At 39.7% G+C, this 41,801-nt stretch carries 43 protein-coding genes and 2 pseudogenes; 11 read left to right on the top strand and 34 right to left on the bottom strand.

Annotated elements, in window-relative coordinates; genetic code table 11:
• The 7 genes and pseudogenes from HT679_RS11355 to HT679_RS06520 all read right to left on the bottom strand — a co-directional run.
• A pseudogene (locus tag HT679_RS11355) lies at positions 1-284 on the bottom strand (G5 domain-containing protein); the annotation flags it as partial.
• An 808-nt stretch (positions 285-1,092) separates the two neighbouring features.
• Positions 1,093-1,644, bottom strand: a complete 552-nt coding sequence (locus HT679_RS06545; RefSeq protein ID WP_173213659.1) for a GNAT family N-acetyltransferase — start codon at positions 1,642-1,644, stop codon at positions 1,093-1,095.
• Between the two features lie 207 nt (positions 1,645-1,851).
• A complete protein-coding gene (nadE, locus tag HT679_RS06540) occupies positions 1,852-2,676 on the bottom strand; it encodes an ammonia-dependent NAD(+) synthetase (protein ID WP_173213658.1) in 825 nt (274 codons plus the stop codon).
• On the bottom strand, positions 2,673-4,133 hold the full coding sequence (locus HT679_RS06535) for a nicotinate phosphoribosyltransferase (RefSeq protein WP_173213656.1): 1,461 nt from the start codon (positions 4,131-4,133) through the stop codon (positions 2,673-2,675). Before HT679_RS06535 ends, nadE begins: the two co-directional genes overlap by 4 nt.
• 115 nt (positions 4,134-4,248) lie before the next feature.
• On the bottom strand, positions 4,249-4,737 hold the full coding sequence (locus HT679_RS06530) for a DUF6773 family protein (protein ID WP_000247408.1): 489 nt from the start codon (positions 4,735-4,737) through the stop codon (positions 4,249-4,251).
• On the bottom strand, positions 4,727-4,936 hold the full coding sequence (locus HT679_RS06525; protein WP_001107500.1) for a helix-turn-helix transcriptional regulator: 210 nt from the start codon (positions 4,934-4,936) through the stop codon (positions 4,727-4,729). The genes HT679_RS06530 and HT679_RS06525 overlap by 11 nt, the downstream gene beginning before the upstream one ends.
• Positions 4,937-5,285: 349 nt before the next feature.
• Positions 5,286-6,572, bottom strand: a pseudogene (locus HT679_RS06520) (U32 family peptidase).
• A 1,098-nt stretch (positions 6,573-7,670) separates the two neighbouring features.
• On the opposite strand from HT679_RS06520, the gene HT679_RS06515 reads away from it, so the two are divergent.
• Positions 7,671-8,585, top strand: a complete 915-nt coding sequence (locus HT679_RS06515; RefSeq protein ID WP_050242102.1) for a Dam family site-specific DNA-(adenine-N6)-methyltransferase — start codon at positions 7,671-7,673, stop codon at positions 8,583-8,585.
• Positions 8,586-8,603: 18 nt separating this feature from the next.
• Here the strand turns inward: HT679_RS06515 and HT679_RS06510 are convergent, their stop codons facing one another.
• Entirely contained in the window at positions 8,604-9,434 is an 831-nt protein-coding gene (locus HT679_RS06510) for a type II restriction endonuclease (RefSeq protein ID WP_173213653.1), read from the bottom strand.
• A gap of 91 nt (positions 9,435-9,525) precedes the next feature.
• Positions 9,526-11,088, bottom strand: coding sequence for a glutamine-hydrolyzing GMP synthase (guaA, locus tag HT679_RS06505; protein ID WP_000065711.1), 1,563 nt, complete (start codon positions 11,086-11,088; stop codon positions 9,526-9,528).
• 140 nt (positions 11,089-11,228) lie between these two features.
• Here guaA and HT679_RS06500 point away from each other — a divergent pair, with 140 nt between their 5' ends.
• Positions 11,229-11,927: a GntR family transcriptional regulator gene (locus HT679_RS06500; protein WP_050262058.1), complete on the top strand. Its 699-nt coding sequence runs from the start codon at positions 11,229-11,231 to the stop codon at positions 11,925-11,927.
• Positions 11,928-12,074: 147 nt separating this feature from the next.
• On the opposite strand, the gene HT679_RS06495 is transcribed toward HT679_RS06500, so the two are convergent.
• The 6 genes from HT679_RS06495 to HT679_RS06470 form a co-directional block, all read right to left on the bottom strand.
• The gene (locus HT679_RS06495; RefSeq protein WP_173213651.1) at positions 12,075-12,971 is read right to left on the bottom strand and encodes a DMT family transporter; all 897 of its coding nucleotides are present in this window, start codon (positions 12,969-12,971) and stop codon (positions 12,075-12,077) included.
• Between the two features lie 8 nt (positions 12,972-12,979).
• On the bottom strand, positions 12,980-13,915 hold the full coding sequence (locus tag HT679_RS06490; RefSeq protein WP_173213649.1) for a serine hydrolase domain-containing protein: 936 nt from the start codon (positions 13,913-13,915) through the stop codon (positions 12,980-12,982).
• Positions 13,912-14,637: a CppA family protein gene (locus tag HT679_RS06485; RefSeq protein ID WP_173213647.1), complete on the bottom strand. Its 726-nt coding sequence runs from the start codon at positions 14,635-14,637 to the stop codon at positions 13,912-13,914. The genes HT679_RS06490 and HT679_RS06485 overlap by 4 nt, the downstream gene beginning before the upstream one ends.
• 83 nt (positions 14,638-14,720) lie before the next feature.
• On the bottom strand, positions 14,721-15,356 hold the full coding sequence (locus HT679_RS06480; protein ID WP_054362574.1) for an SGNH/GDSL hydrolase family protein: 636 nt from the start codon (positions 15,354-15,356) through the stop codon (positions 14,721-14,723).
• A 1-nt stretch (position 15,357) separates the two neighbouring features.
• Positions 15,358-16,185 (bottom strand): HAD family hydrolase, encoded by an 828-nt coding sequence (locus HT679_RS06475; RefSeq protein ID WP_173213645.1) that lies wholly within the window; start codon positions 16,183-16,185, stop codon positions 15,358-15,360.
• 21 nt (positions 16,186-16,206) lie between these two features.
• Entirely contained in the window at positions 16,207-17,526 is a 1,320-nt protein-coding gene (locus HT679_RS06470; RefSeq protein ID WP_173213643.1) for a CapA family protein, read from the bottom strand.
• Between the two features lie 174 nt (positions 17,527-17,700).
• On the opposite strand from HT679_RS06470, the gene def reads away from it, so the two are divergent.
• From def to HT679_RS11350, 3 genes are read left to right on the top strand one after another with little or no spacing between them, the layout of a single operon-like run.
• Entirely contained in the window at positions 17,701-18,312 is a 612-nt protein-coding gene (gene def, locus HT679_RS06465; RefSeq protein ID WP_173213641.1) for a peptide deformylase, read from the top strand.
• 44 nt (positions 18,313-18,356) lie between these two features.
• Positions 18,357-19,085: a 23S rRNA (guanosine(2251)-2'-O)-methyltransferase RlmB gene (rlmB, locus tag HT679_RS06460; RefSeq protein ID WP_173213639.1), complete on the top strand. Its 729-nt coding sequence runs from the start codon at positions 18,357-18,359 to the stop codon at positions 19,083-19,085.
• A 46-nt stretch (positions 19,086-19,131) separates the two neighbouring features.
• Positions 19,132-19,323 carry a hypothetical protein gene (locus tag HT679_RS11350; protein ID WP_240149580.1) on the top strand — a complete coding sequence of 64 codons (192 nt, stop codon included), beginning with the start codon at positions 19,132-19,134 and terminating at the stop codon, positions 19,321-19,323.
• On the opposite strand, the gene trxB is transcribed toward HT679_RS11350, so the two are convergent.
• The 7 genes from trxB to HT679_RS06420 form a co-directional block, all read right to left on the bottom strand.
• Positions 19,320-20,231 carry a thioredoxin-disulfide reductase gene (trxB, locus tag HT679_RS06450; protein ID WP_173213637.1) on the bottom strand — a complete coding sequence of 304 codons (912 nt, stop codon included), beginning with the start codon at positions 20,229-20,231 and terminating at the stop codon, positions 19,320-19,322. The two genes, HT679_RS11350 and trxB, sit on opposite strands and share 4 nt — an antisense overlap.
• A gap of 65 nt (positions 20,232-20,296) precedes the next feature.
• Positions 20,297-20,521 (bottom strand): DUF4059 family protein, encoded by a 225-nt coding sequence (locus HT679_RS06445; protein ID WP_000926599.1) that lies wholly within the window; start codon positions 20,519-20,521, stop codon positions 20,297-20,299.
• Between the two features lie 77 nt (positions 20,522-20,598).
• Positions 20,599-21,342, bottom strand: coding sequence for an amino acid ABC transporter ATP-binding protein (locus HT679_RS06440; protein ID WP_049511344.1), 744 nt, complete (start codon positions 21,340-21,342; stop codon positions 20,599-20,601).
• A complete protein-coding gene (locus HT679_RS06435) occupies positions 21,342-22,142 on the bottom strand; it encodes an amino acid ABC transporter permease (protein WP_173213635.1) in 801 nt (266 codons plus the stop codon). Before HT679_RS06435 ends, HT679_RS06440 begins: the two co-directional genes overlap by 1 nt.
• A gap of 157 nt (positions 22,143-22,299) precedes the next feature.
• Positions 22,300-22,656: an arsenate reductase family protein gene (locus tag HT679_RS06430; RefSeq protein WP_000889091.1), complete on the bottom strand. Its 357-nt coding sequence runs from the start codon at positions 22,654-22,656 to the stop codon at positions 22,300-22,302.
• Positions 22,657-22,668: 12 nt separating this feature from the next.
• A complete protein-coding gene (locus HT679_RS06425) occupies positions 22,669-23,178 on the bottom strand; it encodes a methylated-DNA--[protein]-cysteine S-methyltransferase (RefSeq protein WP_173213633.1) in 510 nt (169 codons plus the stop codon).
• Complete coding sequence (locus HT679_RS06420; RefSeq protein WP_173213630.1) at positions 23,178-23,672, bottom strand: GNAT family N-acetyltransferase; 495 nt, start codon at positions 23,670-23,672, stop codon at positions 23,178-23,180. Before HT679_RS06420 ends, HT679_RS06425 begins: the two co-directional genes overlap by 1 nt.
• A 134-nt stretch (positions 23,673-23,806) precedes the next feature.
• Here HT679_RS06420 and HT679_RS06415 point away from each other — a divergent pair, with 134 nt between their 5' ends.
• The gene (locus tag HT679_RS06415) at positions 23,807-24,253 is read left to right on the top strand and encodes a DUF1836 domain-containing protein (RefSeq protein ID WP_173213628.1); all 447 of its coding nucleotides are present in this window, start codon (positions 23,807-23,809) and stop codon (positions 24,251-24,253) included.
• On the top strand, positions 24,250-24,897 hold the full coding sequence (locus tag HT679_RS06410; RefSeq protein ID WP_173213625.1) for a hemolysin III family protein: 648 nt from the start codon (positions 24,250-24,252) through the stop codon (positions 24,895-24,897). The genes HT679_RS06415 and HT679_RS06410 overlap by 4 nt, the downstream gene beginning before the upstream one ends.
• A 20-nt stretch (positions 24,898-24,917) precedes the next feature.
• On the opposite strand, the gene pdxT is transcribed toward HT679_RS06410, so the two are convergent.
• From pdxT to HT679_RS06395, 3 genes are all read right to left on the bottom strand, one after another.
• Positions 24,918-25,499, bottom strand: a complete 582-nt coding sequence (gene pdxT, locus HT679_RS06405) for a pyridoxal 5'-phosphate synthase glutaminase subunit PdxT (protein ID WP_173213623.1) — start codon at positions 25,497-25,499, stop codon at positions 24,918-24,920.
• Positions 25,500-26,375 carry a pyridoxal 5'-phosphate synthase lyase subunit PdxS gene (gene pdxS / locus HT679_RS06400; RefSeq protein ID WP_173213621.1) on the bottom strand — a complete coding sequence of 292 codons (876 nt, stop codon included), beginning with the start codon at positions 26,373-26,375 and terminating at the stop codon, positions 25,500-25,502.
• Positions 26,376-26,527: 152 nt separating this feature from the next.
• Positions 26,528-27,907: an FAD-dependent oxidoreductase gene (locus HT679_RS06395; RefSeq protein ID WP_173213619.1), complete on the bottom strand. Its 1,380-nt coding sequence runs from the start codon at positions 27,905-27,907 to the stop codon at positions 26,528-26,530.
• 142 nt (positions 27,908-28,049) lie between these two features.
• Here HT679_RS06395 and HT679_RS06390 point away from each other — a divergent pair, with 142 nt between their 5' ends.
• The 4 genes from HT679_RS06390 to HT679_RS06375 are packed head-to-tail and all read left to right on the top strand — an operon-like array spanning position 28,050 to position 31,047.
• Positions 28,050-28,232 carry a hypothetical protein gene (locus tag HT679_RS06390; protein WP_173213661.1) on the top strand — a complete coding sequence of 61 codons (183 nt, stop codon included), beginning with the start codon at positions 28,050-28,052 and terminating at the stop codon, positions 28,230-28,232.
• Positions 28,202-29,125, top strand: a complete 924-nt coding sequence (locus HT679_RS06385) for an FAD:protein FMN transferase (protein ID WP_173213617.1) — start codon at positions 28,202-28,204, stop codon at positions 29,123-29,125. Before HT679_RS06390 ends, HT679_RS06385 begins: the two co-directional genes overlap by 31 nt.
• Positions 29,126-29,184: 59 nt before the next feature.
• The gene (locus tag HT679_RS06380) at positions 29,185-29,790 is read left to right on the top strand and encodes an NADPH-dependent FMN reductase (protein ID WP_033677008.1); all 606 of its coding nucleotides are present in this window, start codon (positions 29,185-29,187) and stop codon (positions 29,788-29,790) included.
• A gap of 18 nt (positions 29,791-29,808) precedes the next feature.
• Positions 29,809-31,047: an NAD(P)H-dependent oxidoreductase gene (locus tag HT679_RS06375; protein WP_164226729.1), complete on the top strand. Its 1,239-nt coding sequence runs from the start codon at positions 29,809-29,811 to the stop codon at positions 31,045-31,047.
• A gap of 115 nt (positions 31,048-31,162) precedes the next feature.
• On the opposite strand, the gene HT679_RS06370 is transcribed toward HT679_RS06375, so the two are convergent.
• The 9 genes from HT679_RS06370 to HT679_RS11340 all read right to left on the bottom strand — a co-directional run.
• Complete coding sequence (locus HT679_RS06370) at positions 31,163-31,420, bottom strand: DUF896 family protein (RefSeq protein ID WP_000371299.1); 258 nt, start codon at positions 31,418-31,420, stop codon at positions 31,163-31,165.
• A 42-nt stretch (positions 31,421-31,462) separates the two neighbouring features.
• On the bottom strand, positions 31,463-33,499 hold the full coding sequence (gene glyS / locus HT679_RS06365) for a glycine--tRNA ligase subunit beta (protein ID WP_138704450.1): 2,037 nt from the start codon (positions 33,497-33,499) through the stop codon (positions 31,463-31,465).
• Between the two features lie 211 nt (positions 33,500-33,710).
• Positions 33,711-34,628, bottom strand: coding sequence for a glycine--tRNA ligase subunit alpha (glyQ, locus tag HT679_RS06360; protein WP_000038733.1), 918 nt, complete (start codon positions 34,626-34,628; stop codon positions 33,711-33,713).
• Positions 34,629-34,996: 368 nt separating this feature from the next.
• Positions 34,997-35,758: an elongation factor Tu gene (locus HT679_RS06355; RefSeq protein WP_173213615.1), complete on the bottom strand. Its 762-nt coding sequence runs from the start codon at positions 35,756-35,758 to the stop codon at positions 34,997-34,999.
• A gap of 272 nt (positions 35,759-36,030) precedes the next feature.
• Positions 36,031-36,873, bottom strand: a complete 843-nt coding sequence (locus HT679_RS06350; RefSeq protein WP_173213613.1) for an aldo/keto reductase — start codon at positions 36,871-36,873, stop codon at positions 36,031-36,033.
• Positions 36,874-36,988: 115 nt separating this feature from the next.
• Positions 36,989-38,380, bottom strand: coding sequence for a peptidoglycan-N-acetylglucosamine deacetylase PgdA (gene pgdA, locus HT679_RS06345; protein WP_173213610.1), 1,392 nt, complete (start codon positions 38,378-38,380; stop codon positions 36,989-36,991).
• A 141-nt stretch (positions 38,381-38,521) separates the two neighbouring features.
• On the bottom strand, positions 38,522-39,214 hold the full coding sequence (locus HT679_RS06340) for a DUF6088 family protein (protein WP_240149579.1): 693 nt from the start codon (positions 39,212-39,214) through the stop codon (positions 38,522-38,524).
• Positions 39,215-39,320: 106 nt separating this feature from the next.
• Positions 39,321-40,223, bottom strand: a complete 903-nt coding sequence (locus HT679_RS11345; protein ID WP_225904826.1) for a hypothetical protein — start codon at positions 40,221-40,223, stop codon at positions 39,321-39,323.
• A gap of 365 nt (positions 40,224-40,588) precedes the next feature.
• On the bottom strand, positions 40,589-41,801 hold a 1,213-nt coding region (locus HT679_RS11340), incomplete at its 5' end, for a hypothetical protein (protein ID WP_240149578.1).

Below are 41,801 nucleotides of genomic sequence, written 5' to 3'. Positions count from 1 at the left end.
CTCACTTCCGTAGAAGTTGTAGGCTCAGTTGTTTCAGTCGGCTTTGTTCCAACTTTAACAACTTTCTTAACCATCGCAGTTGTTACTTCACTGGTCTTCTTATCTTCTACTGCCTTACCACCTTCGATTTTATAAGTAGTCGTAATGGTTTCAGTTCCTACCTTACCTGGACGAGTTGGATCATCTTTCTTTTCCCCTTTAGCAAGAGTTGGATCCGCTTCATATTCTGTTTCGATTGGAATTACTTTTGTTTCAACGCTATCCTTAGCCGGAACCTTAACAATAATATTTCCTACTTCATCAACATCAGTCTCCGGTTCCTCTCCTTTACGGCGGGTATCGTCTTTAATAAATGTCACTCCTGTTCCATCAGCATGAACAAAACTTGTATTCAGGATTCCTCCTAAAAATAAAGTTAGCCCGATTATCACAGAACCAAAAATCTTTCCGAGTTTACGTAATGCATAGCGCTTATTGGTATTAGATTTTGCCATTACATCCTCCTTCTAAAATTTACTACTTCTAGTATAGCATCTTTTCTGGCAAATGTTAAATAATATATTTCATATATCAAATAAACTTAGAATGATATATTGATTATTGAACTAACACTTTAACTATATCGTAATCAATCTCATATATAGAGGATTGCAGACATCTTATCCAAATACATGCTAATATATTTAGATACAAACATTCCAACTTGATAATTTTCACTCATCTTTCATCATTCTTTATACAACTATGCAGTAGCAATCGAATAGTTTGCTCATCAGAATGAGACTATTTTAATGTTAGATATTTTGATAGAAAAACATAAATAAAATTGGTGGAATTTAATTCCCTAACTCGATAGAGGATTCTATTTTAAATTTAACAACAGCTAGGATTACACTATAAAAAGCGTATTACCACCTGTTCGACTGGAGAATCTAGTCGATTAGCTCCCTCTTAGTTACAAGCTTAAAGAAGGAACTAGAACATCTGTCTTGTACTAATCAATATGCTATTTTAAAGTTGCAAATAAACTTGGGATGCCAATTATTATATTTACAATAAATAGTTGACTTCAATGAAAACAGAAAAGAGAATTCAACATTCTTCCCTACTTATCTGATAATAAATAAGATCCGCAAGATAGCCTTTTCTCTCTACACCATTAACAATGGTTTGTAGATAGGACATCCCTGCTTTCTCCATGACACGACCTGAAGCTGGATTGAGACTGGCATATCGAGCTCTGACCTTTTGAAAACCTGCTTGAGTAAAACAGAAGTCCAAGACAGCTTTCAAGGCCTCTGTCATCATACCATGACCCCAGTACTTCTTGCCTAACACATAGCCAATTTCACAAGAAGAATTGTTCTCATCTATTGCAACGATGCTGATATCTCCTATCACTTGCTCTGGATTTTCTTTGAGACAAATAGCCCATTTGTAATAGTTGGGACTGGTATAGGAAGCAACCCAATTACGAATCGAGTTTCGAGTCACCTCGACATCAGGATGGGGATTCCAAGTGACATAGGCCAGATTCTCAGCAGACGAAGCCCAATTTTGAAACATAGCTTCTGCATCACTTTCCACAAATCTTCGCAAGATTAAACGTTCTGTCTGTAACATTTTCGTACCGATTGCTTTCATGATGCTGCCTCGCTTTCTGATATATGATTTCTATTCAATCTCCATTTAGATTTGCTTTGCTTTTGAATTTCAAGGTAATACGCTAAAAAGGTCCACTGGACCTTCTCTCACTTTCTTATTTCAAGGTGAGAGGCTGAAAACCTCCACTGGAGGTTTTCTTGTTTTTTAATTTCAGGGCAAGAAGCTAAAAAGGTCCCCCGGACCTTTTTACTCCCAAAAGTCATCAAATACGGTGATGGGTAGGTGGCGTTTGTGTTGGCCTTTGTGCCACCAGTTTTCGATTGTTACTTGGGCTTCTGGACTGATTGTTTTGCCTTCTAGGTAGTCGTCAATCTCTTCATAAGTGACTCCGAGGGCTACTTCGTCAGCTAGGCCTGGTTTCTCTTCTTCTAGGTCTGCTGTTGGGATTTTTTCATAAAGGGCTGGGTCTGCACCAAGTTCCTGCAAGAGTTGTTTTCCTTGGCGTTTATTGAGGCGGTAAAGAGGGAGAATATCCGCACCACCGTCACCAAACTTGGTAAAGAAACCTGTGATATTTTCCGCGGCGTGGTCTGTTCCAATGACCGCTCCGCTATGGGAACCAGCAAGGGCATACTGAGCAATCATACGGCAACGTGCCTTGATATTGCCCTTGTTAAAATCTGAAACAGGACTACCTGTCGCTTCAACTGCTGCCGTCATGGCGTCAGCTGATTCCTTGATATTGACGACTAAACTGACATCTGGTTGGATGAATGCTAAGGCTTTTTGAGCATCTGCTTCATCAGCTTGCACTCCATAAGGCAGGCGGACAGCGATAAATTTATAGCTGTCGTCTCCCGTTTCTGCTCGCAGTTCTTCCATAGCTAATTGGGCCAAGCGCCCTGCCAAGGTTGAGTCCTGCCCTCCAGAAATTCCTAGTACAAAGGTTTTTAGGAAAGGATGTTTTTTCAGGTATCTCTTTAAGAAATCAATGGAACGACGGATTTCTTCCTGGGCATCAATCACTGGTTTCACGCCCAGTTCTTGGATAATCGCTTCTAGCAAACTCATTCTTCTTCTCCTTCACCAAGGGCTTCCTTGCGCATCTTATCAATCAAGTCCATCTTGTCTTGCCATACATCACGCGCCAAATCTACTGGATAATGTTGCGGATTGAGCACGCGCTTGTACTCATCCCAAAGCTTGTCAAATTCCTTACGAGCATAATCCTGAATCTCAGGCAAACTAGGCAGGTTATAAATCAATTTCCCGTCCTTGAAAATATCCACCAAGAGAGGCACAGCATCAAAATTACGAACCGTCTTCTTGATATAAGTATAGGTCGGATGGAACATCTTGATTTCTGTCATGTCACTCACATTCACACCATCATAAGTGATGTAGTCACCCTCTGACTTGCCTTTTTCACGACTGGTAATGCGCCACACCTGCTTCTTACCTGGCGTAGACACTTTTTCCGCATTATTAGACAGCTTGATGGTATTGCGCATCTGACCATTTTCATCTTCGATGGCAACAATCTTATAAACTGCACCAAGAGCTGGCTGGTCATAGGCTGTGATCAGCTTGGTACCCACGCCCCAGACATCAATCTTGGCCTTTTGCATCTTGAGGTTGAGGATAGTATTTTCGTCCAAATCATTAGAAGCATAAATCTTAGCCTCTGTAAATCCAGCCTCGTCCAGTTGCTGACGGACTTTCTTGGAAATGTAGGCAATATCCCCAGAGTCAATCCGCACACCCATAAAGTTAATCTGGTCACCCAGCTCACGCGCCACCTGAATTGCAGCGGGTACCCCAATACGAAGGGTGTCATAGGTATCCACAAGAAAAACGCAATTTTTGTGGGTCGCAGCGTAAGCCTTGAAAGCCTCATAGTCGTTACCATAAACCTGTACCAAAGAATGGGCATGGGTCCCCAAGACAGGAATGTCAAAGAGTTTACCAGCGCGCACGTTGCTGGTTCCATTGGCTCCACCAATCACCGCTGCGCGTGTTCCCCAGATAGCCGCATCCATTTCTTGAGCCCGACGTGTCCCAAACTCCATCAAAGGTTCATCTTCAATAACTGAACGAATACGAGCTGCCTTAGTCGCCACCAAGGTTTGGTAGTTGACGATGTTCAAAAGAGCCGTTTCGACCAATTGACATTGGGTTAGAGGGCCTTCCACTTGCACAATCGGTTCATTAGCAAAGACCAAGTCCCCTTCTTGGGCAGAACGAACGGTCAGCTCCAACTTGAAATTGCGGAGGTAGTCCAAGAATGCCCCATGATAGCCTAGAGACTCCAAATAGGCAATATCACTATCTGAAAAACGCAAATCTTCAAGATAGTTCACAATTCTTTCCAAACCAGCAAAAACCGCATAGCCGTTCTTAAAAGGCTGTTGGCGGAAATAAACCTCAAAGACCGCCTTTTTATTGTGAATCCCTTGGTCAAAGTAAACCTGCATCATGTTAATCTGGTACAAGTCCGTGTGCAATGTCAAACTATCATCTGGATACATACTTTTCCTACTTCCTTAACTAGAAATACATGAAAATTTTCAAAAACTTTCATGCATTCCAATAAATTAGTACTATTATATCACATTTTAGCTGGATTGAGAAAAGAGTAACAAGCTATTCACCACTCTCTAGTTCATCCATATCTTGTTCAAACTTTTTCTGAGCCCATTCACCATAGCTCTTAAGACCAAGATTGCCGATAAAAACCCAAGGAAGGTAAATGACATAAGTAATTGCCCAAGCAGACAGGTATTTAACGTTCAAAGGATTGTGCTGATAAATTTCTATGTTGAATTGATAATTCTGTAACATCAAAAGAGCCGTAATAGCCAATGTTAGGAAAAAACAACCCAAAATCGTAAAATGAAAACGACTATAGTAGGTCACTCCCAGATAACGGGCACGGTTGAAAAAGAAGAAAATTCCTACTATCAGAGTATAGACTAGAAAATTCGGATTAAAAAGAGAGGGAGCTAATACAGCCACCAAATAGCTTAGAAGCACAAGTCCAATAAAGAGTGAAAAAGACTCTGCCCCAGCTTTATTGATTAATTGTTCTTCTCTTTCGTCAAGTAATTGATAATGAATGAATTTATTTACCATCTTCTTCCTCCCAAAATAGTTGGTCTAGGGTTTTCCCTAAACATCTGCAAATAGACTGGCAAAGCGAGAGACTGGGATTATATTTTCCCGCCTCTATCAAACCAATAGTCTGGCGCGTCACCCCCACAGCCTCTGCCAGTTGACCTTGAGTTAAATCAAGCTCAACCCGAGCTAATTTTAATTTTAAATTTTTAGCCACCTGCGTCCTCCTTATAGTTTTAAAAAGTTGCGCCTCTTTTTAACAACATTATATCATATATCTAACTTAATGCAATATATAAATGTCATTTTGTACAATTTTATTAACAAAAAACTCTCTACCACATAAATGATAAAGAGTTTTCTGCTTATTAATTTTTTTCAAAATATCTAAGACATCGCTTCTTTGTTTAATTTGATAAACTTTGATACCTAAGCTCCGACTTTATCACTTAAAAATAAAAAAGGACAGCTAATCCCTTGCACATCAAGGGATTTCGCCATTCTTTAATCTCGTTTAAGTGTTGTATATGGAGCTTTGCATAATTTTTTAAAACTAAACAACTACATTAAGCTCGAACTGTGACACTAGTTCCATCTTCTTTGTAGAGATTGATGAGTCCTTCTTTTAATGCACGAACCATGTCTCCTGCTTGAACAGGTTGTGGGACTTTGATTGTCAAGAGTTCCATCGGATTTGGAGCGCGATCGATTTTATTTCCCTTTGCATCGTGCAAATCTTCAATATACGTTTCAAAATGACGGAAACCTGGGCCATAAAACTCAACTTGGTCACCTTCGTTAATAACGTTCCGTTGACGAATGGTTGCTGTTTGTGTTGCATCATCATAAGAAACCACTTCAGCGACAAACTTGTACTCAGGAATTTTACGACGAGCACCAAATAACTGTTCATTTTCAGATGGTGTACCGTAGTAGAAGCCTGTTGCCAATTCACGTTGGGCAACCTTCCACATCTCATCAATCAAGTCCTGCTTAATAGCTTCAAACTTCTCTGGACTTTCAAGATAGGCATCCACAGCCGCCTTGTAGCAGTTGGTTACTGTTGAAACATAGTGAATAGACTTCATACGTCCTTCAATTTTAAGACTATCCACACCATTTTTAATCATATCTGGGATATGGTCAATCATAGACATATCAACGGCTGACATCGAAAATTCTTCTGGAATCTCTCCCTTAAGGCTCTTACGTTCTTTCCCAAAAGGCATATCGTAAAGGTCATATTTCCAACGGCAAGACTGAGAACATCCACCACGGTTGGCATCACGCATACTCATGTGGTTTGAAAGAGTACAACGACCAGAGTAAGAAATACACATGGCTCCGTGGACAAAGGCTTCAATCTCAACATCTGTACGTTTGCGGATTTCAGCTAATTCTTCCATCGAAACCTCACGCGCCAAAACGACACGAGTCAAGCCCAGTTCTTTCCAGAACTCAAGGGTTTCATAGTTAGTTGCACTTGCTTGGGTAGAGAGGTGGATTTCAAGACCAGGCGCTTCAGTCGCTGCAATCATGATCAAGGCTGGGTCAGATACGATAACTGCGGCAATCCCGATATCACGTAGTTTACGGAACCACTAACCAGCACCAGCTTCATTTCCTTCGTGCATAACCATATTGGCAGCTACATAGACTTTGGCACCGTACTTGGCCGCAAACTGGACACCTTCTTCCATCTGTTCAAAGGTAAAGTTTCCGGCACGGCTACGAAGACCATAGGCCTGACCACCAATAAAGACAGCATCTGCCCCATACTGAACAGCTACCTTTAGCTTCTCTAAAGTCCCTGCAGGTGATAAAACCTCAGGACGTTTTAATGTTTTTGTCATGTTTTCTCCTATTTGCAATATAAAAGTTTGACGTTTTTCCTTCTCATTTTATAGTAAATAAGCCATAAAATCAAGCCTAGACAGATTGTTTTGACAATTCTAATCTTTTAAACTTTGCATAATAACTGTTAAACTGTCGAAAATTAACCCAGTTTTAACAGGTAGTCAAAAAGTCTAGAAAAGTAAAAACCAGTACCCAAAGATACTGGCTCATTAAACTACATAAATTAGTCCTTAGATGACTATTCCCATTCTATTGTTTTCTAAATTGATAAGGTTTGATATAGTTTAAAATTAAGGATTTATACTAGTTATTTTTATAAGAATTTATTAGAATTAATTTCTATTGTTTGCAGAGTTGAAATTAATGTGTAACAAAAACACAACATTTTTTATATAATAGTATTAGTAATAAAAAGGTGGTGATATAGTAAGATTAGCTGTTAGACTAGCAATAGAAACACGAAATAGTATCGATGCTCTAAAAAAAGAAATAAAAGCAACTGGAGAATTTGATAATCTTCATCTTACTAATGGGTTTGTCGTAAATCAAGCTTATTTAGATTCTAAAAAAATTACTGCTGAACAAAACTGGGATAAAGTATTAAAATTTGGGTCTCAAGTTGAAGAACGAAGTGCCCCAAAAACTCGAACTGATTTACAAGTAAATCAAACTACTATTGATGATATTGCTGAGTTAAAAAAGATTTTACCTCTATATACAGAAACAAATTATGTAACCACTTCTTTTGTTATCAGAATGATAGTGAGGGGTTCTCTTTTAGTGCGTCACGGAAAAATTTAGGCTTCAAGCCTATTTTTTTTATTTCAATTTTATGTGTCGACAAAACACGACACTTATTTTATAACAGTGGCGTGAAATAATTACAACACTGAAATTATATAAAGAAGGTTCAACAATGCTTAGATCAATTTTTAATGCAGAATACATTTATTTGACTATTTTTTGTAGTGTTAAATATTTTATGTGTTTAACTTTACATTTTAGGAAGAGGAGAAGTTTATAATCAGTTTTTGAAGAAAAAAGTATAAAAAATGCTATAATAGAATACATATAGTAGGGGAGGAGAATTACAATTGTTACCTAAAAAAATTATCACACCTAAAGTACCACCTATTAAAATCCAAGGAATAAAAACTAAATTAGTTCCATTTATTGCTGAATCAATAAAGTGGGATGGTAAAGGAACATACTTTGAACCATTTATGGGATCTGGTGTAGTAGGTTTTAATTTAGAACCACAGAAGGCTATTTTTAGTGACACCAATCCCTATATCATTCAATTTTACAAAGATATTCAATCAAAGAAGATTACTGCTCAAACAGTTAGAACTTTTTTAGAAAATGAAGCAACTAAATTATCTAGTACTCCGGCTGATAAGACATCTTATTACTATGAAGTTAGAGATAGATTTAATAAAGAACATAGCTCTTTAGATTTTTTATTTTTACAACGTTCCAATTTTAATGGAATGATACGTTTTAATAATAAAGGTAATTATAATGTTCCTTTTGGACGAAAACCAGAGAGATTTCAAAAAGCATTGATTACAAAAATTGTAAATCAAGTTTCATGGATTGAAAAAATAATGAAGGGTAAAGATTGGGAATTTATCTGTATTCCTTTCACTAAAGCATTTGAGATGATGGGAGAAAATGACTTTGTTTATTTAGACCCTCCGTACATTGATCGATATGATGGATATTATGATTCTTGGAGTGAAGAATACGCGACATTACTCGCAGAACTTACTCAAAAAGGAAAAGCAGGATACGCCTTTAGTATGTGGTACGAAAATCAGTATAGAAAAAATACCCACATGGAAAAATGGACGGATGGAAAGTTGTTAACTACTGAACATTTTTATCACTTAGGAGCAAAGGAATCTAATCGAAATAAAATGATAGAAGCCCTAGTAATAAGTGAATCTAATTCAAACCTAAATGAAGTGCATCCTGAACAAGAGCAAATTAGCCTTTTTGAAATATAAAAAATAGAGCGAACTGCTCTATTTTTTATCAAATGTTTCCTCGTACTGAGATAGATAATCTGAATATAATTGTTTTAATTCTAGCGATTTAGGTTCATCTGTTTTAGAAAGCCAATCAAAATATCCTTCAAGATTATTATATAAAGATTGTTTTACCTTTTGGGTATCAGTATATCTTGGGTAATGTTTCCAATAATCTTTAAACACATCATCTCCTAAAACGGAGAAAGGGCCTGCACCATAAACAAAAGGCTTAATGGATGTTGAAGTAATTGTTCCAATATTATCGGTATTTCCACTGCCTTTCTTATCACCACATATTCTATACTTTTCTTGAACAAACATTTCTATATTTTTATATGCAGGAATTATAGAATCTAATTTCTCAAAATTAACTTTTCCAGTAGTTGGTTTCGTCTCTCGAGTATAGACAACACCTAAAATATAATGACCGTCATAATCAGAGTAATGACCTACAATATTCTTTGTTCCATTTCTCATAAAACTTGTAAAACTACCTCCAGTAAAGCCAAATTTCGTATTTTCGCTTCTTCTGTAAGTAGTTTTTATATCGATGGCAATTTTTCGCCCATCTTGCTTTTTAAAATAAAAATCAGGGTATACAGTTTGTTTTTCAGATTCATGTAAAGTATAGCCCAATTCATTGGCTGAACGTTGCAATGCTTCAAAAGCTATAACTTCAAACAATCTACCTATAATCTTTGAATCACTCCCAAACGTGTAGATTTCCTTCTTTTTGTTTATAAAACCAACGAGTTCCCATTCATTTTCATTTTTTGGTAAATACTTAGCAATAGTATCAATTATTTTATCTGTATAAGGTGTCATTTACTCAGCTCCTTTGTTTGCGAATTGTTTGCGATTATTTAATTAAAGGCTCTGAAACATTGATTTCAAAGCCTTTTTATTGTAATTTTTCCTACTCCCACTCTACTGTTGCAGGTGGTTTACTTGTAATATCGTAGACGATACGGTTAACGTGATCTACTTCATTTACGATACGAACAGAGATTTTTTGAAGGACATCCCAAGGAATTTTGGCAAAGTCAGCAGTCATCCCATCGATAGAAGTGATAGCACGGATTGCAATTGTGTAGTCATACGTACGACCGTCACCCATAACACCAACTGAACGAACGCCTGTGTTAACAGTGAAGTATTGCCAGATATCGCGGTCAAGACCAGCTTTGGCAATTTCTTCACGGAGAATAGCGTCTGACTCACGAACGGTTTCAAGTTTTTCTTCAGTAATTTCTCCCATGACACGGATAGCAAGTCCTGGTCCTGGGAATGGTTGGCGCCATACGATATGGTCTGGCATACCAAGCTCTGTACCTAGGGCACGAACTTCGTCCTTATAAAGAGTGTTGAGTGGTTCGATGAGTTCAAACTGCATGTCTTCTGGAAGACCACCCACGTTGTGGTGTGACTTAATAGTTTGAGCTGTATCTGTACCAGACTCGATAACGTCTGTATATAAGGTACCTTGAGCAAGGAATTTCACATCTTTGAGCTTGCTTGCTTCGTCATCGAATACATAGACAAACTCGTTACCGATGATTTTACGTTTTTGTTCAGGGTCAGAAACGCCAGCAAGTTTATCAAGGAAACGTTTAGCAGCGTCTGCTTTAACGATATTCAAACCAAACTTACCACCAAGCATGTCCATAACTTGGTCCGCTTCTCCTTTACGAAGAAGACCGTGGTCTACGAAGATACAGATCAATTGATCGCCAATCGCTTTTTGGAGAAGAACCCCAACGACAGATGAGTCAACTCCACCTGATAGACCAAGAAGGACACGTTTATCACCAACAGTTTCACGAATTTTTTGGATCTGCATATCAATGAAGTTATCCATTGACCAGTCGCCTTTAGCCTTACAGATGTTAAGAGCAAAGTTACGAAGGATATCATTTCCGTATACAGAATGACGAACTTCTGGGTGGAATTGGATACCGTAAATGTGTTTATCTGGGTTTTCAATGGCTGCATAAGGGCAGTCAGCTGATGTACCTGTACGAACAAAGTCAGCAGGAATCTCAGTAACCGCATCACCATGGCTCATCAAAACAGTCTGCTCGTCTGGTGTTGATTCAAAAAGAGCTGATGGTGTGTGAGTAAGAGTTGATTGACCGTATTCACGATTTCCAGCATCACCTGCAGGGACAACTTTTCCTCCAAGTTTATGAGTTAATAACTGCATACCGTAACAAATTCCCAAAATAGGAATTCCGAGTTCGAAGATTTCTGGGTCAATATCAAATGAACCATCTTCGTATACAGAGTTTGGACCACCTGATAGAATAATTCCTACAGGATTGATTTCACGAACTTCAGCAGCTGAAATTTTATGGCTTTTTAGTTCTGAAAAAACACCAATCTCACGGATACGGCGTGAAATCAGCTGGTTGTACTGGCTACCATAGTCCAATACGATGATTTTTTCTACATCTTGCAAATCAGTTGAAATGTTGCTCATCTTTTTCCTTTCTCAAAAGAAATATCTTTTTCAATATTCTATCACAAATAAGGGCGAATTACCAACTAAACAAGGCGAAGTTTGACTTTTTCTAGTTTATTAGGGTACAATAGAGAAAAGATAGAAATGAAGTGAAAAATATGCTACCCGCTTATATGAAAATCCACGATCAGATTAAAAAGGATATTGACGAGCACCGTTGGTCCATTGGTGAAAGACTTCCCAGTGAAAGAGATTTAGCAGAGCAGTTTGCGGTCAGTCGCATGACCCTCCGCCAAGCTATATCTCTATTAGTTGAAGAAGGTGTTTTAGAGCGCAGAGTTGGAAGTGGCACCTTTGTATCCAGTACACGTGTACAAGAAAAGATGCGAGGGACAACCAGTTTTACTGAAATTGTTAAGTCCCAAGGTAAAGTTCCCTCTAGCCAGCTCATTTCTTACAGAAAAACCATCCCCAATGAGCAGGAAGTTGCCAAGTTAGGAATTTCTCCAACGGAAAATATTATCCGAATGGAACGTGTTCGCTATGCCGACAAAGTTCCTCTGGTTTATGAAGTTGCTTCTATTCCTGAAAAATTCATTAAGGACTTTAAAAAAGAAGAAATCACCAGTCATTTCTTCCAGACTCTACAAAAACATGGCTACCGTATTGGTAAATCACAGCAGACCATCTATGCTCGCCTTGCTAAAGAAAAAATTGCCCACTATTTGGAAGTTGAAAAAGGACACGCTATCCTTGGGCTGACTCAAGTTTCCTACCTAGAAGATGGGACAGCTTTTGAATACGTAAAAAGTCAGTATGTAGGCGAACGTTTTGAATTTTATCTTGAAAATAATTAATACTCTTCGAAAATCAAATTCAAACCGCGTCAACGTCACCTTGCCGTACTCAAGTACAGCCTGCGGCTAGTTTCCTAGTTTGCTCTTTGATTTTCATTGAGTATAAAATACTAGGCAAAAACTCTCTGTCACGGACAAAGAGTCTTTTTATTTCTCTAAGAGTAAATCTTTCAACGAAATCAAAGTTACAGCAAACAATATCATTGCCATGCCAAGAAAATCAATGGGATAAAATTGTTCATTCATAATTAAGAAGGCAAAGAAAACCGCAGATATTGGCTCAATTGAAGCAAACAAGCTTGACTTAACCGGTCCAATCAGACTGGCTCCCTTTAAGAAGGCTGTATAGGCAAAAACAGTCCCGATAAGGATAATACCTGCAAAAGCAAGGAGAAAATCAAGACTAGTCGGGATATTGGTCTGTAGAACTCCTGTAAAAGGAAGGGCGACCAAACCTGCTATGACCATTCCCACACCGATGACCAAACTGCTCCCCCACTTCTTAATCAAGGCTATGGGTAAAATAATATAAAGGGCGTAAGTCAGAGCAGAAAAGAGCCCCCAGAACAGACCTGCAGGTGTCATAGATAACTGGTCCAACTGCCCATGTGTTGCGATCAGGAAGGTCCCTCCAATGGCTAATATGATGGAAACAATCTCTCCCAGTGTCGGCGCCACCTTATCCTTGATACAGCTATAAATCAAAATCCCGACAGGACAAACGTACTGAAGCACCGTCGCAGTTCCTGCATTGGTTTCCTGAATAGCAGTTAGATAGGCGAATTGGTTGAGGAAGAGACCAATTAGAGCAAAAATGAGAAGAGACAGCAAACTCTTTCTATCCTTTAAAAAGGCCAGCATTTTATCCTTTGCAGTAGCATAAGCCAAGAGCATGAGAATTCCACCAGCGATTAAAAGACGCAAGTTGGTCAAAACCAGAGACGAAATTCCGTGTGCCATCAGGTATTGGCCACTCGTTCCTGACAAGCCCCAAGCAATACCAGCCACAACTGTTAGTAAAGTCCCTTTTAAACTATTTGACATGTCTCTCCTTACTCTTCTTTGCGAATCAAGTCCATCACTTGATTACGGTCTACAATCCACTGAGTTCTCTCATCCTTTTCATAGGTACGATTCGATAGGAAAATAGCCGCTTCTTGCTTCTGACGATTCCACATGATAAAGGTACCTGTATATCCCGTATGGTCTAGCCAATCTCCTTCCAAATTCCATGCTAAAGAACGTTCCTTGTCAACCAAAGGAGAAAAATTTTGACTCAAATCTCTTGCAAAATCATCTGCTAAATAGTGTTCTAAAAAGATTTGTAAATCCTTTACAGTCGAAAATAAACCAGCACTACCTGCATGTCTGCCCAGGAGACGAGCCTTGGGATCATGTACCACGCCAGACTCTACACCTCTGACTGTTGGAACAGCAAGCCCAACAGGACTAAACTTGGTTTCCTTCATTCCCCAAGGATTAAAAACTTGCTCCTGCAAAATCACATCCAAGTCTTGATTAAAGATTCTTTCCAAAATAAAACCCAACAGCAAAAAATGGACATCCGAATAAAGAAAGGCTGGCTGATTTCGTCTATTGAGATGAAACATCGCTTCCTTTAATTCTGAATCTGTTAAAAGATCACGATTGGGAATAAACGGATCAAGGTCTGTAGCGTGAGTTAAGAGCTGACGAATAGTAATATCTGGATAATCACTTTCAGGTAAAAAATCGGTTACTGGTCTGTCAATATCTAATTGACCTCTTTCCCACAAGAAGGTGAAAACAGTACCTACCCCAACAACCTTGCTGACACTAGCTAGGTCATAAACGAGTCCTGCCTCTGTCTGCAAGCCATGCTCTGGGTCACTCTGGCCTAAATAGAACTCTGTCCATTGATGGTCCTTAAAATACGCAAAAGAGGCTCCGGGATAGATCCCTGCCTCGATTTGTTCTTCTATTTTCTTAATAATCTTGGTCCACTTCATACTTCTTCAAACCACAATTCAACATTATTTCGATCTTTACCAAGGAAGAATTTTTCAGACTTAGGAATAAAATATTCGGTAGACTCAAACTTCTGGCGAAGACTTGCTATATCTAGTTCATTGACCAAGAACTTGAGCATAGATAAGTCCCAAGTAACCGTATTATCCACAGTCAAATCTTGCCCCTGAGCTGGTATAAAATCAAGTGATGGCACAATCTCAGATAGTTCCAAGAAACTATCTACATCCGTTGGGAGGTGTAATTCCATAGAAATTTCAAATTTACTTAAAGAAATTGACTCCAGATCTGTTTGAAATTCTGGCTTTTCTCCTACTTCTACTAGACTTGCTCTGTCATCTTCCGCATGAATCAAAATCAAATCATCTTCTGGTGAAAAAATTTCAAAAGCGTAGCCATTTTGCCCCTTATATAATCGATGAATCGAATCTGTCTTAGATAAGAGTCCTTCGATTTCCATGGGATTTTCCACCTTGATAATCAATCTGGCCAGTTTTTTTCTTCCCTCTACCTTACGAGTACGCATACTGGGAGCTTCTTCCAAAACCAGCTTCTCAAGACCTGTTTGATCACCTAGTGACAGAAAGGCTGACTCCTCTAACAAGACCTTCATACCAAGGGTTTCAATATAAAATGTTTCATTTAATTTTCTATTATTAACTTTTAAAGTAGGAATAATCCGTACAATCTGATTTACATTCATAAATTCCTCCGTCACTTTTTATTTTAAAGGATTTTAGAATTTTTTACAAGATATTATGCTCAAATTTAACATTATTTAGCTATTTAGTAAAGATAGTCTTTCAAGGCTTTGGTCAAAACCTGATAACCGGCAACACTGAGGTGCAGCCCATCAGTAGTATAGTCTTTTTTGAGTTGGCCTACCTGATCTGTCAAACTATCAAAAACTGGCACAAATTCTACCTGCATATAGGTAGAAGCAAGCTCTTGATAGGCTTGATTCCATTTCTGAATTTTTTCATTCGTGCGGATATAGACTGTCTGCTTGTACTCCTCTCCCTCATTGACTGGCAAAATGGAAAGCAATTTTATCTCTGCCAGTGGATAATCGCGAGCAATGGATTGAATGAACACTTCGAGATTATTGAGAGCCTCATTCAAAGGCATATCTTTTCCAATATCGTTCGTCCCAATCAGAAGGACAATTTTATCTACTGCTCCACCGTACAGATGCGCATCGAGGTTCTCAAGTAACAGCTCTGTCTGATAACCTCGAATACCTCGATTGACAATCGTCTTTGCAGTCCCAAATAGTTCCTGCAGAGGATAATACTCGACAATGGAATCCCCAATAAAAAGAATGTCTGGCTCTACAACAGAAACCTGATTTAGGTGACGATACTTGGTTTGGATTTTTTCTTGTTCCTTTAGTAACCAATTTTCTAATAACTGTACTGCCACTTCATTCTCCTTTTTCTAACCAGTTTTCCAAGACTTGATAAACTCCTCCTTGGCTGTTGGCTGGCGCTAGAGCAGTCGCCACAGCTTTGGCTTTGTCATCAGCATTTTCCATCGCATAGGCAATTCCAGCCATTTCAAGCATTTCAACATCATTTTCACTATCACCAAAAGCCATGATTTGTTGGGCTTTCAAGTCCCAACGCTTGAGTAATTCTTCCAAGCCCCATGCTTTATGAATTCCAGCTTGGAGGATATCAATGCAACCATAGCCACTCGATACAGCCCGAACACGGCCATCAAAGAGGTCATTGATTTCTTCCAAGACCGAACTCAAACGTTCCTCACCAACAACCATACTCATCTTGAGCACACCACCAAAGAGGTCAGAGGTTAATTCGTCCACAAACTGCATCCGTTGATAGAATTTTTCAATCATTTCTGGAGTCATAAAACTTTCAAGGTCTGTAAAAATGGTACCTTCCTTGACGAAACCACCCTTCATCCCCGTTACAACAAACTGGTTCTGACACTCTCGACCCTTGAAATGAGCCAAAGCCTTATCAACAATGGCATCATCCCAAGTCTGAGCCTGAATCAGTTCATTGTTTTCAAAAATACGAGCACCGTTGGCAACCACCAGAACCACTCGATACACCAAGTGCTCCAGTAGTTGCCTCATGCGGTGAATTTCATTGCCCGTCGCGATGACAAAACGAATACCCTTTTGATCCAACTGATCTAAAATCTTTTCCAATCGTGGGAGATCCAGCTGGCCTCTAGCATCCAGCAAGGTCCCATCCATATCTGTCGCAATTACTTTAATCATCATTTACTTTCCTCTGGATTCAAGCTAATCCCACTTCAATCCCACATGTTCGTTCATTTCTTTGTAGGCTGTATCAATTCGTTCCTTAGTCGCTTCGTCTAACTGGTCACGATGACTACCACCCTCGATAAAATCTTCTAAGATATAGGTTTGATAATGATATAGGGGATATCCTTCTGGTGAAAAAGTTCCCTTTGGTGTTCGATTGACCCAAGTAGGATGAGCTTTAGCTGTTCCGATAGTTGTTTTTCCATCCTTCTTCTTAATGGTCACATCCATGAGAACGCCACGTTCAGTCCACTTAGCATTTTCTTCATCTCCCATAGATTCAATCCGTTGATTGGAAATGAAGTTCCCCATTGAATAGATAATGAGTTTCTTTTCTCCATCTTTTTCAACCGTTTCAGATGGTTCAACAACGTGAGGATGCCCTCCAAAGATAATATCAGCTCCCCAATCAATCATCTTGTGATAAAGAGCCTTTTGTTCTTCAGTTGGTTCCAAGCGATACTCAACACCCATCTGAGGCATGATAATGGTGATATCTGCTTCCTTCTCTGCCCGTTCAATTTCAGCCTTCATCTTATCTTCGTTTAAATCTGAAAGATAACGATTATAGTCTTCCTGAGAAATATACTGCTCAATGCCATTGAAACCATAGGAATAGGCTAACAGTGCAACCTTGATACCATTCACTTCCTTAATGACCAGCGGAGCCTGATCACGTGGCTCGTGCGTATAAACTCCGATTGGAGTGATTCCAGCTTTCTCAATAATATCGGCCGTTGAAATAACTCCCTCAATTTGCGAATCCAAAATATGATTATGAGCTAAATCCAGCACATGATAACCTGCATCCTTAATGGCATCCATAACTTCAGCAGGAGCATTAAAGAGAGGATAACCTGCTAAATAATGATCCTTATTGATGGTTCCTTCAAAATCACCAATAGCTAAGTCTGCTTGCTTAAGCCAAGGAGTCACATACTCAAAATTCTCATGAAAGTCATAGGTACCGTCTTCTTTTTTAGCTGAAAAGAAAAGTCCATCGTGGTAGAGCAAATCTCCGTTGGCCATAATTCTAGCAGATTTTTCCTCTTCCTGCTCCTGAGACTTTTGCTTAGTCCCCTCTTGAGAAATAGTATCTCGTTTTTGACTGGTCAGAGGCCTACCTTGGAAACTTTCAAACAACAAGACCAAGCCCATTGATAAAGCAACTGCTAGCAAGAGTACCGCCACAAATCCTTTATTGCTCCACTTGCGATAACTCCTAAAAAAGTTTACCAAGCCCTTCATAAAACGAAAAGCTAAACCACCCTGATTTCTATCTTGTCTTCTTTGCATCTTCATTCTCCCTACTTTCTTATGCAAGCCTTTTCTTTTTATTATATCACAGATAAGTATTTCTTTCACAATTGAATTGAACTTCCTATCTATTTTCTATAAATCCTAAAGGCTGTAATACTTTCAATCCTTGTCATTTTGTGTTATCATGTAGAGGTAATGAAAGGAGAGAAAATGTCTGCTATAGAACGTATTACAAAAGCTGCTCACTTAATTGATATGAACGATATTATCCGCGAGGGGAATCCAACTCTACGCGCGGTTGCTGAGGAAGTTACTTTCCCCTTGTCTAACCAAGAAATTATCCTTGGCGAAAAGATGATGCAATTCCTCAAACATTCCCAAGATCCCGTAATGGCTGAAAAAATGGGACTCCGCGGTGGTGTTGGACTTGCTGCTCCTCAATTGGATATCTCAAAACGCATTATCGCTGTTTTGGTACCTAATATTGTCGAAGAAGGCGAAACTCCACAGGAAGCCTACGACTTGCAAGCTATTATGTACAATCCAAAAATCGTCTCTCACTCGGTTCAAGACGCTGCTCTTGGTGAAGGAGAAGGTTGCCTATCTGTTGACCGCAACGTGCCTGGCTATGTAGTCCGCCATGCCCGCGTTACTGTTGACTACTTTGACAAGGATGGAGAAAAACACCGCATCAAACTTAAAGGATATAATTCCATCGTTGTTCAGCATGAAATTGACCACATCAACGGTATCATGTTTTACGATCGTATCAATGAAAAAGACCCATTTGAAGTTAAAGATGGTTTACTGATTCTGGAATAAAGAAAATCCCGTTGCAAGACGGGTTTTTGTGTTATAATAGATGCATGAAAACAAATGATATTATCTATGGCGTCCACGCCGTTACCGAAGCCCTCCTTGCAAACACAGGAAACAAACTTTACCTCCAAGAAGATCTCCGAGGTAAGAATGTTGAAAAAGTCAAGGAACTGGCTACCGAAAAGAAAGTATCCATTTCTTGGACTTCAAAAAAATCCCTCTCTGAGATGACTGAAGGTGCTGTTCACCAAGGTTTTGTTCTACGAGTATCCGAATTTGCCTATAGTGAGCTGGATCACATCCTTGCAAAAACACGTCAAGAAGAAAATCCTTTGCTATTGATTCTGGATGGCCTAACTGATCCTCACAACTTAGGCTCAATCTTAAGAACCGCTGATGCGACCAATGTTTCAGGTGTCATCATTCCCAAGCACCGTGCTGTCGGTGTTACTCCTGTCGTTGCCAAAACAGCCACTGGTGCTATTGAGCACGTTCCCATCGCCCGAGTGACCAATCTGAGCCAAACTCTGGACAAACTCAAGGATGAAGGCTTCTGGACCTTTGGAACGGATATGAACGGTACTCCTTGCCATAAGTGGAATACAAAAGGGAAAATTGCCCTCATTATCGGAAATGAAGGAAAAGGTATCTCTAGCAACATCAAAAAACAGGTCGATGAAATGATTACTATTCCGATGAATGGACATGTTCAAAGTCTCAATGCCAGTGTTGCTGCAGCCATTCTCATGTACGAAGTTTTCCGAAATAGACTATAAAAAGTTTCCGGTCATCTGATTGGAAACTTTTTTATGATTATACTCAATGAAAATCAAAGAGCAAACTAGGAAGCTAGCTGTAGGTTGCTCAAAGCACCACTTTGAGGTTGTAGATAAGACTGACGAAGTCAGCTCAAAACACTGTTTTGAGGTTGTGGATAGAACTGACAAAGTCAGTACTCATACCTACGGCAAAGCGAAGCTGACGTGGTTTGAAGAGATTTTCGAAGTGTATTAACTATGTTCTGTGATAAACTTGTAAGCTTCTTGACCAGCGATAGCTCCATCTCCAACTGCTGTTGTCACTTGGCGAAGGTCTTTCAAACGAACATCTCCAACGGCAAAGATACCATCAACTGCAGTTTTCATGTGGTTATCTGTCACAATCCAACCAGCCTGATCTTGGATATTCAATTCTTTAACAAAATCGCTAAGAGGGTCCAATCCAACATAGATAAAGACGCCACCGAAGGCTTGTTCTGTCACTTGACCTGTTTTCACATTTTCAAATACGACAGATTCTACTCTGTTTTCACCCTTGATTTCCTTCACTACAGAATCCCAGATAAAGCTGATTTTCTCATTCGCAAAGGCGCGGTCTTGTAAAACCTTTTGAGCACGAAGTTGGTCACGACGGTGAACAATGGTAACAGTCTTGGCAAAACGAGTTAAGAAGAGGGCTTCTTCAACAGCTGAATCTCCACCACCAACTACCAACAAATCTTGGTCTCGGAAGAAAGCACCATCACACACGGCACAGTAAGAAACACCACGACTGTTCAGTTCTTCTTCTCCAGGTACTCCCAAAGGACGGTGTTTAGAACCAGTTGCTACGATAACTGTACGTGTTTCATATGTTTGGTCATCAGTCATCACTTTCTTAAAATCACCATGGCCTTCTACATTTTTAACATAGCCATAAATGTGCTCAACACCAAGATTTTCAAGCGGTTCAAACATCTTTTCTGCCAATTCTGGTCCACTGATATTAGCGTATCCTGGATAATTTTCGATATCAGATGTATTATTCATCTGACCTCCTGGCAAACCACCTTCAATCAAGGCTACTTTTAGATTGCTTCGAGCAGCGTATAAGGCCGCAGTCATCCCTGCAGGTCCAGCACCGATAATAATAGTATCGTACATATAGTTTCCTTCTTTCTTGTTGTAACTACCTTTATTCTAACTCTTTCTTGTCAATCACGCAAGGATTATGCCTTGAAAACAAGAATTAAACTCATAACCGCAAAGGATAATACTGGAACAACCAAGACTCCAATCATAATCATATCATAGAGATGGGCTTGGCGAGCCTTGGCTGTCTTATCCACTCCCGACATGGCTCTCAGTCCAATCCAAATCCCTAAAAAAATCAGGACGAGGATGGTAGTCAAGATCAAACTCTCGAAATATAAAGAAAATAGTTGCAGTAGCATGATTTCTCTCATTTCTATCTTTTTTAAAGAGTAAACTCAGCTAGTCCAGCTAACTGAGTTTTTCTTTATCTATTATATCAAATATAAGTCCGTTTGTAACTAGCGAAGAATTCTTTTGTCCGCTCTTCTTTTGGATGGTGGATAATCTCATCCGGTGTTCCAGACTCGATGATTTTCCCCTTATCTAAGAAGAGAATCTTATCAGCCACTTGGGCTACAAAGGACATGTCATGACTGACCAAAATCATGGTCTGACCTGACTTAGCAGCATCTGCAATAGACTTTTCTACTTCGCCGACCAATTCTGGGTCAAGGGCTGAAGTTGGTTCGTCTAAGAGCAAGACATCTGGTTTCATAGCAAGCGCACGCGCTAAGGCAACCCGTTGCTTCTGTCCACCTGATAAATGGCGAGGGTAATGGTTTTCACGGTCAGAAAGCCCGACCTTAGCCAACTCTTCCTTGGCAATCTTAGTCGCTTCTTGGTCAGATAATTTCTTGACAACAAGCAAGCCTTCTTTCACATTATCAAGTGCTGTGCGGCGTTCAAACAAATTAAACTGTTGGAAAACCATAGACAGCTTACGGCGTAGGGCAAGGATTTCTTCTTGAGTAATTTTAGAAAAATCAACTGAGAAATCATCAATCTGAATAGAGCCACTGTCAGGCGTTTCAAGATAATTGAGACTGCGAAGGAAAGTTGATTTTCCAGCTCCTGAAGAACCAATCAAGGCTACAACTTCCCCTTTTTGGATATCCAAGTCCAGATGATCCAAGACAGTCTGTCCTGAAAAGGATTTGCTTAAATTCGAAATCTTAATCATTAACGAAGGTCCCCTTTCACATCTGTTTGCATTATATCTGGTGCAGAAATAGCCATTTTTCTCTCGATGAAACGACCGAGGCTCTCAATTCCAATATTGACTACCCAATAAACAAGGGCAACAGAGATAAAGCGTTCAAAGTAACGATAATCGGCACCACCCAAAATCTGAGCTTGGGCAAAGACTTCCACAACACCCGCACTGAAGGCTAGGGAAGTTCCCTTGGTCAAGCCGATTAGGGAATTGATTAAGGTTGGAGTCGCCACAACTGCTGCATTTGGAATAATCACTCGACGATAAACTTGTGCTCGGGTCATCCCCAGACTGCGTGCCGCTTCAATCTCACCAGGATTGACTGAGAGAATGGCTGCACGAATGGTTTCACTGGCATAAGCTGCCTCATTAAAGGCAAAGGCTACAATCGCAAAAGCAGCGGCTGGAATCGCATTGATATTGAGACCAGTTCCCCATTGCTGATTGAGGGCTTTCAAAGCCAAAGGGATTCCGTAGTAGGTCAACATGAGTTGGACCAAAATCGGTGTCCCTTTTAAGAAACTAACGAAGAAAGCCTGCAAGGGATATAAAATCTTGACACGATTGATCTTCACAATGGCAAAAAGAAGCGCCAAAACCAAGCCAAAAAAGGCACCACCAATTGTCAACATAATCGTTGTTGGCAGTTGTTGAACAATTCTCGGAATTCCATCAAAGACCGAACGCAAGCTAAACAACTTGCCATCCGGAATCAATTGCATCAAGTTTTGGTACCAATCTGATGCTAAAATCGTTGTAACATTCATAAAAACATCCTCTCCTGATAATGATTCATTCTACCATACTTCTGCCGTCAATGAAATTATTTGCTACGGTCAGATACAGACTTTGTCTACCTACTAGTTTATCATACTTTGAAACAGAGAGGTTATATATTTTATCTATCAAAGAGATAGATAAAAACTATTTCAATCCCAATTCTTCGTAAGCTTTTCGATAACCAATTTGCTTAACAGTTCCATTTTCTACTAAAATCGGCCGTTTTAACAACATACCGTCGCTTGCTAGCAACTCAGCTGCTTCTTGGTTTGACAGACTTCCTACCTTATCTTTCAGCCCCAATTCACGGTATTTGATTCCACTGGTGTTGAAAAATTGCTTCAACTCGAACCCTGAGGTTTCTAGCCAGTTTAAAATGACTTCTTGACTAGGTGTTTCTTCCACGATGTGAACAGCTTTGTAGTCCACACCGAGTTGGTTTAATTCTTGTTTTGCTTTTTTACAAGTTGAACATTTTGGGTATTCGATAAATTCTAACATGTGTTTCACTTTCTATTTTATATCTTTAAAATCTGCGCCTTCATGCTCCAAGAGCCAAGCTTTCTTTTCCACTCCTGCAGCATACCCTGTCAGACGCTTGCCTGCTCCCAGCACACGATGACAAGGTACTAGGATAGACCAAGGATTGCGCCCCACTGCTCCACCAATTGCTTGAGCAGAAGCCACTTGCAAATCTTGTGCTATTTGCCCATAGATCACTGTCTGACCATAAGGAATTCCCTGTAAATAGGACCAAACTCGCTTTTCAAAATCCGTTCCGATTGGAGCCAAGGGCAATTCGAATAAATCTCGAGACTTGCCTTTAAAGTAATCATCTAAACAAGCAATAACTGGGTCTAAAATGGGATGACTAACAACTGATTCTATCGTCTCATCTCCTAGTCCCCTCTCAAAATGCTTCTGCTCCTGAACCCAAATGCCATACAAATACTGGTCATCAGCTACCAGTGATAGAATACCAATTGGCGAAGAGTAGAGCATTTTTGCGTACTTCTTTTGCATTATTTCTTCAATTTTTGATAGGCCAAGCGTTCGCCATCAACTGGAACCTTACCAACCTGTTTAAAACCGAGTTTTTCAAAGATATGCTGCATAACCTTGTTTTCAGCATGTGTATCCGAGCGAAAATCAAGATAATCAAAACCTTCAATCAATCCCTCTAGGAAAGTCTGAGCAACCCCCTGTCCCTGGACATCTGCTGCCACAGCAATACGGTGAAAGACTAGGTACTCTGACTCTCCAGCTTGCCATTTTCCTTCATAAATAGCTTCATAGGCTGCCTCTGGACTCTTGGTCACAGCTGCATAAGCTAGTAATTCTCCCTCTTCCAAGGCTACATAGGCTTGACCTGAGATAATATCTTCAATAATAATATCAGCATTTGGATAGCCATTTTGCCACTGGTCACTACCAGCATCTGCTAAACATTTTTTAGCATCCTCCATCACCTGCATGATGGCATCTACTTCATTTGGAAAAGCTAAACGAATCTCCATCTTTTCTCCTCTTTTCTGACTAGTTTCTCCCATCATAGCATAATTTAAGCCTTTTCACAAGCAGTTAAAATTTGACTTTCCGTTTTTATTATTTTATAATCTAGTTATTAAAACTAGATAAAAAGGAGTTGAAAATGAAAACCACCTTTTCCTACCCTAAATGGGCAGAAATTCCAAACATTGACCTCTATCTGGATCAGGTTTTGCTCTATGTCAATCAGGTCTGCGCCCCTATCTCTCCTGATAAAGATAAGGGCCTGACAGCATCTATGGTCAATAATTATGTGAAACATGGTTACCTGACAAAGCCTGACAAGAAAAAATACCAACGCCAACAGATTGCCCGTTTGATTGCTATCACAAGCCTCAAGTCTGTATTTTCTATTCAAGAAATAGCACAGACACTGAATACTCTCCAAAGTCAAGCAAGTTCAGACCAACTCTACGATGCTTTTGTGGACTACATGAACCAAGGAATTGATCCAGCTAACCCCATTATCCAAACCAGCTGCCAAACCGTTAAACTCTATCATCAAACTCTAGCCTTAATCCATCATACTGAAGAGGAGGAAAGCCAATGAACACTAGTCTTAAACTCAGCAAACAACTCAGTTTTGGAGAGGAGATTGCTAATAGCGTGACCCATGCCGTAGGTGCAGTCATCATGCTCATCTTACTCCCCATTTCATCCACCTATACTTATGAGGCACACGGATTTTTATCATCTATTGGTGTTTCCATTTTCGTTATTAGTCTCTTTCTCATGTTTCTATCATCCACCATTTACCACTCTATGGCCTATGGTTCAACCCACAAATATGTCTTGAGAATTATTGACCATTCGATGATTTATGTTGCCATTGCTGGCTCATACACGCCCGTCGTCTTGACCTTGATGAATAACTGGTTTGGTTATCTGATTATTGTCATCCAGTGGGGAACGACCATTTTCGGCATCCTCTATAAAATCTTTGCTAAAAAAGTCAATGAGAAATTCAGCCTTGCTCTTTACCTGATTATGGGCTGGTTGGTTCTAGCTATCATTCCTGCCATTATCAGTCAAACAACGCCAATTTTCTGGAGTCTCATGGTAACTGGCGGACTCTCTTATACAGTTGGGGCTGGATTTTACGCCAAGAAAAAACCTTATTTCCACATGATTTGGCATCTCTTTATCCTAGCAGCATCTGCCCTCCAGTACATCGCCATTGTTTATTACATGTAAAAAAGTTGAGAAATTCAATCTCAACTTTTTTCTTTACACATATTGATAAAGTACTGGTGCAAGCGCACATCATCAGTCAATTCTGGATGAAAAGAGGTCACTAACATATTTTTTTCTTGAGCAGCAACGATTTGATTGTCAACTGTTGCTAGAATTTCTACATCTTCTCCAACACTGCTGATAATTGGACCACGGATAAAGGTCATTGGAATCTGACCAACTCCCTTACATTCTGCTTCCGTATAGAAACTTCCTAATTGGCGTCCATAGGCATTTCGCTCGACCACCATATCCATAGTTCCTAGATGACTTTCTTCTTGAGAAGCGATTTCCTTAGCCAGTAAAATTAAGCCTGCACAGGTTCCAAAGGCTGGTAAACCAGATAGAATGGCTTCTCGGATAGGAAGCAACATATCCTGGTCTCGTAAGAGCTTGCCCATGGTTGTAGACTCACCTCCAGGTAATATCAAACCCGACAAGTCACTCTGATGTTGCTGAAAATCCTCTAAATTTCTGATTTCGACACTCTCGACACCTAATCGATCTAGCACTTTTGCATGTTCTGCAAAGGCACCTTGCAAGGCTAATATTCCGATTTTCATCTATTTTCCTCGCTCAGCCATGAGGATTTGGATCTCATTTTCATTGATACCAACCATGGCTTCTCCTAAATCTTCAGAGATTTGAGCTAGGATTTGAGGATTTCTGAAGTTAGTCACAGCTTTGACAATAGCACTGGCCCGTTTAACAGGATCTCCTGACTTAAAAATACCTGAACCTACAAATACACCTTCTGCCCCTAATTGAATCATCAGTGCAGCATCTGCTGGCGTTGCAACGCCTCCAGCCGCAAAGTTTACAACTGGCAATTTCCCATGTTCATGGACATATTGAACCAATTCTACAGGGACTTGCAAGTCCTTGGCAGCAACATAAAGTTCGTCCTCACGTAGGTTTTGAATGCGGCGAATTTCCTGATTCATCATACGCATATGACGAACAGCTTGAACGATATCTCCTGTACCTGGTTCTCCTTTGGTACGAATCATAGAAGCACCTTCAGCGATACGACGCAAGGCTTCACCCAAGTCCTTAGCTCCACAGACAAAAGGTACTTGAAATTCTTTCTTGTCCACATGGAAACGGTCGTCAGCTGGCGATAAAACTTCACTCTCATCGATATAGTCAATCTCAATAGCCTCTAAAATCTGAGCTTCAACAAAATGCCCGATTCTGACCTTGGCCATCACTGGAATACTAACCGCTTCTTGGATTTCCTTAATCATCTTTGGATCACTCATGCGGGAAACACCTCCAGCTGCACGAATATCTGCTGGAATCCGCTCCAAGGCCATCACAGCTGCCGCACCAGCAGCCTCTGCAATACGGGCCTGTTCAGGATTTTGCACATCCATGATAACACCGCCCTTGAGCATCTGTGCCAAGTTTTTATTTAATTCATAACGATTTTCAGTCATTTCTTTATCCTCATCATTTGTATTGGTAGCTACTATTTCATTTTAAGTTAGATTAGAAGGAATCACAAGATAAAAAATGGACAATTGTATGGGTACATATTGACTAAAAAAACTATCTGACCTTAACTTAAGGCCAAATAGTTCATCAAATATTATTTTTCAGCTGTAAGGGCAGCCATTGTGATGTAGTTGTATGGTTTGTTGAAGTGTGGCAAGAAGAATAGATCTGTCAATGCCAATTTATCAATTGTCACATGCTCTTGGATAGCAAGTGAGAACATGTGGATTCCCATGCTGATTGCAGAATCGTGTGAAACCATTTGTGCACCAAGAATTTCACGGCTATCTTTGTCAAAGACAATCTTGATGGCAACTTCATGGTTGTCATGCTTCATAAATTCTGGTTTTTGAAGATCGTTAAAGCCTGTTTCAGTTGCGTTGTAACCAGCAGCTTTAGCTTTTTCAAGAGTCAAACCAGTTGAAACCATGTGAAGACCGTAGATTGAGATACCATTTGAACCTTGAACACCTATTCCTTCCAATTCATGTCCACAAGCGTTATATGCACCAACGATACCAGTACGAACAGCATTTGAAGCAAGCGCGATGTAGCTAGTGTCTTTACGTGCATTGTCATAAACAGTTGCACAGTCACCCACAGCGAATACACCCGGAAGTGAAGTTTCTTGTTTTTTATTTACAAGAAAGGCACCATTGTGGAAGAGTTCAATCTTACCATCAGCAAGAGCTGTATTTGGACAAAAACCAACTGCAAGGATTACCATATCCACATCGAAACTTTCTTTATCGGTGATCAAGCGTTCAACCTTACCGTCACCTTCGATCGCTTTAACAGTTTGACCAAGAGCCAAGCGGATATTATGGTCTTCCAAGTGTTTAGCCATCAATTGAGTGAAGTCTTTGTCATAGTAACCGTTCAAGACAGTATCTACAATATCAACAAGGACAACTTCTTTGCCAAGACGTTCAAAGGCTTCAGCAAGTTCAACACCGATGTAACCACCACCAACAACGGCGATACGGTCAAGGTGTTGGCTCTTGTCAGCAAGTTTATTGATAACTTCTTCAGCGTTTTGGTACAATTTGACGAATTGTACGTTTTCAAGAGTTGCTTTAAATTCGCGGTTTCCTTTAACAATTTCAACACCTTCAATTGGTGGCAAGATTGGTGTAGAACCCGTAGCAAAAATCAATTTCTCGTATGATTCTTTGTGTTCTTTTCCTTCAACTTCGGCTGTAACTACTTTGTTATCATAGTCAATTGAAAGAACTGGCGAGTTCATGTAGACTTTAGCACCTTTAGCTTCCAATTTTTCTTTATCAGAATAGAACAAGCCTTCAGCACCGTCAATTTGCTCACCAATCCAAAGGGCCATTCCGCATCCTAGGAAAGAGATGTTAGAATTTTGGTCGAATACAACGATTTCGTTCTCATTACCAAAATTATCCAACATAGTATTAATACATGCTGTTCCAGCGTGGTTAGCACCCACGACCACGATTTTACTCATAAGATAATTCCTACCTTTAATTTTTTATTTACTCCTCTAGTATACCATTTTCTGTGAGCGTTTACAAGAGGTTTGCTATTATTTCATCATTTTTTATCAAAAGTAATTCCCCATTATCCTGATTTCAAGGCTCATGATTTTTATGAGCATATTTCTTGATTTTTTTCAAATTTTATTTGTGAAAATTCTAACTTTATGGTATTCTAATAACATGAAAATAAAATGTAAGGGCTTCAATTTAGATAATTATTTGATATTACAACTTATTTTCTATATGAGAAAGGAGTTGGTAACTTGCCTCTTCGTTCACATTCTGAACGCCTAATGGGAACCACTATCACTATTTCATTAGTGGATGAGCGAGCAGATAGCTTGCTCCAAAAATCCTTTTATTTACTCAGAGAGCTAGAATACCGCTTCAATGCCAATAGTCAAGAATCAGAGTTGATGGAAATCAATCATCAAGCTGGAATAGCTCCAGTCAAAGTTCATCCTGATTTGTTTGAATTGATTTCACTTGGATTAGAGCATAGCCTAGCGCCCTCTAGCCATCTCAACATCAGCATTGGTCCCTTGATTCAGACCTGGCGCATCGGTTTTTCAGACGCCAAGGTTGCCCAACCTCAAGAAATCGAATCGGTGCTCCCTTTAATCAATCCCCATTATATCGAGTTAGAATCTACTACTTCGACTGTGTTTCTAAAACAGAAAGGAATGAAGATTGATCTTGGTTGTTTAGCCAAGGGTTATAGTGCGGATAAGGTTGCCCAATTTCTTAGGAAAGAGGGTGTGACTTCTGCCTTGATTAATCTGGGAGGGAATATCCTGACCATTGGAAAAAATCAGGCAAGAGGGAATCAATCTTGGCAAATTGGGATTCAAGACCCAGCCAATCCAAGGGGAAATCACTTAATGACCATTCCTGTTGTCAATCAATCTGTCGTGACTTCAGGCATTTATGAACGTTACCTGACCGTCGATGGACAAGATTACCATCACATTTTTGACAGCCAAACAGGATACCCTGTTGAAACAGAACTCGCTAGTCTCACAATCATCTCTGATAAATCAGTTGATGGCGAAATCTGGACAACTCGACTCTTTGGAGAAAGACCAGCTTCTATCCTCTGGCAAGTCGAAAGTTTGAAGGGCATCGAAGCCATCCTCATCGATAAGGAAGGCCACCTAAGCTGTTCTTCAGGAATTCCTACTCTATAGAGACAACTGTTTCAATGGAGTTTTAAAATCGTATTATGTAAAAAGAGAAAGGAAATCTCATGTTAAAACTTATTGCTATTGTTGGAACAAATTCAAAACGTTCTACAAACCGTCAATTGCTTCAATACATGCAAAAACACTTTGCTGACAAAGCTGAAATTGAACTTGTTGAAATTAAAGACATTCCTGTCTTCAACAAACCAGCTGACAAGCAAGTACCTGCTGAAATTCTGGAAATTGCTGCTAAAATTGAAGAGGCAGATGGTGTTATTATCGGTACTCCTGAGTACGACCACTCTATCCCAGCTGTTTTGATGAGCGCTCTTGCTTGGTTGTCTTATGGTATTTACCCACTCTTGAACAAACCAATCATGATTACAGGTGCTTCTTACGGTACGCTTGGTTCATCACGTGCTCAAATGCAACTTCGCCAAATCTTGAATGCTCCAGAAATCAAAGCAAGTGTCCTTCCAGATGAATTCTTGCTTTCACATTCTCTTCAAGCCTTTAATCCAAGTGGAGATCTAGTAGATCTTGATGTTATTAAAAAACTGGATGCCACTTTTGACGACTTCCGTATCTTTGTAAAAATCACAGAAAAATTGCGCAACGCACAAGCCCTACTTCGCAAAGATGCTGAAGACTTTGACTGGGAAAATTTGTAAGATAGGAGACCAAAAAGAATGAAATTTGTTGGACTTGTAGGATCAAACTACGATCAATCATATAACCGTAAACTCTTGGAATTCATCCGTCGTCACTTCAAACTCAAATTTGAATTAGAAGTTCTCGAAATTGATGAAGTTCCAATGTTTAACCAAGACGAAAAATGGGATGAAAGTTTCCAATTACGTTATTTATATAACAAAATTACTCGTGCTGATGGTGTCATTATTGCTACTCCTGAGCACAACCACACAATCTCAGCTTCTCTAAAATCGGTTCTTGAATGGCTTTCATACGAAGTTCATCCATTTGAAAACAAACCAGTTATGATTGTGGGAGCTTCTTACTACGACCAAGGTACTTCTCGTGCCCAAGTTCACCTTCGTAAGATTCTTGACGCTCCAGGTGTCAATGCCTACACTCTTCCAGGAAATGAATTCCTTCTTGGTAAAGCCAAAGAAGCTTTTGATGTTGATGGGAATATAACAAATGAAGGAACTGTTAATTTCCTTGAAACATGTTTAGACAACTTTGTAAAATATGTGGGAGTCGTTTCAAAATTGAAAAAACCAAAACCAATCGCACCAGAAGATTTATATTGTACAAAACCAATCGCAACTACAATTCAAGGTGTTGACCCTGATGATCCTGAATGGGTAGAAAAAGCAGCTGAGCTTGTTGGAGCTGTTTCAGGAGATACTTACGTTAAATTAGACCACGGTATCTTGACAGTTAACCAAATTGATATGTTCTTGAAAGCAATGCCATTTGAGTTGACATATGCGGATGATAATAACCAATTCTTGTACTATAATAACGCCCATCAAGATCCAAATACAATGTATGGTAAACGTGTGCGCGTTCAAGCAGGTAGCCGACTAGGAACAGTACATGCTTCCCTACCACCTGAAAGAATGAAAAACGTTGAATGGGTTGTCGGTGTACTACGTAACGGAGATCAAGAATATGTCCGTACAATTGTGCCGGGAACACCTGAAGGTGTTATCAATACACATAACTACAAGGCAATGTACTATCCAGATGGTTCATATGCTGGAATCAATGAAATCATCTTCAATTTCCAACCATGGCTCGATTGGTACTTGGAAACAACTGGTCAACGTCTAGTTGGTGGAAATGCTGCAGCTCCTGCTGGAGGACATGGCGGAGCAGATGCTACATCTGGAGCTTCTGATTCAAGTGATGCTGGAGGTCACGGTGGTGGCGCAGACGCTACAGCTGGTGCAAGTTACTAATGATAGTTTTAGGAACCATTTTGGTTCCTTTTTTAGTTAAAAAAGACTAGCAGTTTGTGTCTGCTAGTCTTTTGATTATTATTTCACCTATCCTTGTTAAAAGAAAGAATACTTATTATGAATTTGGATCATCGAGACTACGGCCATGTAAGCCTTTTTCACGTTGGACTTGACGTAGTTTCTCTGGTGTAACATCGTTTCCTTCTTCGTCCACAATTTTGATCCCTTCGATGTGGTGACGAACAGTGCGACGATAACCTTCGATGTACTCCTCACGTAGTTTGGCTTGTTCAACTTTTTCTTCTGGTGTCAAGCCTTCTGTTTTTTTCTTTTTGGCCAGCTCGTTAATACGATCAATTTTTTTAGGATCCATGTTTCTCTCCTTTATGATAAGATTTAATCCGTTTAACAGATTTTATTTGGTATTGATTTGGTTAAAACGAGCAAGCTTAGCTGCTTTTTGAGTTAAATGAGACAAGATTGCCAAACGATTTTGACGGACTGCTTCATTTTCAGCCATAACCATAGTATTTTCAAAGAAAGCATCAATGACTGGGCTAAGCGCAAAGAGCTGTTTCAATTGCTGACTGGCAGTCCCTGACAAAACGAGTGATTCTACTACTTCTGCCAAGGCTTTCTCTTCTTCATTCTCAAAGAGAGCTGAATCAACTGTAGCAACTCCTTCTGCCTTCTCAGCCAAGTTAAAGGCACGAGAAAGTGATTCAACAGATGGTTTAAAGTCTTCTTTCTCGCTTGCTTCTACGAGAGCACTTGCTGCTTCCAACATATCCGCCACAACAAAGTTTGAACCTGCAAGAACGGCTTCCTTGATATCTTTTGGAGTAGATCCCATCATCTTATCAACACGAGCCTTGATAAAGTCCATAACCTCTGACTTATTTTCATAAGTCAAGCTGTCAAATTTCAAAGCATAAAGGCTATCAATCAACTCATCCATAGCAATGTGCCAACCAAAGGTATCCAAGATACGAACCACACCTTGCGTCGCACGACGAAGGGCATAAGGGTCATTAGAACCTGATGGAATCAAGCCTACTGAGAAGAAACTCAAAATCGTATCCAATTTGTCTGCAATGGCTAGAATGGCTCCAACCTTGCTCTCTGGAAGTTCTCCTTCGGCTGATGTAGGCATGTAGTGTTCACGAATAGCAGCTGCTACCGCTGGAGTTTCCCCAGCAAGAAGGGCATATTTTTCACCCATAATTCCTTGGAGCTCGTCAAATTCACCAACCATACCTGTCAACAAGTCAAACTTGTAAATGGCTGCTGCACGGGCTAGGTCAACTGTTTCATCCACTGACAAACCAGCTTTTTCTGCCAAAAGTACAGCGATTTGACCCGTACGAATCATGTGTTCACGAAGGGAACCAATTTTCTCATGGAAAGTCACATTGTTTAATTTTTCAATAAGGTCAGAAATCACCAATTTTTGGTCTTCACGCCAGAAGAATTCTCCGTCTTCCAAACGAGCTACCAAGACTTTTTCATTTCCTTTAATGACATTTTCCAAATGCTCTGCATTTCCATTACGAACAGAAATGAAGTTTGGCAAGAGTTTACCGTCTTGATCACGAACAACAAAGTAACGTTGGTGTTCTTTCATTGAAGTCACCAAAACTTCTTCTGGAACTTCAAGGTATTTGGCATCAAAACTTCCCATAAAGGCAGTTGGGTATTCGACCAAGTTCAAGACTTCATTAAGCAAATCAGCATCAATTTCGATACTTACACCATGTTTTGCCTCAATTTCCTTGATTTGGTCAACAATCATTTGCTCACGTTCACGTGGATCTGCAATTACAAACTGACGACGAAGGTCTTCTTCATAGCTCAAGGCTGACTGAATCTTAGTTTCTTTTCCCAAGAAACGATGGCCACGGCTCACACGACCGCCCTTGATATCAAGGAAATCCAAATCAAACTCTTCTTCATCTAAAAGAACAGTCAAAGTGTGAACAGGACGAATGTATTCAAAGCTATTTCCAGCCCAGTGCATGCTAACAGGGAAAGTCAGTGACTTCAAAACATCTACAACACCAGGAACAATGGCTTCAACTGCTTGACCAATTTCTTCCTTAGTGACATAGACATATTCTTCACCCTTGATTTCACGGAATTCGATATCTTCAACAGTCAAGCCTTTCCCACGGACGAATCCTTGAGCTGCTTTGGTGAAGTTGCCATCACTATCCAAGGCAATTTTCTTTGCTGGACCCTTGAAATCTTCTGTCAAATCAGACTGTTTGTCTGCAAGGCCAGTTACACGAACAGCCAAACGACGTGGTGTTGAGAAGGTCTGAATAGCTTCAAAAGACAGACGGTTCTCCTTGAGGAAGGCTGCCATTTTTTCGCCTAGTTGTTTTTCACTTGGTGTAACAACATAGGCTGGTAATTCTTCAAGACCGAGTTCTACTAATAAGTTTTTTGTCATGTTTTTTCTCCGAAAAATATCTTTTTATTTTCCAGTTTGCCTTATGTGATTGGCACGCAAGCAACCAACTTCGTTGTTTCATTGCTAAAATTGGAGCCAAAAGTCTCCAATTTTGCCTAGTATCCTTAGCTTCACTAAGGATACCTTCATCACTGCGGCAACTGGTTCAGGGCTCACACTGTTCGCCCATTTTCGTAATTTGTCACTCTCTTTATTCTGCGTCTTCTGCTAAGAGTTTAGCTCGTGTTGCTTCATCTAAAAGTGGGTAGCCTAGGCGTTTTCGTTCTGCGACAAAGGTTTTAGCTACGACACGGGCCAAGTTACGGATACGAGCAATATAGCCTGCACGCTCTGTTACAGATACGGCACCACGCGCATCAAGCAGGTTAAAGGTGTGTGAACATTTGAGAACATAGTCATAGGCAGGGTGCACCAATCCTTCTTCCAAGGCACGACCAGCTTCTTTTTCAAACTTATCAAAGTTTTCAAGCAACATTTCTTGATCCGAAATTTCAAATGAATATTTTGAATGCTCGTACTCAGGCTGGATGAAGATTTCTCCGTATTTTACACCATCAGCCCATTCGATATCATAGACAGAATCTACTTCTTGGATGTAAGAAGCCAAACGCTCCAAACCATAGGTAACTTCCGCAGTCACAGGGCCAGTTGCCAATCCACCAACTTGTTGGAAATAAGTGAACTGAGTGATTTCCATACCGTCAAGCCAAACTTCCCAACCAAGACCAGCTGAACCAGTTGATGGGTTTTCCCAGTTGTCCTCAACAAAACGAATATCGTGTTCCAAAGGATTGATTCCCAATTTTTCCAAAGACTCAAGGTAAAGTTCTTGGATGTTTGATGGAGAAGGCTTCATGACCACTTGGAATTGGTGGTGTTGGTAGAGACGGTTAGGGTTTTCCCCGTAACGACCGTCAGCAGGACGACGTGATGGCTCTACATAAGCCGCATTCCATGGCTCAGGTCCGATAGCACGAAGGAAAGTATAAGGACTCATTGTTCCCGCACCTTTTTCATTATCATAAGCCTGCATAAGCATACAACCTTGGTCATTCCAAAATTGTTGCAAAGTCAAAATAATTTCTTGAAATGTTAATTTCTTAGACATTGAATACTCCTTAATAAAAAATGATTTTTTGCGACACGAGTCTGCCTCGTCGATTATACGAGGCAAGACGAGTTAGTACTGCGTCTAGCTCAGGCACTCTAGTGCTGAGCGTAGGGCAGTCCGACTGAAGGAGGTTTCTGCCACTGACGCAGTGGAAAGTCAATTTTTTAGACATTATTTACTCCTTTTTATATAAATTACTTGCGACACGAGTCTGCCTCGTCGATCATACGAGGCAAGACGAGTTAGTACTGCGTCTAGCTCAGGCACTCTAGTGCTGAGCGTGGGGCAATTCGACTGTAAGGAGGTCTCTGCCACTGACGCAGTGGAAATGTTAATTTCTTAGACATTGTTTACTCCTTTAATTTTTATATTTCTTTTTCAATTAATTTCTGCTGAACAAACCAATTTAACAAGGGAAGAGTTTTATCTGTATTTGCCCATAGATGATAAGAATCGAAGACTGCTTCTACACTACCTAGATTTTCTACCAACTTATCCACTGTCAAAAAACTACGCCAGTATTCGTAAAAAATACTTGCATAGTTCTTATCATAAGTTGAGGAACCAAAATCATTCAATGAATGCCAACCATACTTCTTCTGATAAAGTTCTACGAGAGATTGATTACAATTTTTTTCCGCTTGAAATTCTTCTTCTGTCAAGAAATACTTGCGACTAATATATTCAACCATCCCCTCTTCGAACCAGATATAAAAGTCGTAACCATCAAAATCATCTAAAAAATGCTCCGACCAATGAGCTAACTCATGTCCTACAATCTGTAAGAGGAAATTTTCAGATAAAGAATGATAGTGACTTTCTATTGCTTGAGTTTGCCGAGAACATTCGTAGTCCATCAACTGATACAAATACAGCTCTTTCCAAACAGCTAAATCAGGCGTCATAACCATTCGTCTATTATTTGTATAGGCAGGAACAGGACTTTCCCTAATAATCTGTGTAGCAGCATTAAAATCTGACCAAATGACGGCTTGGGGGAAATCATAGACTGCCAGTTCATTCTTTAAAAAAGATTGATAAGCCTCCAGCTTCTCAGTATTTCTTAATACAAAATCACGAAATGCAACTAGTTGGCTATCATCTTTTACAAGATAAAGGTTATCCACGGCTCTCCTTTCTTTCACACAATAGACTGAATAAACAAAAGAACCGCATCCGACAATCCTAGGTTGATTTAACCTAGGGGCGTCAAAAACGCGGTTCCACCCTAATTTATTACTTCATTGTTTGTAAAGATAAGACAGAAAGCGCCAGTTCTTTATTTTGCCCTACTTGGCTCCCACTATCCCAAGCTCGCTTGAAGAACGCCATAAGACTTTCTTTCCTGCAGACTATTATATCAAAAATTAGAACAATGTACAATTCTTTTTATGATTTTCTAGAAATCCATATCATCAACTCGTGGAGCACCCGACTGAACAGCTATCGTTTTCAAGATTTCTCGCTCCTCATGATTCAGTTCAATTCCAAAGCAATCAAGATTAGCCTGAATACGAGAGGCTGTGACAGATTTTGGAAGTGGTAGAAATCCTTCTGCCAAGCTCCAGGTCAAGGCTATCTGAGCAACAGACTTTCCGTAATTTACCGCAATTTCTTGCACTTGCTTGCTATCAAACAGTTCTCCCTGACCAAAAGGCCCCCAAGCTTCCAATAAAATTCCTTTTTCTCGACAATAATCTACCACTTCCTCTTGATACACACCTGGCGCCAAACGAACTTGATTGACCGCTGGAACGATATTTGCTGTTTCAAGCAAGGCATCCAAATGATGGGGAAGGAAATTACTAACTCCGATAGCACGGATTTTACCTTCTAGGTAAAGATCCTCCATCGCTCTCCAGACCTCAGCATTGCGAGTTTTCCATGCCTCATTTTCTCTTAAAGGTTTTGGATTTGGCCAATGAATCAAATACAAATCCAAATAATCCAAGCCCAGCTTTTCTAAAGACTCTTCAAAAGCTTGACGAGCTTGCTCATAGTTGTGATTTGTATTCCAGAGTTTACTGGTTACAAAAATTTCCTCCCTCGGAATGCCACTATCTTGAATAGCACGACCAACGCTTTCTTCATTTTTATAAATCGCTGCCGTATCGATATGACGATAGCCTGCCTTTAAAGCCTCTAAAACTGCTTGGTAGGCAATCTCTCCATTTTCAGCTTTCCAGGTTCCAAATCCCAGAACTGGAATTTCTACCCCATTATTTAATTGATAAGTATTCATATACTTCTCCTTCTATTTTATTTATCAATTATAGTATAAACCATTTTTTGCTAATTAGTACTATCTTCTGTAAAAAATAAGTCTATCAAATATCTGACAGACCCATTTTTGTTGCTTATTCATCACGACTATAATACAGCTCATGAGCTTTTAGGCGAGTATTGAGCATTTCTGGTATGGTCACAAAGGTGTACCCTTGATTTTTCAAATATTCAATGACCTTCGGCAAGGCATTGACTGTCGGACTGTGAATATCATGCATCAGAACGATAGAGCCATTAGCTACTTGATGCTGAATTTCCGTCAAAATAGCCGCTTCATTTTTACTCTTCCAATCCAGACTATCCACATCCCACATAATAAAGCTCAAATCGAGGCTATTGCGAATGTCGTCTGTAATGGCTCCATAAGGCGGACGCATGAGTTTAGAACTCGTTCCCAAAACTTTTGTCAAAATCTCTTCGGTATCTGTAATTTGTTTTTTAGCTTCATCAAGAGGGAGTTGCGAGAGAATCGGATGACTCCAACTATGGTTTCCAACAACATGACCTTCAGCTTTTATTCTTTTCACCAAGTCCTCATTTCCAGAAACGTTTTTCCCAAGCACAAAGAAAGTGGCTTTAACACCATATTTAGCTAGAGTCTCTAACGCCTGCGGAGTCGTTGCTGGATTTGGACCATCATCAAAGGTTAGAGCGACAACTTTTTGATGTTTCTTATCAAAATAAGACTGGTACAATGCTGCATCTTTTTCAAGTAAGTATGAGGATTGGATAAAATCAAAGAAAGCAGATACTGGCAAGGATATCTCTTCTAAATTTTCAACCGCAGGACTTGGATAAAGGATGATTTGGCTATCCTTATAATCAAAATTCCATGCAGATAAATCTTGGTCAGAGAAACCTTTAACAATCTGATCAATCTTTTCTTGCTCTAATTTCTTATCCTGTAAGAAAGAGGTCATTTCTTTTATCAGCTGTTCCTTAGCCTTACTAGCATCTGAAAACAGTTGGTCAAGTGTAAAAGGTTTCCCATCTTCTGTTAAGTGAACCTTTCCAAGACTGGTCTTTTCAGTCTCTTCAACCTTAAAAGCAACTAAATCATAGATTTGTTTGGTTACATTACGATTGACGACTCCCTTTAAACCTGACTCTTCTTGCTCCGTATAGTAGAAAACAAGATTTTCCTTACTTTCCAGCTTGTCCTTAATATCTTTATTTATCAGTTCCTTAACAGATGAAATAACTTGCTCCCCTTGGAGAGGATAATAGGCAATCACTTCGGTTTGCCCCTTACGAAAATGCTCCTTCTGATTTCCCTCACTCAGTTGATCATCTTTCTCTTTTTTGAGCGTTTCAATCTTTTGTTCAAAACTTTTTTGCTGGTACATTTTAAAAGCAATAAATCCGCCTAATAAGCAAATAGAAATTGCTAAAATACCAATCAAAGCCAATAATACATGTCTCTTTTTCCCGTGTCTGCCACGTCCCAGTCTACTTTTATTCATATTTATATCATAACAAATTTGAGCAATAATTTCAATGATACAGTTTGGCAATCCAGAATTCCTCCAGCAAGCCAAAGCATCTCACATCAACTCGATCAGCCCTATCTGTAGGAACCATCTAGTTTTCTATCTATGGAATTTCTAGTGGATTGAAGCTAGAATAGACACCGTGACTTCTAAAAACATTCTGAGAAATTGATTTATTTTTCCCAATCGATTTATCCTCAAACATCCCTGCACCTCTGATATTTTCTTGATAATACTATATACCCAGACACTTGTAGTTTTACCTTCAGCTAGTAATGTTGACTTTTCTTCTTCAGATAATTTTTTCCGTAAGTAGTCAATCTGCTGAGAAGTAATGTTCTCTTTCCCCATTGCCTTGACAGATTGTATCACTATTGCAGTTAAGGTTGACATATTTGAAATATCTCCATTATTTCTCTGCTTAAATTCTATCCTTGCCTTACCAACATTAAAACTAGCATATCTTCCATCTGATATATAGGTCCATTTTGCTGGTACCTGCGTAGATAAACCAAGTAAATTCAGGGCTGTGTTTCCCGATGGAGCAATGGTCCAATTATATTTTCTAGCAATAGCATCAGCAACTTCATCCACAGACGCCATTGCATACTCTCCAATCAATTCTATATATTTTGGTTTATAATAAATACCTTTCAAAATGCGAGTAATCTCTTTGTCTTTTACAAGACGATTTAATGTACTACGAACAGTTTCATATCCTGCAATATCAAAGAAATCATTTGCTATAAAAACTTGATTTGATTCAAAATTTTCTATCCTCTTTACTATTTCCTGCTTATAGTTCATCTATCACGCCTCCTTTGCACCGAATATGATGCTATTTTTAGTGCAAAAAGTCAAATGAGAGTCATTTTTATCAAAGAGATAGCATACCTCTTCTTATGTAGAATCTCTATCCATTTTTTATCCCATTTCTTATTTCAGTAATAACTTGATTATAAAAATCATGATAGTCAGCCGTATTTATTTCTTTTATAATAACGCCATATGTACACAAGAGTATTCTCACATTATCATCTAAATCTCCACCTTTAGAGTAAAAATACACCTTTGTAAATTCAAAATGTTTCTTCTTGTATGCGAGTAGCCACCACAAATCGATTTCAGCTAAATCTAAAGCAAAACCAAGGATATGAACATCATTGCTTACAAAACAATCAATCCATGAATGATGATAAAAATCATTTTGAGAATTCCATCTCCTTAATAATTCAGACGTATATCCTATCACCTGCGAAAGCAAATAGCCATAATAGTATTGTCCTAGTATAATAGACTTTTTTCTCGTTGCTATTCCATGTATATGCCATAGTTTTTTTCGATCACCTAATTTTATATACTGATAAATTCCTAGCTCCTTTTCCTTTTTACTGATTTCACCCTCCTTCCCATATCCATATAGATTTAAGATTTTTCCAATAGATGGATTAGTACAGATTGTTTTTTCAAATTCAAAGCTGTAATTCGTCGTCAAAATATTCTCTACTTCTAACGTTAATAAGTCCTCAAGAAACTCTTTCTTTCTTTTTGAAATTGTCATCTTATCCTTCAAAAAATCAGTTAGTTCCTCTGCGACAGTTTCTTCTTTCCCCTCATAGTTTACTGAAATCCTCATCGGAAAACTTAAAGAATCGCTTATCTCAGCATGTAATGAACGTTTCTCCGCCTCTTTTTCACCTCTAAACTTGTCGACATTAAAGAAATCATCATTTTCTGGCTCGCTCGCAAATAATCTATTGATACCATTCCCTACTAATAAAATAGGTTTATTTTTTCTGCTTTCATGTTTTCCCATTCCATTACCCTTTCTCTTTTTAAAGCGTTTACATATACTCCTAAAGAAAGATGGATAGAAAGACGCTTTTCAACTTCTTTCTATCCATTACTTCCTTCAAGAGTCCACACCAGCAATTCTCAGTTCCATTTCATGAACTATCTTACTTGTCTCGTGTTTCTTCTTTATCTTACTCTGCCATCGAAGACTTCTACTGATACTAAGGAGGAAGCATTCCCATCCAAAAGACGGTGTCCTGTCCCCAGAACCATTTCCCCGCTAGAAACTGGTATATTCCCACTACAGGTTTGCTACTAACTTTTCCTATCGTTATTATCCAGCAATGTAGTAACTTCTATGGTCGCCTGCGATATTTCACATGTCGCTTATCTTAACTGAGCAAGAATAGCTTTGAGTTTCTCAATCAACTCATCTTCTGTGTGCTCAGACTCTTTCTCATTGGCTAGGAAGGCAACTGCTTGAGCGAGAGCTTCTCGTGCTTGGTCAAGGACTTTCGCATCTACACTTGTAAGGTCGCCATCTTGCAGAACCTTAGTTAATTCCTTGGTCAATTTCTTGAGTTCTGACTCTTTCTTACGACGCGCGATGAGGAAGAGAAGGAGACCAAGAAGGGCGAGCAGGCTGCCAATCATCGTACCGTACGGAAGATGAGCTTGTTCTTTGCTTGTTTCTTTCGTTTCTTCTTCATCCTTAGTCGCTTGCTTGCCCTTCAAGGATTCGAGTGCTTCTTTGACCTTGGCAGTCATCTCTTTCAAGCCTGCCTCTGTCAAGTCAGCATTTCTAAGGGCTTCTTGACCCTCACCGAGAATGACCTTCGCAGCGTCGATGACAGATTGATCAATACCATCCAAGTCTTTCAAACGAGTTTCCAGTTCTTCAACCAATCGAGCAAGTTCAGACTTGTCAACAGGACGAGTCTCGCTAGGAGTTGTTGTATCGCCTGAATTGTTTGGAGTCGATGTAGAAACTGGAGTCTCCTGAACTGGAGTACTTGCTTGAGCCTGTCCAACAGTAGACGATGGAGTAGCAGGATTGCTATTACTACTATCGTCTGTCGTCACACCAGAGGCTGGAGTGTTGCCACTGTTACCTGGTGTCGCACTGTTGCTATTGCTGTCAGCAGGGGTGGTAGTAGCGCCGTTGTTAGTGTTAGCACTGTTATTAGTGTCGCCACTAGTATTGCTGTTACTACTATTGTCGGTATTATCACCGTTGTTGGTGTTAGCACTATTGTTAGTGTTACCATCATTACTTGGTACAGAAGTTGGTTTATCTACCAAGCCTTCTTTGGCTTTATCAAGTTCTTTCTTCGCTTCATCCACTTTCGCTTTCGCATCCGCTACGTCTTGTTCCGTTGCGTTCGCGTTCGCAATCACTTTTTCAGCTTCGGTTACAGCTTCTTGAGCTTTTGCCTTCGCGTCTTCATAAGCTTTCTTACTTGCTTCTGTCTTACCAGATGTTGATGCTCCTGGAGTAAGGGCTGCTTCCAAGTCCTCTTTCGCTTGCGTTAGAGCTGTCTTGTCTTCTTTGTCGACTAACTTCTCTTTCGCTTTGTCCAACTTACCTTGAGCTGCGGTT

The organism is Streptococcus sp. 4886 (assembly GCF_013276485.1).
GTDB lineage: Bacteria > Bacillota > Bacilli > Lactobacillales > Streptococcaceae > Streptococcus.
Note: the sequence above shows the minus strand (reverse complement) of the source record. Positions and strands in the feature narration are given on the sequence as shown.

What these genes read in the sequence shown, in the direction of transcription:
- HT679_RS06545 (WP_173213659.1), bottom strand. Translation starts at nt 1,644, where the DNA reads ATGAAAGCAATCGGTACGAAAATGTTACAGACAGAACGTTTAATCTTG.
- nadE (WP_173213658.1), bottom strand. Translation starts at nt 2,676, where the DNA reads ATGAGTTTGCTAGAAGCGATTATCCAAGAACTGGGCGTGAAACCAGTG.
- HT679_RS06535 (WP_173213656.1), bottom strand. Translation starts at nt 4,133, where the DNA reads ATGTATCCAGATGATAGTTTGACATTGCACACGGACTTGTACCAGATT.
- HT679_RS06530 (WP_000247408.1), bottom strand. Translation starts at nt 4,737, where the DNA reads ATGGTAAATAAATTCATTCATTATCAATTACTTGACGAAAGAGAAGAA.
- HT679_RS06510 (WP_173213653.1), bottom strand. Translation starts at nt 9,434, where the DNA reads ATGACACCTTATACAGATAAAATAATTGATACTATTGCTAAGTATTTA.
- guaA (WP_000065711.1), bottom strand. Translation starts at nt 11,088, where the DNA reads ATGAGCAACATTTCAACTGATTTGCAAGATGTAGAAAAAATCATCGTA.
- HT679_RS06500 (WP_050262058.1), top strand. Translation starts at nt 11,229, where the DNA reads ATGCTACCCGCTTATATGAAAATCCACGATCAGATTAAAAAGGATATT.
- HT679_RS06495 (WP_173213651.1), bottom strand. Translation starts at nt 12,971, where the DNA reads ATGTCAAATAGTTTAAAAGGGACTTTACTAACAGTTGTGGCTGGTATT.
- HT679_RS06490 (WP_173213649.1), bottom strand. Translation starts at nt 13,915, where the DNA reads ATGAAGTGGACCAAGATTATTAAGAAAATAGAAGAACAAATCGAGGCA.
- HT679_RS06485 (WP_173213647.1), bottom strand. Translation starts at nt 14,637, where the DNA reads ATGAATGTAAATCAGATTGTACGGATTATTCCTACTTTAAAAGTTAAT.
- HT679_RS06475 (WP_173213645.1), bottom strand. Translation starts at nt 16,185, where the DNA reads ATGATGATTAAAGTAATTGCGACAGATATGGATGGGACCTTGCTGGAT.
- HT679_RS06470 (WP_173213643.1), bottom strand. Translation starts at nt 17,526, where the DNA reads ATGCAAAGAAGACAAGATAGAAATCAGGGTGGTTTAGCTTTTCGTTTT.
- def (WP_173213641.1), top strand. Translation starts at nt 17,701, where the DNA reads ATGTCTGCTATAGAACGTATTACAAAAGCTGCTCACTTAATTGATATG.
- rlmB (WP_173213639.1), top strand. Translation starts at nt 18,357, where the DNA reads ATGAAAACAAATGATATTATCTATGGCGTCCACGCCGTTACCGAAGCC.
- HT679_RS11350 (WP_240149580.1), top strand. Translation starts at nt 19,132, where the DNA reads ATGAAAATCAAAGAGCAAACTAGGAAGCTAGCTGTAGGTTGCTCAAAG.
- trxB (WP_173213637.1), bottom strand. Translation starts at nt 20,231, where the DNA reads ATGTACGATACTATTATTATCGGTGCTGGACCTGCAGGGATGACTGCG.
- HT679_RS06445 (WP_000926599.1), bottom strand. Translation starts at nt 20,521, where the DNA reads ATGCTACTGCAACTATTTTCTTTATATTTCGAGAGTTTGATCTTGACT.
- HT679_RS06440 (WP_049511344.1), bottom strand. Translation starts at nt 21,342, where the DNA reads ATGATTAAGATTTCGAATTTAAGCAAATCCTTTTCAGGACAGACTGTC.
- HT679_RS06435 (WP_173213635.1), bottom strand. Translation starts at nt 22,142, where the DNA reads ATGAATGTTACAACGATTTTAGCATCAGATTGGTACCAAAACTTGATG.
- HT679_RS06430 (WP_000889091.1), bottom strand. Translation starts at nt 22,656, where the DNA reads ATGTTAGAATTTATCGAATACCCAAAATGTTCAACTTGTAAAAAAGCA.
- HT679_RS06425 (WP_173213633.1), bottom strand. Translation starts at nt 23,178, where the DNA reads ATGCAAAAGAAGTACGCAAAAATGCTCTACTCTTCGCCAATTGGTATT.
- HT679_RS06420 (WP_173213630.1), bottom strand. Translation starts at nt 23,672, where the DNA reads ATGGAGATTCGTTTAGCTTTTCCAAATGAAGTAGATGCCATCATGCAG.
- HT679_RS06415 (WP_173213628.1), top strand. Translation starts at nt 23,807, where the DNA reads ATGAAAACCACCTTTTCCTACCCTAAATGGGCAGAAATTCCAAACATT.
- HT679_RS06410 (WP_173213625.1), top strand. Translation starts at nt 24,250, where the DNA reads ATGAACACTAGTCTTAAACTCAGCAAACAACTCAGTTTTGGAGAGGAG.
- pdxT (WP_173213623.1), bottom strand. Translation starts at nt 25,499, where the DNA reads ATGAAAATCGGAATATTAGCCTTGCAAGGTGCCTTTGCAGAACATGCA.
- pdxS (WP_173213621.1), bottom strand. Translation starts at nt 26,375, where the DNA reads ATGACTGAAAATCGTTATGAATTAAATAAAAACTTGGCACAGATGCTC.
- HT679_RS06395 (WP_173213619.1), bottom strand. Translation starts at nt 27,907, where the DNA reads ATGAGTAAAATCGTGGTCGTGGGTGCTAACCACGCTGGAACAGCATGT.
- HT679_RS06390 (WP_173213661.1), top strand. Translation starts at nt 28,050, where the DNA reads ATGAGCATATTTCTTGATTTTTTTCAAATTTTATTTGTGAAAATTCTA.
- HT679_RS06380 (WP_033677008.1), top strand. Translation starts at nt 29,185, where the DNA reads ATGTTAAAACTTATTGCTATTGTTGGAACAAATTCAAAACGTTCTACA.
- HT679_RS06375 (WP_164226729.1), top strand. Translation starts at nt 29,809, where the DNA reads ATGAAATTTGTTGGACTTGTAGGATCAAACTACGATCAATCATATAAC.
- HT679_RS06370 (WP_000371299.1), bottom strand. Translation starts at nt 31,420, where the DNA reads ATGGATCCTAAAAAAATTGATCGTATTAACGAGCTGGCCAAAAAGAAA.
- glyS (WP_138704450.1), bottom strand. Translation starts at nt 33,499, where the DNA reads ATGACAAAAAACTTATTAGTAGAACTCGGTCTTGAAGAATTACCAGCC.
- glyQ (WP_000038733.1), bottom strand. Translation starts at nt 34,628, where the DNA reads ATGTCTAAGAAATTAACATTTCAAGAAATTATTTTGACTTTGCAACAA.
- HT679_RS06350 (WP_173213613.1), bottom strand. Translation starts at nt 36,873, where the DNA reads ATGAATACTTATCAATTAAATAATGGGGTAGAAATTCCAGTTCTGGGA.
- pgdA (WP_173213610.1), bottom strand. Translation starts at nt 38,380, where the DNA reads ATGAATAAAAGTAGACTGGGACGTGGCAGACACGGGAAAAAGAGACAT.
- HT679_RS06340 (WP_240149579.1), bottom strand. Translation starts at nt 39,214, where the DNA reads ATGAACTATAAGCAGGAAATAGTAAAGAGGATAGAAAATTTTGAATCA.
- HT679_RS11345 (WP_225904826.1), bottom strand. Translation starts at nt 40,223, where the DNA reads ATGGGAAAACATGAAAGCAGAAAAAATAAACCTATTTTATTAGTAGGG.